Below are 57,671 nucleotides of genomic sequence, written 5' to 3'. Positions count from 1 at the left end.
GCCTATTATGGGCGCTGGCGCGTTTGTGATGGCGCAGTTTACTGGGGTGCCCTATAGCGACATTATGTTGGCCTCCATTGCGCCAGCGATTCTCTACTTCTTCTGTACCTTGCTTTACGTACATTTGATGGCCTGTAAGCTTAACTTACAAGCTGTGAGCCGCACTGAAGCGGTCATAGCAGTGATGAAGCAGGGCGCCCATCACCTGATCCCACTGGCGCTGATCACTGCGCTGTTGATGATGGCCTATTCACCTTTGCTTGTTGGTGTGGCGGGCTGTACGGCAATCTTAGTGACTGCCGCGCTGCGTAAGCACAGCCGTATCGGGCTAACTAAGTTTATCTCTGGGATGAAAAACGGCGCCTTAATGGCGCTACCTATCTCTGTGGCGTGTGGCGCGGCGGGGATTATTGTTGGTGTTGTCGGTCAGACGGGAATTGGACTGCAGTTTACGCAGTTTGTTATGGAGTTCTCCGGTGGTTACATGCTGGTGGCACTGGGCTTAATCAGTATTGTGGCATTGGTGCTTGGTATGGGCTTACCGGTTACCGCGGCCTATATTGTATTAGCTGTGATGGCTGTACCTATGTTGGGCGATTTTGGTCTACCGCTGTTGACTGCACACTTAATCGTGTTCTGGCTATCTCAGACCTCCAATGTCACGCCGCCTATCGCGCTAGCCGCTTTTGCTGGGGCAGGTGTGGCGAATGCCAATCCGATGAAGTCATCGGTGGAAGCCTTTAAGTTAGCCGGGGGCCTGTTTATCATCCCAATCATGATGGCTTATACCGATCTGCTTAATCCTGAGGCGAGCATGTTGGAGTTTGCTTTTGCTATCGCCCAGACCGCAGGTATTATCTTAGCGTTGGCGATATCCATTGAAGGTTATCTGCTAAGAGGCTTGAGTAAAGCTGAGCGAGTGATTGCGATATCGACGGTACCTGTGATCCTATTTAACCCCTTCGGCGCTGGTTTTGTTGGGATTTTAGTTATATTAGGTTTAATCGCGGTGCAGTGGAGAACTCGCGATCTTCTAGAGGTAAAATAGTTGTAGCATTCGCTTTTTATAAGCTTTTTTAGACTATTTTCATCGGTTACTTTAGACAACATAGTGCCTTCTATCTCAGATAAAAGGCGCTATTTTTTGTTTGTATATTGAACTATTGTCATGACTCTCAGACCTATTATCAACACTTTTTTGAAAGTGTAGGGCGGATTGTCGTGTTTATCTGTTTTTAATCTCTCCTATAATGATTGCTACCCCCGAATAATTTAATGGAGTTCCCCATGACCGTATTAGCCATAGTTGCACGCATCGAAGCTAACAAAGCGCAGGTAGCATTAGTGAAATCTGAGCTATTAAAACTGATTGAACCAACTCGAAAAGAACAGGGCTGCCTGCAGTACGATCTGCATCAAGATAATGCTCATCCAGAGCTATTTGTGTTTTATGAGCGTTGGGAGAGTAAAGCCCTGTTAGAGACCCATTTAGCGAGTGAGCATATCGCGGCTTACCTTGAGGCAACCGCTGGTGCAGTGGAGAGTTTTGTTATTAGTGAAATGACACAGCTTGATTAAGTTTACAAGCACTCAATATAGAGCGCCCCTTGCTAAGCGATAGAAAAGTTTATATGTAGTTATACTTTTATCAAGGGGCAGCCAGTAGGTAGCACCAAGTTAATCGCCTCTGGGATAACCTTAACAGTAAGCTTGTTGGTTGATAATGGCTCACCATCGAGGTTGATAGGCATTACTTCTGCTGATTGCCATGTTGCAGCTGTAGCTTGATGGCGTTTTACATATTGACCATTTTGGATATCATCATTGATTAGCTCATTTATAACTAAGCTTAATTCACTAGCGGGGAACTCTTGTAAAGAGACGAGCTCTAGTAATCCATCATTGATATAGGCACTTTTAGCTAACTCTTGCCCACCACCAGCCATTCGTCCATTACACACGGCGCCAAACAGTACTTTTCTGTCATAATTTTGCCCCTCTATTGAAACTGTTCCAAGAAAAGGTTGAAAGTTAAGAGCCTGAATTAATCCGGTTAGCGTGTATGCACCACCGCCAAGAAAGTTTTTTAACTGTACAGGAGTCGTTGCGGTAACTTGAGCGCCGAACCCTCCAGTCGCCATATTAATAAAGTACTGTTCATTAGCGCTAACAATATCTATCGGCGTCGCTTCACCTGTTGCGGCAAGCTGCAAGGCGGCTAAAGGTTGATTGCTGATGGTACAAGCTGTTGCAAAATCGTTTGCTGTGCCTAAAGGAAGTATTGCAAGTTCTGGTCTGGATGCCAGCGGAGATAGCATTAAAGCATTAGCGACTTCGTTAACCGTTCCGTCTCCACCACCTGCAATAATACGATCGCAACCGTCAGCAATAGCTTCAGCAACTAACCGCTCAATATCGCCCGCTTCCCAAGTGACCCTGACTTCGAGAAAGTGCCCTTGAGAGCGAAGGGAGTATACTGCTTGTCTAATGGTATCTAATCCTGCTTTCTTACCATTGAGTAGTAATCTGATTTTCATGTTTAGGCTCTATGGGGGAGTTGGGATTAATAGTACTTGAGTTTGTAGAGTGTTGCAGCCCTAAGTGAGCTCCTTTCAGAGGTTATGGCTTTACATCAAAATTTGCTATCGCATTTTATGGTAAGATAATCGGCTTGAGATTGAGCGTATAGCCAAGTTCCCCCTCTTTTCTTGGAGGCCATTTTTCATTGATGGTAGGGCTAGCCAGTCAACTATTCACCCGAAATGGAGTGGTCTTTATATTCGTAGAACCGGATATGTGAACATCATAATTTATGAGTTTTAAATCAAACAAATACAGTATTGAATCAACGGATTATCAAATCGGACAAGATAATACCAATAAGTTGGGCATGGATGTTCACAACACAGTTTTTACTGCCTCAGTCGGCCTATCTCTTCTATTTATCGTCACCTTATTAGTCCTCTCGCCAGCAGACGCAAAAGCCGCCATTGACTCTGTTAAGGGGGCGGTTCTCTCTAATTTTGATTTCCTCTTTATGTGGGGGGCAAATCTAATGCTTTTGCTCGCTATCGCTATCGCATTTTCACCTTTGGGGAAAATTCGTTTAGGCGGTGATGGCGCAACAGCTGATTATTCCATGTTGTCATGGATAGCTATGCTATTTGCAGCAGGAATGGGGATCGGGTTAATTTTTTGGGGAGTGGCAGAGCCAACGGCTTTCTATACTAACTGGTTTGGTACGCCGTTAAGTGCAGAGCCTTTCACACCAGAAGGGCGTGAAGCAGCATTAGGCGCAACAGCCTTTCACTGGGGCTTACATGCGTGGGCGATTTACGGCATGACAGCACTTTGCCTGGCCTATTTTGTGTATAACAAGGGGTTACCTTTATCAATGCGCTCTGTGTTTTACCCTTTACTAGGCGATAGAGTCTGGGGGAAAACCGGTGATGTGATTGATGTACTGACCGTACTGGTCACCTTGTTTGGCTTAGCCACATCACTTGGCTTAGGTGGGACACAAGCTGCCAGTGGTATTAGCCATGTTTTTGGACTTGAAAATAATATTATCCTTCAGCAGGGCATTATCGTACTCATTATGGGATTAGCGATTTTCTCTGTACTGCGCGGCATGGATGGAGGCGTTAAGCTTTTAAGTAATCTAAACATGATTATTGCGTTTGTTTTCCTTGGCTTCATTGCGGTATTAAATTTCACTACAGTGCTTGATTCAATGGCCACTGCTGTTTCTGGCTATGTGAAAAACATCATTCCTTTAAGCCAAGCTTCAGGTCGTGACGATACGACATGGTTACATGGTTGGACCGTATTCTATTGGGCTTGGTGGGTCGCGTATGCACCCTTCTTTGGTATGTTTGTGGCCCGCATTTCCAAAGGGCGTACAGTTCGTGAGTTCCTACTGTGCGTATTGGTCATACCTACAGTCGTCACCACAGCTTGGATGTCTATTTTTGGCGGTGTTGCTATCGAGCAAGTGATAGATAAGGTCGGCCAACTGGGTATCGATCAGGGGATTGCTGACGTCTCTCTCAGTTTATTTTATATGTTAGATGCTTATCCGCTCGGCAATATTCTATCGGTTATTGCTGTCGCACTGATTATCGTTTTCTTTGTGACTACGTTAGATTCAGGCTCAATCGTCATTGATGGTATGACTGCGGGTGGTAAGTTAGAAGTGCCAGAGCGCCAGAAAGTGGTTTGGGTGGTTATCTCAGGTGCTATCGCTATGGTGATGTTGTGGATTGGCGGCACTCAGTCAATTCAAGCTCTGCAATCGATAACTATCATAGCCGCACTGCCTTTCACTATCATTTTGCTTTTAGGCTGCGTGAGCTTGATTAGAGGCTTACTCACTGAAGTTGAACAAACCAAGGTAACCAACAAAGTCAATTAAGCCGGCTAGTTCCGGCTGTTAACTTATCTGAGCCGGCCATATGGGCTTTGCTGCGACATCTGATGCAAATGGATTTGCATCAGATGTTATGCAGCAGAAGTTTACAACCGTTCTGCACTCGGTGAGTAGCTACTTGGCAGTTTGTTTGAAGGTTATACTTTCATTGTTGTCTATCGCCTGCAGTGGGCGCTCTGCGATTTCAAACAACCTCCATGTTTAACTGCCAGTTCGACATCCTGTCTCTCGTTCGAAGAGTATCACGTAGTGATACCTCACCCTGAAATCGAAGTCCTCGAACTTACTTACACCCGTTTATCTATCTCTTCGATTGAAGCTTTGTTGGTAACACGTTTATGCCCCAAAGTGAGCTGTGGCCAAACTGCGTTTGTAAAAGATGATTAGACTTCGTTTAAAAACTAAAGTCGCGGAATTCTATTCCCAGAGATATCGGTCTGGCGACCGAAGTAAGTCGCGGGTTTTCCACCCACACCCGAGGCAAAGGGAGGTCAACAGCAACCCCCCTTTACCATCTCATCAAGTTAAGAGTACGTGCCAGAGTATGTCCCTATACAAAGCCATTTCGACAATCCCTGTCTCTCGCTCATAAGCTCAATCATCGTTGATGATTATTCACCCCATTGAAGTTGTGACCCTTGCGCTTATGGATAAATAGCTAACACTTCCGATGGAACATCCTGTCCCCCGAAAGTTAGCCAGACATCCATGTCTGGCTTACGCTATGTATTCCAATGCCCTACGGCAACTCCCAAGGGGGACTTGTAGTAGCTTCTGCCTTCAATCTCAATACAGGTAGAGAGCTTTGCTCTGTATTGGAAGCAACTGCTCTAAGCTATTTCTGTCCAGAAATTAGTTATGAACTGTAAATCCCAATCGAAGAAATAAATACTCAGGTGTGAACGCGGCTGTGACCTTCGGTTTCAGGGATGAAACCGCAGAGCGCCCATGGATGGGTTCACAGCGTGTCACGGAAGTGTTTGCACTTAAGCCCACGGCAGGTGATAGATAAAATTGAAGTAAAATGGTTCAGTTAGCGAACCAAATATCAAACCTGCCAAATGAACCCAATAAAGATATTTGAAACTTGTTATCTGACAAGTAAACACACTTTTGTCCAAAAATTACTTAGTGTTTCTGTAAAACTCCAATCGAAGAGATTGATAATCCGATGTAGATGCGGCTGTGGGCTTCGGTTTCAGGGTGAGGTATCACTACGTGATACTCTTCGAGCGAGAGACAGGATGTCGAACTGGCAGTTAAACATGGAGGTTGTTTGAAACCGTGGAGCGGTCATGGAAGGACTATTATGAAATCAAGAGCCAGCGACCCACAGAAGTATCTACATGTGGGCATGCTGCAGGCAATAGATAACAATGAAGTTGTGTTTACCTGAAAATAACCAAATACAAATTCAGCCCAATGAACCCAACCAAAAAGATATTTCAGCCACTTGCTATCTGACAAGTGAACTCTGCTTGCTACAAAGCAGATAACTTTGCGGCTGCTTGCAGCAAGGTATCATCCTCTTTGGCGAAGCATAAGCGGATGACTTTATCACCTGGGGCGGTTTGGTAGAATACGCTCAGTGGAATTGCTGCTACGCCTATATCTTTGACTAAGTATGCGCAAAACTCCATGTCATCGAGCGATGATATCTCTGAGTAATCTAGCAGTAAAAAGTAAGTACCTTCACTGGGTAAAATGGTGAAGCGGCTCGTTTGTAGGGCATTAACCAGTAGATCTCTTTTATGTTGATAAAAGGAAGCGAGTGCGGTGATGTGCTCACTCTCTTCGGCCAGCATATCGGTTAATGCCAATTGTGCAGGGGTGAAGCTTGAAAAGGTGACATATTGGTGAATCTTTCTAAACTCTTGTGTCAGAGCCTCGGGCGCGATGCAGTAACCCATTTTCCAACCTGTACAATGGAAGGTTTTACCAAAACTGGCGATAACAAAGGCGCGGGAGAAAAGCTCTGGATCGCTTAATACACTAATATGCGGCGTCCCTTCAAACGCGATATGCTCATAGACCTCATCGCTTATCAGCAGTAGTTCATGCTTGCTCACCAGTGTTTTCAATTCATCAAAGTCAGCCTGTTTTAAAGTCTTTGCGCTTGGGTTGTGGGGCGTATTGATAATGATGCCGCGGGTTTTATCTGTAATCGCTGCTGCGACCAGTTGCCAGTCGATAGCATAATCTGGCGCTTGCATGGCGATATGTACAGCACGGCCTCCGGCCAATTCAATTGCTGGTTTATAGGAATCATAAGCTGGGTCGAAGATGATAATCTCATCTCCTGGATGGGTAATGGTTTGTATGGCGACAAATAGGGCCTCGGTCGCGCCAGAAGTCACAGTCACTGTATCGAGTGGATTGATATCCGTGCCATAGGTTCGCCCTGTGAGAGCGGCGATTTGAGCTTGAAGCGGCGCGAGTCCAGATGAGGGCGCATATTGATTAAAGCCTTGCTCACAGTATTTGGCTAAGCCTTGTTTCAACCGTTTAGGGGCATCAAATTCAGGGAAACCTTGAGAGAGGTTAATAGCATTGTATTGATTGGCCAGCCCCGTCATAGTGGTAAATATACTCGTGCCAAGGTGCGGTAATTTACTGCTATGAGTTAACGTTTTCAATGGGCTTTCTCTCTATGGGCAATGACACTATTTAGTGAGACTTTACATCTCTTTATGATCTCATCATATTCTAAATTAACATTATTTCATATTAGCCAAATAAGCTAGCCAGTAATACTGACTTAAGCTCCTTGTATTTAGTACTCTGAAGCTTCTTACCTAGCCCAAAACTTTTAAATCGTAGAGATGAATAACCTGATGTAGCTGCAGCTGTGGGCTTCGGTTTCTAGGTGAGGTATCACTAGGTGATACTCTTCGAACGAGAGACTGGATGTCGAACTGGCAGTTAAATATGGAGGTTGTTTGAAACCGCAGAGCGTATAGGGATACTTCTTATGAAATAAAAAGTCACAGCGTTCCACAGAGGTAGCTACATGTGAGGTCACTCATTCACACCTGACCCATAGGGATATGGGGAATGTCTTGAGATGCCGGGAGCATCTCTGACCGTGTGAGCGTGACATTCGTAAATCCATTTACAGCACCTGCTGCAAGCAATTAATAACAGTAAGGTCATGGTACTAGGTGAGTTAACCAAACATCAAAACCGTCCAAATAACCCAACAAAAAAGATATTTGAAACTTGTTATCAGGCAAGTCAGCCAATTTAGCTTGAAAATGCCTTAATCGCCTGGGCCAAGGCAAACAATCCATTGGTACGAGAGGGGCTGAGCTGCCCTGTTAAACCTAGCTGTTCGAAATAAGCGTCTAAATCGAAGGTGGCTATCTCTGCAGCGCTTTTTCCCTGACAAGCAGTCAGCAACAATGCCACTAACCCTTTTACGATCCGAGCATCACTATCGGCAATAAAGTAATGTTTGCCTTCTATCTTTTTGTGATAGAGCCAAGCGTTGCTTTCGCAGCCTCTGACTTGTGCCACTTCAACGCGAAACTGCTCATCAAGCTTTGGCAGAGTCTTGCCAAGTAACATGATTTGACGATAACGCTCTTGCCAGTTACTGGCATTTTCAAACAGCGGCAATATCTCACTGCTATCGAGATTTATTGCTAGGAATGCTTCGGTAGTGGGTTGTGTGGCTTGACTCATCTGGTTACCTAAATGGTGTCGCTAATATGGTTATCAAAAATGTTGGAGGCGATATGTTTTACAGCTTACAGTTTACAGCTAGAGGCTGCGCCTCTAGAGCAGCATCTCTTTTACTGATTTTAGTGCTTCGATAAAGCGTTCGATATCTTCTTGATTGCTATATATACCAATCGATGCTCTGCAGCACCCTTTCACGCCTAAACTTTGCATCAGTGGCATAGCACAGTGGTGGCCACAACGAACGGCTACCCCTTGTTGATCGAGTAAGATCCCCACATCTTGGTGGTGCTCATCGGCTAAGTTAAATGCGACCGCACCTATGTTGTCTTCATGAGCGCCATATAGCGTGATATCGCCTAAATCTTTAAGTTGTTGCTGCAAGTTGCTAAGCAACTCTTCCTCTCTTTGCTGTATCTCTGTGGTCGGTAATGAGCTGATAAAGTTTATCGCTTCGCCTAGGCCGATAACTTCAGCAATTGGCGGGGTACCTGCTTCGAGTCTATTGGGTAAGATATTAAATTCTGTCGACTCGAAGCTGACGGTTTTTATCATCTCACCGCCGGTAACCATAGGGGATAGGGTGTCGAGCTGGTCAAAACGGCCATAGAGTACACCTATGCCAGTTGGGCCATACATCTTATGACCAGAGAAAACATAGAAGTCACAATCTAGTTGCTGCACATCCACTTCAAGATGAGCAATGGCCTGCGCTCCATCGACTAAGGTGATGGCACCTGCCGCTTTAGCTTTTGCGACTATACGCTCAACGGGGTTGCGGGTACCTAGTGCATTGGATACATGGCTCAAGGCAACAATTGCGGGGCGCTCTTTTAGTTGTTGATCGAAAGCGAGTTCATCGAGGCGGCAGTCATTAGTTAATGGAACCGGTTTTACGATGGCACCTGTGCGTTTGGCTAGCTCTTGCCAAGGAACTATGTTGGCGTGGTGAGCGGCGCTGTCGACTAATATGATGTCGCCAGTTTTTATCTTGTGGCTTAATCCATGAGCGACCATATTGATTGATTCGGTGGTGCCATGGGTAAAGATTATCTCTTCACGGCGACTCGCATTGATAAAGCATTTTAGCTGATCTCGAACCGCTTCATAGTGAGTCGTAGCACGTGATGACAGCTGATGTGCTGCGCGGTGAACATTGGCATTATCTTGAAGATAATACTTGTTCATCGCCTCTATCACCTGCTTGGGCTTTTGGCTGGTGGCTGCAGTATCAAGGTAACTGAGTGGATACCCATCTAGTGTTTGCTCCAGTGCAGGAAATTGAGCGCGCAGTTGGGTGTGATCCATGTTTTTATCCACTAGTTTATTCAAAATAAAAGGCAGGACGATCTTCGGAGATCTACCTAACCAATGCAAGTTGTTTCCCCGCTTATTGGTAAATGATAAAGGCAAAATAATTTTATCGAGCGAGTATCCGTAGCAATAAGCGTTATTTTTGAGCAGGTTCGCTAATAAGAATTATAATCTTAGTCATTGGTAAGTATTTATTTAATATCAAGACCTTTTATACAAGGAATGTCTTAGTGAGTATTCGTCTTAAGTTGAGTCTGCTATTGGCAGCTTTATTCTGTACGGCTATCGTCAACTCCATTTTTACCATTCTGTTAGAGGGTTATGGTGAAGAGAAATTAAAGTGGGTCAACCACACTCATGACGTCATTATCGTCTCAGAACAGTTTTTAGGAGCGATGAAAGATGCAGAGACGGGTCAGCGTGGCTTTCTGTTAACGAAGAATACTGCCTATTTAGAGCCATATCATACAGGGGGTTTAGCCGCGAAAAAGTATATTGCAGAGCTTAGGCTACTCACCGTCGATAATTCTGATCAGCAAGCTCGAGTTGTCGAAATTGAAGACAAGATGAAGCTAAAGTTTGCTGAACTGACTCAAACCGTTGAACTTGCGCAGATGAAGAACCTTGAGGCCGCCTTAGATATCGTAGTGGATAATAGAGGCAAGCTGTATATGGATCATATTCGACAACTACTCTCCAGTTTTATCAATATAGAGCTTATCTTGCTGGAACAAAGAAAGGGCGACTATAGCAAGTATAGGGCGCAAATAACTACACTGATGGCGGTAGAGTTTATGGTATTCATTGTGCTTGCACTTTTCACTGTTGTCTTTTTACAGCGGGATCTTTTTGCTCCATTAAAGTTACTGTTAAAAAGCGCCAAAATTGTTGAAAAAGGCAAGCCTTTGGTCATTGAAGATATCATTGAAAAAAATGAGATGGGCCATCTTCTTTCGACCTTTTATAACATGAGTGACAAGGTGTTTGAACGTGAGCGTGAGTTATCTCACCAAGCGGAACATGATCAATTAACAGGTCTTAAAAATAAGAGCTCTTTGAGTGAAGATCTTAATGCTATGCTCCAGCGTTGTAGGCCTAAGTCGATGATGACTGCGGCCATTTTTATTGATCTTAACTTGTTTAAACAGATTAATGATAATTATGGTCACGATGTGGGCGATCTTATGTTGCAGGAAACGGCTAGGCGTATAAGTTCTTCTGTTAGCCATAGGGATAGTGTGTATCGGTTTGGTGGCGATGAATTTTTGATTTTAGCCTCTGATATTGAGCACAACTGTGATATTCAAAGCCTTATCAACAGAATTATATCTGCCTTTGAGGCACCTGCGGTGATTAAAGGTACTGCCATGACTATTTCTGTCAGTATTGGTGCGGCTGTAGCCCCAATAGATGCATTAGATGGTGAAACGTTAGTCAGATATGCTGACATCGCCATGTATAAAGCTAAATTAGACGAGGGCTCAAGTTATAGGTTATTTGAGCCCACTATGGTGCAATCCAGTAGTAATAATGAGTAAAGGGCAGTCGACATCACTAGTTGCAGTTAACTAGTGATGTGAGCGACAGACTTGGTGGTTGACCATTTATGGGCAAGGCAGGCGATAGATTTGTGCCAGCTCATCGAGCCTTAACATCAGTTCAGGGCAGATAGATGTGTTGATTGAGTCAATATTTTCTTTAAGTTGCTCAAGGTTGGTCGCCCCAATGATGTTAGAGGCGACAAACTTCCTTGATGTGACAAACGCCAGTGACATTTGCGCAGGGCTGAGTTTAAACTCTCTTGCCAGCTCAACGTAGGCCTGAGTTGCTTCGAGCGCTATCTGAGTGCCTGTGTAGCGGGCAAAACGCTTAAACAGGGTGAGTCTAGCGCCTTCTGGCCACTGGTTATCTAGGTATTTACCCGATAAGGCACCAAAGGCGAGAGGTGAATAAGCAAGTAGAGGAACCTCTTCTCGGTGGCTGATTTCTGCCATGCCTACTTCATAGCTACGATTAAGCAAGTTATAAGGGTTTTGTACACTTACGACTCTTGGCAAACCGTGTTTTTCAGCGAGTTGTAGATACTTCATCAAGCCCCAAGGGGTTTCATTAGACACGCCTATGTAACGAATCTTTCCTGCAGTAACGAGTGATGCAAGTGCTTCTAACGTTTCAATGATTGGGGTTTGCTTTTCGTTGTCATCAATCTGTTGATAAGAGAGTTCACCGAAAAAGTTAGCATTTCTGTCTGGCCAGTGGACTTGGTAAAGATCTATGGTATCTATCTGTAGGCGTTCTAAGCTGCTATCTACAGCCTCGTGAATGTTACGCCAATCTAGTGCCATATTAGGGCGGATAAAGTCACTCTTGGGCCCAGGGGCGGATACTTTAGTCGCAATGACTAAATTGTCGCGCTTGCCACTTTGCTTTAAATAGTGACCTAAGATCCGCTCGGTTTCGCCCTGGGTTTCGGCTTTTGGGGGAACGGGGTACATTTCGGCGGTATCGATAAAGTTGATACCTTCACCGATGGCATAATCGAGCTGACTGAATGCTTCTGCTTGTGTGTTCTGTTCACCCCATGTCATGGTACCTAAACAGAGTTCGCTAACTTCTAAGCTGGAATGTGGTATTCGACGATATTCCATAAGATCTCCACTGTGTATTTAGCTTGTTTACTTTGGCTCAATGCCGCGCTCACTACCTTTTGAGGCTAACAAGCTTTCAAAGGAAAGACTAGGGAAAAGATAGACGCTAGGGTTTGATTCGCTGAAGGATAAGATTTTCTCTTACCAATAGCCTAAAGGGCGTCATCATTGCTTTCCCTGCGAAGTATCTGTTAGCAACTTATGCTAGCCACTTATGTTAGCCACTTATGTTAGTAACTTATGTCAGTAACTTATGTTAGTCACTTTGTTGCGTCGTTTACCTTTTAAGCGAAGCGTCGATCTAATTGAGCTTGCCGTCTTGGATTGTCGATGAACTCTATAGCTTTAACAACATTGGCATTTCGCAGGCATCATGGCCAGTATTGCCCATATGTGAGTCTATGTGTTCAAATCCCATCGATTCATAAAGCTTTACAGCTTCATTTAAAGAGGCGGTAGTTTCGAGATAGCAGGCTTGATAACCCTGCTCACGGGCAAATTTTAGTGCAATAAAAGCGAGTCGTTTGGCAAAGCCTTTGCCGCGCAATGCTTGGCTGAAATACATTTTTTGTAGTTCACAGACCTGTTCATCATTATTCACTTCACTATTATTTACTTCACTATTGTTTGTCGATAGCTTGGCAATTCCACCACCGCCGAGTATCTCGCCCTCCTTCTCTATGACCCAATACCTAGCTTGTTGGCTTTGATACTCTTGGGATAGCTTATCTAAACTTAGATCTGCGACACCATAGCCTTTATCGGCTGTTAACCCATATTCAGCAGAGACCTCTCGAATGACATTGGCCATAGCCAAATCATCATCCGCTGTAATTTCACGAATTTGATAATCTTGTTGCAGTTGCGCCCGCTGTATCGCCTTATGGTAACGACTGAGCGCTAGCTCTATCTGATCGGTTTCATCTGGAGATAGCTGAGACAATATCTGTTCGAATATGATGTTCTGTTGGCGATCTAACTTCTGTAATAGCCTTCTGCCCTGGGGGGTGAGTTGAGCGAGTAAGCTACGGCAATCTCTGGGATTGCTTTTGGTTTCTGCAAAGCCTTTTTCCACAAGGTGAGTGGCTGCTCGACTGGCATTAGATTTATCGACATTGAGCTGTACTGCTAGCTCTTTAATAGAGATGGCACCATGACTTAATTCAATAAGGGCATGAGCTTGAACTGGAGTAAGGGGGAGATCACCACATGCTGAGTCTAATACACCCAGTTGCCTAACTATTTTTCTTGAAACAGCTCTTAATTCTGAGCCTTGTTGGCTGTATCCGTTTTGACTTTGTGGCATATCTGTACCTTCTGGTGTTACGGTCATTTTTAGCCATTTTCTTTAAGACTACAGGAAAAGAACTTGGTCAATAATAGTTGCGAGTTACAACTAACTTAGGGGGTTATAACCTAGATTGCAAGTGATAGCAGATTAAAGTGGTGAATTTTGATGGAAGGGGAGACAGGTATACCTATTCATTAACCGCCATTTAGTCTTGAATATATTAAGATTATCTAACTTAAGCTCATAAGTTACAGAATGCAAGCAACAGCTAATGTAAAGCAGACAAGAGCCACTACTTGCATCGTTCTAGTATTGAGTGGTTAATCCTCATAAAGCTCAGGATTGAGTATGGGGGCCATTGCCAGTATGAGCGCCTGAGTGTAGATGCTTTCTCTGGTAGCGCGCCCATGGGTTAATAAGCCGATAGCCCCACCTTTTTGTTTTATGTTCTGAGTATTAAATACCCTATCCATAACATTGCCCAACTCTTCGCCCTCGGTCAGTGCGTTGTAGATAGAAGGTGGCAGCGGGAGTAAAGCACTTCGTCCAACACTGAGCTGGTTTTGGGTGGCAATGACAGTGTAAGCAAAGGTGGCTGGCCCATGTTCAAACAGATCGACTCCTCCCTCCATGGCGACAAAGAGCTCACATGTTTTTGAATCTGTCTGTGTTGAAAGGCTTTGACAGTATTTAACTCGATTGACTGCACCAATGCGGGTCTCAGTATCTGTCATAGGTTGTTCAGCGACACCTGAAGGTGCGTCGACACCTTTACATTCGATTTCAATTTCAGGAAAGAACTGACTTATAGCCTGTTTTGCGGCATTGATTTTGACTGGATTCTTAGATCCAACTAACAGAGATATTTTGTTGGAGCTTGCAATGTGATTCATAGTTCTCGAATGTCATCTATTTGGCTTGTGGTGATTATACCTAATTTCATTGCCGTGAATGGCCAGTATTTGCGCTTATGCAGATAAAAATTGAGGCTATTTAGGTAATAAAATTACATTAGCTCTGCAGGCGCAGTTGACCAATATTTGCCTCAGCTTTGTATCTTTAATGTTTTATTGAGGCGTGCTCAGCAATGAAAAAAACTAATGTATGACCTGGGTCACTATGGCTTAAATGTAAAACGTATAGTGGATCACACCCCCAATTTCTCATTTGCCTAGGGATAAACACTGTGATCTAGTTCAATCTCTGGCATTGAATTGTAAGTCAACCTCTCAAATATCTGGCTTTGTGTGACAATGCGCTGCGCGAGCTGGTTCTGGTTAATTTTTTGAATATCACCGCAAGGTAATATATGTGTTCTTGATGTTAATTCAAGGTTCGCTTTGGTTGCAAAGGTGCAATCAGGATGAAGATTTAGCGCATGATAAATTAGACATTGATCCCAATATGAGCGAGTTCTGAAATTTGATTACAAAACCCCGTTCTAGATCAATTTTTCACTCTTTGAGATCTATATTCTGAGCCTGAAATTTGCTCTGACTTCGAAGATAAAAAGTTTTTTGAAGTTACTGTTTATACCTCAAAACCAAAGGTGTTATTAACACCTCAAAGGTAATGTTTATGCAAAATGAAACAAGCGTCTCTCCTGCCAACTCTACTGACTCCCAAGTAACGTCAACGGCTAGTCAAGGCTGGACTCGTAAAGATACAACTTGGATGCTGAGTTTATTTGGAACCGCTGTAGGTGCCGGTATCCTTTTCCTCCCAATTAATGCAGGCATGGGTGGTTTTTGGCCACTGGTGATGATGGCACTGATCATTGGGCCAATGACTTACTTAGCACACCGTGGTTTATCCCGTTTTGTTTGTGCTTCTCAAAAGCAGGGGAGTGACATTACTGATGTGGTTGAGGAGTATTTTGGTGTTGGCGCCGGTAAGGCCATCACTGTTTTGTACTTCTTTGCTATCTACCCGATTGTTCTTATTTATGGTGTCGGAATAACCAATACTGTCGATAGTTTTATTGTTAACCAGCTTGGCTTTGCATCGCCTCCACGCTGGATCCTTTCAGGCTTACTTATTGTGGCTATGATGTCGGTGATGGTGTCAGGTGAGAAACTGATGCTAAAAGTGACTCAGTTCCTCGTGTATCCATTGGTGGCTATTCTTGCGTTCATGTCGCTATATCTCATTCCTAGCTGGAAGACAGATGCGCTACTTCAGGTACCTCAAGCTGGTGAGTTCTTAGGTACGGTATGGTTAACGATTCCGGTATTAGTTTTTGCCTTCAACCACTCTCCGGCTATTTCGCAGTTCTCTGTTGCCCTGAAGCGTGAGCATGGACAAAATGCAGCAAAGAAAGCTGATGTGATTTTGCGCAATACCACTATGATGTTGGTTGGTTTTGTGATGCTGTTCGTTTTCTCTTGTGTGCTTTCATTAAGCCCTGCACAACTAGCAGAAGCTAAGGCGCAAAACCTACCGATCCTCTCTTACCTTGCAAATGTTCACGCGAGTGGCTTCGTCAGCTACTTCGGCCCAATTATCGCTGTGATTGCGATTGTATCTTCTTTCTTCGGTCACTACATGGGTGCGACAGAAGGGATGAAAGGTATCATTACCAAGCAGCTAAGAAGTAGTAAGAAAGACGTTTCAGGTAAGCAAGTCGATAAGTTCATCTTAGGCTTTATGTTTGTCACTATCTGGGGCGTTGCGGTAATTAACCCAAGTATTTTAGGTATGATTGAAGCGCTTGGTGGTCCAATCATTGCGGCAATCCTTTATCTAATGCCTATGTATGCAGTTCATAAAGTACCCGCTCTTAAAGCATACCGTGGTCGTATCAGCAACATCTTCGTTGTGATTGCTGGTCTACTTGCAATGACTGCTATCTTGTTTGGCATGTTGTCGTAAGGCTGGTTAACCCCGCTCCAATAAATCGTTGTTTTATGGGTCAGCAGACTAATCTGCTGACCCTTCCTCATGTCAGCTCCTCAATGGATTAAGAGGTAAATATGTTTAGCGCATTTGATATTTTTAAGATAGGTGTAGGTCCATCGAGCTCACACACTGTCGGGCCGATGAAGGCCGCAAAAGAGTTCGTCGATGAATTACGTCAGCAGGGCAATTTGACCCAAGTGACTCATATGAGTGTCGATATTTATGGCTCTCTGTCGTTAACTGGTAAAGGCCACCATACAGATATCGCTATCTTGATGGGTCTAGGTGGAAATAGCCCTGAAAGTGTTGATATTGAGTCCATTCCTGAGACGATTCGACAGATTGAGCAAACAGGCCTGTTATATCTGGGCTCTGAGTCTCATCAAGTTCAATTTCCTGAAGGCTCTGTGACATTTCACCAGCATGCATTACCTTTACATGAAAATGGTATGTCTATTCATGCTTATATTGATGATAAGTCAGTACTGAGTAAGACCTATTACTCTACGGGTGGTGGTTTTATTGTTGATGAAGAGCACTTTGGTTTAGCTGCTGCTAACGAAGTGATTGTGCCATTTCCATATTCTTATGCTTCAGAACTCCTTGAGAGCTGTACTGAAAACGGCATGAGTATTAGTGCGCTTATGATGGAAAATGAGAAAGTATTCCATAGTGAAGCTGATATCTATAAAGGCTTTGGGGCTGTATGGGATGTGATGAAAAGTGGTATCGAACGAGGTTGTCGAACTGAAGGTGTGCTTGCAGGACCTTTGCGAGTACCAAGACGTGCGCCAGCACTTTATCGTCAGCTGATGACAAATGAAAGACTCTGTTCAGACCCGATGGCTGTGGTTGACTGGGTGAATATGTTCGCCCTTGCTGTGAGTGAAGAAAATGCCGCCGGTGGCAGGGTTGTGACGTCACCGACCAATGGGGCTGCAGGTATTATTCCTGCGGTAATGGCCTATTACGATAAGTTCATTCAACCTATGGGTGAGCAGGAGTATACGCGTTTCTATCTAGCCGCAGCTGCAGTTGGTTCGTTATACAAGCGCAATGCATCTATCTCTGGAGCCGAAGTGGGCTGTCAGGGAGAGGTTGGCGTGGCATGCTCAATGGCTGCTGCAGGTTTAGCTGAAATCATGGGCGCGAATCCTTCTCAAGTCTGTATTGCCGCTGAAATAGGCATGGAACACAACTTAGGTTTAACTTGTGATCCTGTCGCTGGCCAAGTACAGGTGCCTTGTATCGAGCGAAATGCGATTGCAGCAGTTAAAGCGATTAACTCATCGCGGATGGCGATGCGCCGTAATAGTGAGCCAAGAGTGAGCTTAGATAAGGTGATAGCGACCATGTATGAAACGGGCAAAGATATGCACGTTAAATATCGTGAAACCAGCCAAGGTGGCTTAGCTATCAAGGTCACCAGTATCTGCGCTTAATCAGTGGATAGGGTAGACAGTGTAGAGAGAGGTCATCATTAGATGGCCTTTTTTATACCTAAGACATCAAGACATTAAGGCGTTAGCTGGTCAACCGTTGAGTTGTAAATGGGGCTTAGAGAAGGTGATAGCAAGGTATCTAAGCTATGAAACGGGCAAAGATATGCACGTTAAATATCGTGAAACCAGCCAAGGTGGCTTAGCTATCAAAGTCACCAGTATCTGCGCGTAAAGATAGCTGCGAGGGCGACCTTAGGTCTTTGAGGACGGCTGAAAGCGCCTTCGAGATCGTGACGTTGTCACTGCGAGGACGGCCTACGAGGAAAAGGTAAGTCAAAAGCGATAAGTTGTTGCTTGTTTCTTAGCTTATCCTCGTTTCTTACAGCGAAGCGCTCTAGCAGGGAACTTGTTCCCGTACTCGTAGTGAGCTTGCGAACGCCCTCGAAGCGTTCGCTCTCGCTATTTCTCTTCGTACATCAGGTAATAGCTTTGCTCCATACCTAACTTCTGATAAGTCTGTTGTGCTTTAGTGTTTTCCTGCTCCACATAGAGCCTGAAGCTTGCTGCTCCACCGTTATCTTTAGCGATGTCTTTTACCGCTTGATACAGCTTGCCGTAAATGCCTTGTCGACGGTTTTGGGGTCTTATATAGACACTTTGAATCCAATAGTAATCCAGCGCTCGCCAATCGCTCCATTCAAAAGTTACCATTAAAGATCCTGCAATCTCTCCGTCAATTTCAGCCACTAAGTAGAAGCCTTTTTCAGGTTGAGAAAGTAAGGTATTAACCCCTTTTGTTAGTTGCCGTGCATCTAGCGTTAAGTCTTCTGTTTCAAGCGCCATCGCTTGATTAAACTGAACGAGCGCATTGAGATCGGATGCTTGGCCTTTTCTTATTTTCATATCGACTCTTTTTCCACTGCCTGATTCTTAGAGTGATGCACTTTACCATTTTTCACCCAAGTCGTGGTTGGAATGTTTTTATCAGGAGGCGATCTTTTTATTCGACTAAAGTCTAACTCTGCTAGACTTTTTAGTAATAGGGACACCCAGAAGGAGAGACTTATGGCATCACAGCATTATAAATTTCGAGTTCATCGGCTTAGCGCTATTTCGGATCTGAAGTCTTTCAAGTTAAAAGGTAATCGCTCTGTTGATTGTTGCCGTGACATCCAGAGCCAGAGCGGAAAAGTGGTGAAAGAGGGGGACCTATTGCAAAGAGACGCTGCTAACGAGGCACAGTTTAACCCGGACGTTGAGGCTGATATGAGAGAACCTGTAGAGGAGTCGAATAAAAGTGCAGTAGAGTTAAATAAGCCTATTCATTTCATATTAACTTTGCTGACGTTTGGTGCCTGGGGAGTTGTGTGGTGGTGGTTAATTCTTAAATCTGAAGGAAAAACAGAACAACTTTTTCGAGGGTTTGATGATGCCTATTGGAGCTACCTTATCGAGCGAGAGCAACCGCCAGCAGCGCTACATAAAATGGAGATAGATAAGCGGGAGAAAACGGGTACGTTTGACGCGTAGTTAAAGTAGAACTGCGAATGAGAGATAAACAATCCATATTTTAAAGGGGGAAATATTATACTTTCCTTAGTGCTGCTCGCCTTTTTTTCGATTTGTTGACATAGAGGGCTGTCTATTTGAAGGGCATGATTAGGATCACTTCAGAGGCATAGTCGGTGTGCTAATCTCGCTTCCCGCTCGAGGTGAGGTAAAAATAACAAGATATATATAAGCCTTTCCCTTCAAATACGCTAAAAAAATAACGTTAAAACACGTCCCTATCTTTTATATTCAAGGTAAAAAAATGTCTGAACATAAATCGTCTGCTCTTGGCCGAATCTGGTCAAAATGGATGTCTGTCCCCCTTTGGCTTCAAATTCTTATCGGTATGCTGCTAGGTATTACTACAGGGCTAAGTTTGGGTGAGCAAGCTGTCGTATTAAAGCCTTTAGGCACTCTGTTTGTTAATACTATTAAGATGCTGATTGTTCCTTTGGTATTTTGCTCGCTGATTGTTGGTGTGACCTCGATGCAAGATACTGCACGGATGGGGCGCATAGGGTTTAAATCATTCGCTTTCTATTTAGGGACGACATCAATTGCTATTACGCTTGGCCTTGCCGTTGGTCATTTTATGATGCCAGGTGCAGGGCTTGGGATGCAGGCCGACCCTCTTGCTGCGGCTGCAGTAAAAGAAGCGCCAACAGTAATGGAGACCTTGATAAACATTGTTCCTACCAACCCTATTGCAGCACTAGCGAGCGGTAAGATTTTACAAGTTATTGTGTTTGCTGTAGCACTTGGTATCGCACTGGTTCTTATCGGAGAGCGTGGCAAACCAGCAATTAAGGTGTTTGAGAGCTTAGCTGAAGCTATGTATAAGCTAACCGATATGGTAATGAAGTTAGCGCCTTATGGGGTATTTGGCTTAATGGCTTGGGTCGCTGGTGAGTATGGTATTGAGATGTTAATGCCATTAATCAAGGTGGTCATTGCCGTCTATATAGGCTGTTTCCTGCATATTGTGGGCTTCTACAGCATAGTGCTTAAGTTGTTTGCAAACCTAAATCCTGTGCAGTTTTTTAAAGGGATAAGTAATGCGATTGCTGTGGCTTATACGACATCGAGCTCTGCTGGTACCTTGCCTGCGAGTATGAAGTGCGCCAGTGAGTCGCTGGGGATCAATAAGAGGATTTCAAGCTTTGTTTTGCCTCTGGGGACGACCATCAATATGGATGGCACAGCTTTATATCAAGGGGTGACAGCGTTATTTGTTGCACAAGCTTTTGGTATCGATCTGACTTGGGTTGACTACATCACGATTATTCTTACCGCGACGCTTGCTTCGATCGGTACCGCAGGAGTACCTGGTGCTGGTTTAGTTATGTTGACCTTAGTGTTAACAACAGTCGGTCTTCCACTTGAAGGGGTTGCATTGATTGCTGGTATCGATCGTGTATTAGATATGGCACGTACAGTCGTGAATGTCTCAGGCGATCTTGTAGCTACAACGGTTATTGCAAAGTCTGAAGGGGAGCTTGATGAAAGCCACTTTAATGCTAACTCGGAAGATAGTGCTGCGATAGTCGCTAATTCAGCTGCAGAGCAGGAGTCGACGAGACAACAAACTAGCTGAGTAAGTGAAAGCTAGCTTGTGATGTAAAGATCTGTACCTGAAAAAGTGGGTTTAGGGCAGAGAGTAAAAAACCGCTGAAAAGCGGTTTTTTTATTTAAATTTTGCTCATTATAAAGAGTGTTTTTCCTTCACTATCATTTAAGCGAAGCTTGCCCTTTGAAAGCTGGAGTGAACTGACTTCTGGCATATTGGTCATCACCTGCTGCTCTTGAGCCATTAATGCATCAACACAGGCTTTCATTGTGCTTCCTGCTGGGGTTAAAGAGATTGATGAACCTTCGACTATGTAGCTGCCGAAGAAATTATTGCAGCTGTTATTACCGCTGAGTTTTCCATCTTCGCTAAAGATGAGCTGAGCAGGGCTGTAGTCAATCACAGCTTTCCCCGCTATAGCTTCTATTTGCCATGTGCCAGTAAGTGCAATTTGCTGCTCCTTTGGTGGTTCATTCACTGTGCTTTGACAAGCGGCTAAGCCGAAAAGAGATGTCGCGATTAAGAAAGATTTTAAAGACATGGCTGGGATCCAAGTAAGTTTATGCTTATATTGTGGCAAGTTTACGGCAAGATAAAAAGCGATAACGCGATATTGAGGGATAAAGTGTAATGAAAGCATTAAAACTATTGCATTGGCTGGGCTTCTTCATGCTTTTGGCTGGAGTTGTTGGTTATCTTTTTACAGATATAACATTAGAGATTACTGGCATGGTTGCTGTTTCAAGCTTAATAGGGCTTGGTTTAGTGTTTATCTCTCCCTTTCCTATTGTGCTCTTTGTACAGTGGGCAAGAGCACAAGAGAAGCAGTAACTCAGATTACCGTAAGCTTTCAGGCAGCCAACTAGTTATTGTGGCTTATGGTTATTTTGTAGCTCAAGACGGCTAAGGTTTAAACTTTCTCTTGCCTGGTTTTGCATTGGATCTAAGCTAATTTGGATATCTGGAGCAAAGTAGCTCTGCCCTGTGATCACTTTTACCGCTTTGGCTTCTTTAGCGAACTGTTTTTTCAAGCGAAGAACCAGCGCATCTAAATTTGACTCATTGTCGATGAAGCAGAGGATGATGAATTGGTTTTCACTAATTCTGGCCGATACATCTGCATCTCTTAAACTGTTATGAATGATTCTAGCGAGTAAGCGTAATTTTGTTTCCGAGTTAACTTTGTTTGGGCTGTCGAATATCGCTTCAACCATAACGATTCCCGCATGGGATCCAAAGCGTCGACTCAAGCTGAGCTGCCTAGGCGCCATTAAGCTAAAGCCATACTTATTCAGCATGCAGGTATGCTCGTCTTGAACCGATAACATCTTTACTTGATTCATTAAGAACAGCTGCTTCAACTCTGATTGAACCAACGAGCGGGTTGTTTCAACTAATGGCCGTAATTTATCTCTAAACTTCTGCTGGTTTGGATTGCAGATAACAACGCAGCCAAAGAGCTCACCATCGGGCCAAAATATGACTTCAACCAATACCTGCCTAAATTGAGATAGTTGGCCGCTAAGAGAAGCGCCAGTTGTAGTGAGGAGACCTACACCATTGTGGGTTTCAATCATGGCTAATAAATTTTCATCAAGGAAAATCAAGCCACCTTTAAGACCAAAATCTTGGCTCTGTTGACTCGACACAATTTGAAAGTTGCTGTTATTCACTTGCAAGATTGCACTGATATCAGAGCGGTAAAAGTTGCTTAACAACTCTACCTGTTGTTGCCATCTATGTAGGTTGATTGCAGCATGGTCCTGCTCCCTAAGCCAAAGAGTGTCTTGTTTGCTTTGGGGTAACATAAATCATCTCACTCTTAGGTTGAAGTCAAAGGGGATTAGCCACTGTTTTAAACAACAGCAGGTTTTGTAACACCTGTTAATACAATTAGTATACTGAGTTTTATAGGTTAGAGAATATCTAAACACGGTGATTTTAAAGAACAGAGTGTTCGACTATTACTATTTGAGTATAAGTCGCCATCGTTTAGTGAAATACATGGCTAGTTCTTGAGAACTTTAAGCCTTAAGAAGCTGACGCTTCTTGTTCGCTTTCTTGCTGCTCTAGCCTCAGCTGCTCAAGCTTAAGTTGTTCAGACTTTAAGCCTTTTTTAGACTCTTCTAACATAGGGGCTAATTTTACTGTTGAGTCAGGAGTGAAGTAGTTACAACTGGAATCAACTTTGAGTTGTTCGTTTTGTTGAAAAATCAGCTTGTCGACTCGCCTTCCTATGTGTAACAGATCTATTTCAGAATCCACGAAAACCAGCACAACGAACTGGTTGTCATTATAGTGAGCGGCGATATCTGCAGTTCGTATTGTATCTTGGATAATATTACCAAGTAACCTATGGTGCTTTTCTTCAATCATTTCGGGGGAATGTACTGAATAGAGTTCGAAAAATATTACACCTGCGTGGGCACCAAAGCGGCGACCTAAACTGAGTTGCCTAGGAGCCATCATAATAAACCCATATTGATTGAGCATTCCTGTCTCTCTGTCACGCATAGAGAGGGATTCAATGCGTTGGGTTTGGCAATAAAGTGTCAGTTCCTGCTGCAGTAATACTTGAAAAGGCTCTAGCATAAAAGAGTTACTAGCAGATGAGGTTATTTTGGCATTAAGAACACATATACACCCAAAGTGAGCCCCATCAGGCCAAAGAATTGGCCTAGTTAACAGGTTGTTCGCTTGAGCTAGCTCTTCAGGTAGTGGGTGCGAGCTATGTTGAGATAGGTCGATATTGAGACCATCAGGAAGTGAGTGAACTAAATGCTGAAATAACAGGTTATCTTTTTCAAAGCTTGTGCCTGTGGTGAAGAGCCTAGAGTTGCTTATTGAGCTGACTATGACCTCAAAATGGCTGCCTGTTTCCTGAATGATAAACACGACATCAGCTTCATAATAACGCTTCATTAATTCACATTGGTGCATCCAACGAACTAAGTTGAGCTGAGTGTTATCACTCTCAAGTAAACTAATACTTGTATCGACGGTTTCAGGAAGCATGGGAACCTAATGCATAGTCATCTCAATATCTGCTAAGTGTGGTAGCCATCCCGGTTTTATGCAAACAATTGCCATGGTTATCGCTGTTTCAAGCATTATTGAACAGTAACTTTTATATCAATTAAGTATATAATTCAGGATCTATTATTATCTGTTGAGTTATAGCTAAAGCATGAATATAAGGCCTGCCCACCAAGGGGATCTTCAACAACTTGTTGATTTGGAACAGATGCATCTTAATGATGAGCTAAATGCTGGAGCGCAAACGTCTTTAGACGGACAAGCCTTTGGTAAGGCTGAGTTAAAGCAGCTTATTGAGCATCATTGGATATGTGTTGCCGAGTCAGATGACACTGCATCTAGTGAAATAGTCGGTTATGTTTTAGCTGGAACTTGGTCATTTTTTGAAAATTGGCCAGTGTATAGAAATATCCTCAATAAATTACATCAGTTTAGTCTCGATAATACTCAGCTAACTAAGAAAAACAGCTGCCAATATGGTCCTATCTGGATAAAGCAGTCGTATCGGGGCCAAGGTCTGTTTAAATTGCTAGTCAATGGAATAAAAAAGCAGATTAACCCTGAGTATCGATACATGGTTACCTTTATTGCTGAAGATAATATGGCATCATTTTCGGCTCACACCAATAAAGCTTCGATGCAGGTGTTAGACTTTTTTAGTTTTGATGATAGAGATTATTATTTACTTGCAGCGTCAACGGATTAATCACAAGCCTGAGAGTTGAGCACTAAGTCACTGCATTGGTGAATCGTTATAGGAACTAGGTTTATGCAAACAAGTAATGAAAAAGTGGATAATTTACAGCGTGATCTTAAACGTTATGCAGAGGTCTCTCTGTCATCGTTTGATAACCTCAAGCTCGTCTTTGCATTAGTCTCATCAAGCAGTGCTACAAACAAAATTCAGGAGCAAGAGGAACGGCCGCTAGCTTATGAAGCCAGCCCTTTTGGCCCAAGTGAACAGACACAATCAAACCTTGATGAAACCAATGAGTTAAATCAGCCTATCTATTGTATAAAGTGGCTTGGGCATTGGATCCATTGTGGGAACACTGCAAGTTATGCTGCAAAAGTGCAGGTATTAGACGCCTCAGAGCAGAGTACAGAGATAGACCGTATAGAGAAAAGTCGTTTAAGGGAGATAGATGTCCCTGTGCTTACGCTGCAGCAGATTGAATTTATCTGTATGGATCATGCCCACTTTGATCACTGCTAGGCTCGATTAAACTTTCTCAATCTTCAGTATTTTTATACCTATATGCGATAGAGTTACGCCATCAGACTGCATGAGATGATGGAATGACCCGTACAAATCGTAAGAGAATCGTTTATGCAATAAGCTCAAGTTTCTTCATGTTTATTGTGTGGATGATATATACAGCAAATACTGGGGGTCATAGCATTCTCTTTGAGCTGGTTGGCGCAATACCTTACGGTGATAAATTAGGTCATATCTTGCTATTTGGTTTACTTACTCTATGCGCGAACTTCACGTTAAACTTTGCCACAATCAAGCTATCTTTACGCTCATTTGAGCCAAGACTCTATAAAGGCAGTTTGCTAGTCATTGTATTTGTGCTTCTAGAGGAGGGGACTCAATACTATATTCCTACTCGAACCTTTGATATTTATGATATTTTAGCCGATGGGCTCGGCATTGGCATGTTTACGTTTATTAGCTATTTGTGCCACAAAAGGTGCTCAGCTCCTAGTACCACATAATCGTTTTCTATGCTGCGCAGTGCGCTAAGCGCTGAATCAATAGCCCTGACTCAATAGCCTAGGCTCAATAGCAGTGGGCATCCATTATCTTATCGCAGCTGAATAATCTTGCTTTGACCATAGGGTAACAAGGGAGCCACAGCTCCCCTTAGCGTTAATCTATTGATTTTTACCTATCAGGTGTAGTGGTGCAGCATTGGTTAGATAAGCTTCGTCGACCTGATCGAGCTTGTTGTAGCGGATCAGTTCACGGATGCCATCGATATATGCTTGTCCGCGTTCAGAATATTTATCTAAGGTACCTGCGAGGATAGGACCTGTTATCGCCTCATTGTTATCTCGTAACTCTTCGCGAAGTAAACGCAGTTTCTGGTAAGCATTATTGGTATTAAGGTTAAGCATATAACCTTCAACTGACGCTAATGGTGTATCAAATCGTGCCAAGCCATAATTGCCTAACTCTTTTCGTTGCTGCTTAGGGATCATGCCGTTGCCGCTAAAGTCCCACTGACCAAAGAATGCATTGCCCTCTAAAGTAAACCTTGATGTTGCCCAGCCGCTCTCTTCTGCTGCTTGAGCTAATACTAGCGATGGGGGCACGATATCGACTCTTTGTAGTAATGAGGCTCTATCACCCTCAGTTAACGGGGTATTTACGTCAGTTACTACTTTATATTTTTGGGCTAATTTAATCAGTGCAGTGGATGTCAGAGCCGCTGATTTTATCTGTTGTCGTTCGAGTAAAATATTTTCGTTGGAGACTAAGATGAGTGGCGCCATTAAACGAAAGAAAACCATTTTCTTTTGCTGTACAGGAATTTGATGTGACGTCTGTTGCCAGCTTTCACTGACCCCTTCGAAGGTCAGCCTTGGCACCTCACGGTTTCCCTCTAACCAGCTTTGGGTGTTGTAATTAAGGGAGTCAAATAGTGCAATAAGATCGTCCAGTGAGCTGAGGACGACATCTTTTGCTGGGATCGAAGGAATATCTTTAGCCAGTTTAGGGTGGTTACTGTTAGCTGACTCTAAAGCGTCACTCTGACTATCTTGTTGAACGCTTAATTTACCCGTTGAATCGTTAGTTTCTTGACTGTCTATATTACTGTTTAGGTTATCAAGCCCCCAATACAGTGACGTTGAAACTAGAATGACCGCGAGGATTAATTTCCCTATATTGCTATCCATTATTACTCCTTGATCCTCTTTAAATGGTGAGGAGATAAAAATAAGCTGTGCAGTGTACAGTCGACTCACTGAATAGAAGCTGAATTTTATAACCTAGCAGCATTGGGCAAAATTCATAGACATTTTTTGGTGCGCTGTATGGAGAGGTAACAGGCACAAAAAAACCGCCAATAGGCGGTTTTAGTTTTAAACGAATCGTTTAAATAGGCTTAAAGCTTAGCGGCTGCCTTGAGTGCTTCAGCTTTATCAGTGCGCTCCCATGGGAACTCTTCACGTCCGAAGTGGCCATATGCTGCAGTCGCTTTGTAGATAGGACGAGCCAGATCTAGCATTTCAGTTAAGCCATACGGGCGAAGGTCAAAGTGCTCACGTACAAGAGCAATCAATAGCTCCTCTGCAACTTTTGCTGTACCGAAAGTTTCTACGCTAATTGAAGTTGGCTCTGCAACACCGATGGCGTAAGACACTTGAATTTCACAGCGCTCAGCAAGGCCTGCTGCCACTATGTTCTTAGCGACGTAACGTGCTGCATAAGCCGCACTACGGTCAACTTTTGATGGGTCTTTACCTGAGAAAGCACCACCACCGTGACGAGCCATTCCGCCGTAGGTATCAACGATGATCTTACGACCAGTCAGACCACAATCGCCTACTGGGCCACCGATAACAAAACGGCCAGTTGGGTTAATGAAGTATTTAGTCTCTTTTGATAACCATTTAGCCGGCAGTACAGGCTTAATAATGGTTTCCATTACACCTTCAATAAGGTCTGCTTGGCTTACGCTGTCACAATGCTGAGTTGAAAGCACTACAGCGTCGATACCTGCGATGCTACCATCGTTGTTATAAGCAAATGTTACCTGGCTCTTAGCATCTGGGCGTAACCAAGGCAGTGTCTTGTCTTTACGTACTTCAGATTGACGCTTAACTAGCTTGTGCGAGTATGTGATTGGCGCAGGCATAAGTACGTCGGTTTCGTTGTTGGCATAACCAAACATTAGACCTTGGTCACCAGCGCCTTGCTCTTTAGGGTCGGCGCGATCAACACCTTGGTTGATGTCTGGAGACTGTTTACCAATAACATTTAAAATTGCGCAAGAGTCGGCATCAAAGCCCATATCTGAATTGATATAGCCAATTTCACGTACGGTCTTACGAGTGATCTCTTCGATATCAACCCAAGCTGAAGTCGTAACTTCACCACCAACCATGACCATACCGGTCTTTACATAGGTTTCACAGGCAACACGAGCTTTAGGATCTTGCTCTAGAATTGCGTCTAATACCGCATCAGAAATCTGATCGGCGATTTTATCTGGATGACCTTCTGAAACTGATTCAGAAGTAAACAAGTGCTTTGCCATGGTGGGAAGTCTCATCGTTGAACAATTTGAATGTGTAGAAGTATCTACATCTAGACGTCTATATTAATTCAAAAAAAGCGATTGATCACCCCTGTTCGTTAAAAAATCACTCATATTGTGACATCGAAGATACAAAACTGCCGTGCTTTTAAGTTATTACCCTCTAGTTATCAGTTGCATAGCTAAAGATTATTTACTTTATTGAAATAAGGTAAATATTTGTCATATAGCAGCAATTGAGAAAACTGTGTTTTCATATGGTGGTTTTTCCCCTATTCCTTATAGGGAAATATCGTGATTTGGTGAATTATCGTTTGCGTCCATGGGTTATGTGGGCGAAAATATGGCTCCAAAATTTGCAGTAGGGCATCGAACAAGTTTTAAGTGCTTATTTAATGGCGCTCGATGTCTTAGACCTCAAAACAAGCAGGAGAGAGCATGTCATCTCGTAAAGAACTCGCTAACGCAATCCGTGCATTAACCATGGATGCCGTTCAAAAAGCCAATTCTGGTCACCCAGGTGCACCTATGGGGATGGCAGATATCGCTGAAGTGCTTTGGAATGACTTCCTTAAGCACAACCCAAATAACCCAGAGTGGGTTGATCGTGACCGTTTCATCTTATCAAACGGCCACGGCTCTATGCTTATCTACTCTTTGCTTCACCTGACAGGTTATGCACTTCCAATTGAAGAGCTTCAAAACTTCCGTCAGCTACATTCAAAAACACCGGGTCACCCTGAGTATGGTTACACGCCAGGTGTTGAAACGACGACTGGCCCACTAGGCGCTGGTATCAGTAATGCTGTGGGTATGGCGATTGCTGAGAAGACATTGGCCGCACAATTTAACCAACCTGGCCACGATATTGTTGACCACTTCACTTACTGCTTCCTTGGCGATGGTTGTTTGATGGAAGGTATCTCTCATGAAGCCTGTTCACTTGCTGGCACTTTAGGTCTTGGTAAGTTAGTGGCGTTCTGGGATGACAACGGTATCTCTATTGATGGACACGTCGAAGGCTGGTTCACCGATGACACGCCTAAGCGTTTCGAATCTTATGGCTGGCATGTCATTGCTGACGTTGATGGTCATGATAGCGCTGCAATTCGTGCTGCTATTGAAGAAGCTAAGTCAGTAACAGACAAGCCAACGATGATCTGTTGTAAGACAACGATTGGTTTTGGTTCGCCTAACAAGTCTGGTAGCCATGATTGTCACGGTGCACCACTCGGTGATGCTGAAATTGCAGCTGCACGTGAGTTCCTTGGTTGGGATCACGCTGCATTTGAAATTCCAGAAAACGTTTACGCGGGTTGGGATGCTAAAGATTCAGGTGCTGCAAGTGAAGCAAGCTGGAACGACAAGTTTGCTGCATATGAAGCTGCATTCCCTGAACTTGCTGCTGAATATAAGCGCCGTGTTATCACTGGCGATCTTCCTGCTGACTTTGAAGAAAAAGCACAAGCTTTCATTCAAGAGTGCCAAGATAAGGCTGAAGGTATTGCGAGTCGTAAAGCCTCACAAAACGCAATCGGCGCATTTGGTGCTATCTTACCTGAAATGCTAGGTGGCTCGGCAGATTTAGCTGGTTCTAACCTGACACTATGGTCTGGTTCTAAAGGTATTCAAGACGATCCTGCTGGTAACTACATCTACTACGGTGTACGTGAATTCGGTATGAGCGGTATCATGAATGGTGCATCACTTCACGGTGGTTTCATCAACTATGGTGCAACGTTCATGATGTTCATGGAATACGCGCGTAATGCTGTACGTATGTCTGCATTGATGGGTATCCAAAACGTCTGGGTTTATACCCATGACTCAATTGGTCAAGGTGAAGATGGTCCAACTCACCAGCCAGTAGAGCAACTTGCTAACCTGCGTATGACTCCAAACATGAACGTATGGCGTCCATGTGATGCAGCTGAAACTGCTGTATCTTGGAAGAATGCTATTGAGCGTCGTGATGCTCCAACATCGCTAATCTTCAGCCGTCAAGGTTTGAAAGCACAGGCACGTACTGCTGAGCAGTTGGCTAATGTGGCGAAAGGTGGCTATGTACTAAGTGATTGTGCTGGTACTCCTGAGTTGATTCTTATCGCGACAGGTTCTGAGGTTCAGCTTGCACTTGATTCTGCTGCTGCACTTACTGAACAAGGTAAGCAGGTGCGTGTAGTATCTATGCCTTCAACCAATGAGTTTGATAAGCAAGACGGCGCTTATAAAGAGTCTGTATTGCCAAGCTCTGTGACAAAGCGTGTAGCAATTGAAGCGGCTCACGTCGATTTCTGGCACAAGTATGTTGGATTTGGCGGCGCTGTTGTCGGTATGACAACCTTCGGTGAGTCAGCACCTGGTGGCGACTTGATGAAGCACTTCGGCTTCACCGTTGAGAATGTTGTTGCTGTTGCAAACGAGCTAGCTTAATCGCCTCTCAAAGTAACAGCCCCCTAGGTGATTGCTTAGGGTGATGATTTAACGGCTTACCTTTATCAGTGCATATTGCATTGTTCATTATAAGGTAGGCCGTTGTTACATCAAAAACTAGAGTAAAACAGTGCATTAATGTGTTTAGATACTGTGCTGGCTAGGTCTTTTATCCTGTTTCATTGAATAGCTATACTTGCTTCTGTGCTGGTTATGGGTATCGCAGTGAACCATGATAAGTGACACTTTTTCTTGATAACAAGCTTGATGTTAGAAGTAATAACGCCCGTTATGAGCTTAGCTATTCCATCAGCTTTCAAGGTTCTTAGCTTTTTTATAGGATGATAATCGCGAAATGATCAGAGTTGCAATTAATGGTTATGGCCGCATAGGCCGCTCAATTCTTCGTGCTGTTTATGAATCGGGCAAGCGAGATCAGATTCAGATTGTAGCAATCAATGAATTAGCAAAGCCTGAAGCAATTCTTCATCTTACCAAATATGACACCACACATGGTCGCTTTCAGCCCTCGGTAGAATTGAGTGTTGAGGGCAATAGTATGTGTATCGGTGATGATTCCGTTCAGCTATTACATGAAAGCGATGCTACGTGCCTACCTTGGGCTGAGCTTGATATAGATATTGTTTATGAGGCAACTGGCGTACTGTCAGATAGGATAAGTTGTGAAGCTCATATTCATGCAGGTGCTAAACAGGTTCTAATTAGCCATCCTTCATCGAGTGATGTTGATGCGACGGTTGTTTATGGTGTTAACCATGAACAGTTAAAAGCTGAACACACTGTGGTTTCAAATGCCTCATGTACCACAAACTGTATTGTTCCTGTCATAGAAGTATTAGATAAGTACTTTAAAGTAAAAAGTGGCGCAATCACCACGATTCATTCAGCGATGAATGATCAGCAAGTGATTGATGCCTACCATGATGATCTACGTCGTACTCGCGCAGCTGGTCAATCTATTATTCCTGTCGATACTAAGCTTGCTCGAGGAATAGAGCGAATCTTGCCGCAGATGAAAGATAAGTTTGAAGCTATCTCAGTACGCGTGCCGACGATTAATGTCACCGCCATAGATGTCTCAGTGACGCTTGAATCTCGTGTTGATATTAAGCTGGTCAATCAAGTATTACGTGATTCCGCTAAGGGGCTGTATAAAGGAATTTTGGGCTACACTAACGAGCCATTAGTCTCTTGTGATTTTAATCACGACCCTCGTTCGAGCATTGTAGACGGTACTCAAACCCGTGTAAGTGATGGGCATTTAGTTAAGTTACTATTGTGGTGTGATAACGAATGGGGTTTCGCTAACCGTATGCTCGATACCAGTTTAGAGATGATAAAAGCTAAAAGCTAAAAGCTAAAAGCTAAAGGATAAGCCGATGATTGCTCCTGCATAATCGGCATTTCCGCCATCCATGGCGGTCAGATGACGCTGTGTCAGCTGTGCAGGTAAGAGTTGCTGAGACGGTGCTTCGCTGTAAGAGCTAAGACGACGCTTCGTTTATAGGGCAAAGCTCGTCGAATAGGCATCGCCGTCCGCGGAGCGATAGACCGCAGGTTGTCGTCTTGGCTGTGCAACCGGCTGTGTTAACAGGGCAAAGCCCGTTGAATAGGCATAGCCGCCCGCGGAGCGATAGGCCACAGGCTGGCGTCTTGGCCGTACAAAAATTTATTTTGCCCGCTTGGTGTTTTGTCCCAGCGGTCAGACTGACAAGTTTTGATTTTGTAATTTTTATTTTTAACTTTAAAGGAAACGAAAATGGCGATTATTAATATGTCAGCGTTGGATCTACAGAGTAAGCGTGTACTTATTCGTGAAGATCTAAACGTACCTGTGAGTGAAGGTGTTGTGACGAGCGATGCACGTCTTCGTGCTGCACTGCCTACTATCAAGCTTGCGCTTGAGAAAGGGGCTGCGGTAATGGTGATGTCTCACCTTGGTCGTCCAACAGAGGGCGAATATAACCCAGAGTTTTCTCTGCAGCCAGTTGTTGACTACTTGACCAAAGCGCTCGATTGCCCAGTGCGCTTAGCTAAAGACTACCTTGATGGTGTCGAAGCTAATGTCGGTGAAGTGGTCGTGTTTGAAAATGTTCGCTTTAATGTTGGTGAGAAGAAAAACGATGAAGCGCTAGCTAAGAAACTCGCTGCGCTTTGTGATGTGTATGTAATGGATGCCTTCGGTACTGCTCACCGTGATCAAGCGTCTACCCATGGTGTCGGCTTGCATGCACCAATTGCTTGTGCAGGTCCTTTACTTGCGGGTGAGTTAGAAGCCCTCGGTAAGGCGATGGATAATCCTGCACGTCCATTGGTTGCTATCGTAGGTGGCTCGAAAGTTTCGACTAAGCTTACTGTATTAGAAAGCTTATCGGGTATTGTCGATCAACTGGTTGTTGGCGGCGGTATTGCGAATACCTTTATTGCAGCGGCTGGCCATGAAGTGGGTAAGTCTCTTTATGAAGCAGACCTTATCGACGAAGCTAAGCGTTTGGTTGCCAATGCGCAAAGCCGTGGTGGCGATATCCCAGTGCCGACTGATGTGGTTGTTGCGAGTGAGTTTAGCCCAACGGCTGCCGCAACACTTAAAGCTGTGAGCGCAGTGATTAGCGACGATATGATCTTCGATATCGGTCCTGATAGTAGTGAAGCTTTGGCTGAAATCTTGAAAAATGCGGGCACCATTGTTTGGAATGGTCCAGTCGGTGTTTTCGAGTTCGATCAGTTTGGTGAAGGCACTAAGCGTATCGCAGCAGCTATTGCCGAGTCTAAGGCGTTCTCTATTGCTGGCGGTGGTGACACTTTAGCTGCAGTAGATAAATACGGGATAGCGGACAAGGTTTCATACATCTCAACCGGTGGCGGTGCATTCCTTGAGTTCCTAGAAGGTAAAGAGCTACCTGCAGTCGCAATGCTTGAATCTCGCGGCAAGTAAAGCATTAGAGTAGTCGTTAACAGTAATAGCGGTAAACAACCGCTGTTAATAAAAAAAATAGTAACGGCTGCTAAAAAGTGTTCCAAAAATTTAAAAAGAAACCGTGTTGAGACTTAGCTTAAAACTGAGTCTCAACATATAAAAATCAGTCCATAAGATAGTGACCTCGGTGGATTTGTTGACTTAATCAGTTAGCTTCTCCCCCTATTGTTGGAGTAAAAAATGGCTTTAATTTCCCTACGACAAATGCTTGATCATGCAGCAGAACATGACTACGGCGTTCCAGCTTTTAACGTGAATAACCTTGAGCAGATGCGTGCAATTATGCAAGCTGCTGAAGCAACAGATAGCCCTGTGATTGTGCAGGCATCTGCTGGTGCACGTAAGTATGCTCGTCCTCAGTTCCTTAAATATCTAATGGCTGCTGCTCTTGAGCAGTACCCAGATATCCCTGTATGTATCCATCAAGATCATGGTACCGATCCAGATATCTGCCAGCGTTCTATTCAGCTTGGTATGTCTTCGGTAATGATGGATGGTTCTTTGATGGCTGACGGTAAAACGCCAGCATCATATGATTACAACGTGGATGTTACACGTAAGACAGTCGCTTTCGCTCACGCGTGTGGTGTGTCTGTAGAAGGTGAAATCGGCTGTTTAGGTAGCTTAGAAACGGGTGAAGCTGGTGAAGAGGATGGTATTGGTGCTGCGGGTATCCTGACTATGGATCAGATGCTAACAACACCAGAAGAAGCGGCGCGTTTTGTTTCTGATACCCATGTCGATGCGTTAGCTATCGCTATCGGTACAAGCCACGGTGCTTACAAGTTTAGCCGTAAGCCTACCGGTGATGTTCTACGTATTGATCGTATTAAAGAGATCCATGCGCGTATTCCAAACACTCACTTAGTGATGCATGGTTCATCATCTGTGCCGCAAGAGTGGCTAAAAGTGATAAACGAGTACGGCGGTGAAATGCCAGAGACTTATGGTGTTCCTTTAGAGGAGATCGTTGAAGGTATTAAGCACGGTGTACGTAAGGTTAACATCGATACAGATCTACGCCTTGCATCAACGGGTGCAGTACGTAAGTTCTTAGCTGAAAACCCAAGTGAATTTGATCCACGTAAATTCCTTAAAGCGTCAATGGAAGCTATGGCTGATATCTGTACTACCCGTTATGAAGCTTTTGGTTGTGCAGGTATGGGCTCTAAGATTAAGCCTAAGTCATTACAGGCTATGTATAAAGCCTATCAGTCTGGTGAGCTTGATCCTCAAGTTAACTAATAGACGCTAATGTGCTTGTTAAAAATGCCCGCTGATTGCGGGCATTTTTGTTTCTGATGCTTTCTGACTATCACTGTAGGTTTATCTACTGGATTTAGAATATATGGCTGTGTTAGCCGTTTTTAGTGTATTTAACAGATGATTTTAATCTGTATCAAGGTTTTCAATTCTGTTTTCACAGTGTTAATATTGCGCCGATTTTAAGGGATATGATCTTTCGGAGTAGTAAAAAATGAAAAAAATGCTGATAGCCTCTGCTATTTTAATGGTGGCACCTTTTGCTGCTCAAGCCGGTGCAGACTTTGTTGAAGGCGATAAGATCTTTGGTGGTGATGCCGAGCTAGGTGCAACACTGACGACAGGTAATACTGAGACGACATCTATCAAAGGTCGTCTTGATATGAAGCATGAACTAGGTAATTGGGAAAACCAATATCTTTTAGAAGCTTTATATAAAGAAGATACCGGTGAAGTTACAGGGAAACGTTATTACGGCCTAATTCAGGCTGATTATAAATTCAATGACGTTAGCTATATGTTTTTCAATGCTAATCATGAGATAGACCCGTTCACCGGCTTTGACTCAAAATCGACAGTTTCTTCTGGTTACGGTCATAAATTTGTCGATACTGGCAAGACTTTGTTTAATGTCGAAATTGGTCCTGGTTATCAGTATAAGCGTCTAGATAATGAAAGTGCTGAGACTGCAGGCTACGATACTGAAGATAGCTGGGTAGTTCATGGCGTGGCTAATTTTGAAACTGAGATCACTGACAGTTCAAAGTTTAAACAGATGTTTGTTGCCGATTACGGCGATTCATTAGAGGGACGTTCTGAAACCTCTATCACGGCAAACATCATTGGTGCATTAGCGATGAAATTTGCGGTAATCGTTCGTTATAACAGTGCGCCACTCGATGATAAGAAGAGCACTGATACTGAAACCAATATGACCTTGCTTTACTCTTTCTAGTCAGCTCAATATCTGTGAAAAGAGCGCCAGTATGGCGCTTTTTGTTTGCCTAAAATTTAATGTCTTCTCAGCAGGTTATTAACTATTTAGGTACATACCTTTCAAGTTGTATCTATCTTTTTCTACATGAATCAAATGCTTGTGTGCGCCCTGTCACGATTCATTATAATACTGATACGGGCGCTATTGTGATCACAGACGAGTTTGCTAAGAATAGATACAATGGTTGGCCGCTATGATAGGTAAGAGTATAATAAGTATGCAAATTGGTTGCTGTTGGTTCGATATTAATCAATCAACACTATCAAATCAGTCGAACGACACCAGCTGGAAAATGGCTAAGGTGGAATTTGCTGTACTCGAACTATTAGTACGATTTAGAGATCAGGTATTATCTAAAGATCAACTGCTGCAACAGATCCCTCAAGAAGATAGAACAGAAGCTAAATTACAGGAAGCGATAAAGAGAATTCGCTTCTTTATGGGCGAGCAGTCAGCGCTGTTGTTAGAGGCCATTGATGATCAAGGCTTTATTTTACATACTCGAATGAAACAGTCAGCGAGGCGAACCCTCTCAGGCCCCTTCGCGAGTATGACCAAGCAGAAGTATAGGTTGTTAATCGCTCAGCTTATATTGCTTATTATCTTCATTCATTCCATTTTTGAGCCGTCAGAATCAATCAAACCTGTGAATGAACATAAGATCATCACCTCATCAGGAATTGTATCTTATTACCCTGTGTCTAATGCTGGGGAGTCCACTGTAGAGCTCGAGGAGCTATCAAAATTCTTCATGCAGCAGATTGAGACTTGTGAGCATGTACTTTGGGATGATGTGTTCGTGTCACTTACCCATAACCAGAGAGTGATAAGCATAGTATTGAGAAGAGATAATCAAGGTAAGACAGAAGTGCAGAATGTTAAAGGTGTTTCAGCCGATGGACGTAAAAGCTATATCGATCAGGCTTGGCTGAAAAGGAGTGGCATCTGTGCCTAGTGACTCACCGGTAAAAACTTCTACTTTCAATACTTTGCCAATACTGCTTTGCATATTCACCGCGGTTATATTGATCTCAGGCTTTCACTATTATCAATTAAGTGAAGATGGGATAAACATGGTGTGTGAAGGCAATTCATATGGGGAAGATACCAACGATGATTTGGATTTACGGCTCTCACTTAAAACAAAAAATAAGCTAGTCTCGTTAAATTATCAGTTTTTTCGTCAAGAAAAACTCCTTGGTAAGATCACCTTTAGAGGGGCGCTAGACACGCTTGATGTTGCGACAATGACCTATAGGTGGATGATTGATGAGGGGGATTTCCAACTTAGCTTTGGCCAAAAAGCAATGCCAACTCATATGGCGTCAATCATAGAAGTGGCAAAGCAGGCTTTAGAGCAAGCAAAGGTTGCTAGCCTAGATATGCATATTATAGATATGGACAGTGCTAAAGGTTATGCCGTTGTCCAGTTTAATCCTGGTAATGGCATCTGGATCTGCAATCTCGATTAGCAAGAGGCGCCTGTAAAGCCCTTGGTATTTCAGCGTTAGCTCTCTGCAGAGTTATAGACTATACTTTACTCTAATATCTTATTAATCTTTAACAGTTTTATCTAAAAGTACCTCCTAGGTTTATCTGTGTGATGATTTTCAATCATAGAATATCAAGGTAATATTCAGATTAGGTACTCAGTGTCATTCACCGCTCGTTTGTCATATCAATAATGTTAAATAACTCAACATGATGAGTACGGATAAGTCGTTTGCAATTGCTAATTCATAGCCCAATGCGCAGATGTTAACCTCTACTCAGTGTAAAAAGGCTTATTACTGCATTTAAAGGAACCTGGAGTTAAGTGTCTAAATTAAGAGTCAAACAGGAAGAGTCACTCTCAATTAAGTTTATTCATCAGATGAAAGTTGGTGATAATCGGCGTTTAGATCTTTACTTCTTTCTTCCTAAAGAGATGGGAATTGGCCCACAAAGCCTTAATGAGGAGGAGTATTATCACTCAGCCATCACTGGGCGGCGCTCTTACTACTCAACCGGCCTTCACTTACCTTTGGTTCAAAGCCGATTCGCAAGTCAGAAGAAACGTACCGTTGAGGAATTTCGTCTTTACTTAAACTTATTTGCTTATCAGTTTGCCGTCGCGATTGAGACAGACAGTAAAGAGCTGAGCCAAATTGAGGAGCATGAAGCGTTCTATACGACGCTTCAAGACTTATGTGAGTCGGTACGTCAGCTGTTAAAGAAATTTCGCCGAAACGAACCTAGCGATCCTAAATGGAAATCCTATTTTGAAAATGCTGATAATTACCTTTCATGGTTTTGTGAGCAAAGACTTTTAAAACTGCTTTCTAGAGCACCTAGAAGCAGTGAATACAGTGAAGTCATTGATGGCGTCATCGCCTTATGTCGTTCTGAAAATGAACATAGAGAGCTGAAGCGTTATAACTCACAGCAAACCAAAGACGATCCAAATAGAATCTCAAATAAGATGCTACTGCTACGGCGCTTAATACAGCAAGGTGTAGTATTAAAAGAGGAGATGAAAACCTTAGGTACAGGCCTTAAAAAGATGACGACAGGCTTTGCGACTGCAATGGTCATGTTAGTGGTCTCAGCCTTGATAATTAAAGCTCAGGGTGTGTTTAGCGGCCTGACGATTGCGTTAGTGTTAACGCTTGCTGTGATATATGGCTTTCGCGAGATATTCAAAGAGGATATTCGTAATGCACTATGGCGAATTATTCAAAAGGGAAGGCCTAAGTGGAGCCGGATCCTCAGAGATACCAACAGCCAAGCGCCCATTGCTAAGCAGTTTGTTTGGCTAGACTTTATGAAGACCATTGAGCTGCCAGATAAAGTTGCTGAAATTCTCAAAAGGCGCCATAGACAGAATAAGATCGATGCCGAAGTGCTTCATTATGGTATCCATACTCGGGTAACTCAGAAGGAGTTTCTGGCTGGTTACACTACGATTCAAGAGCAAGTTAACTTCAGCTTAGCCCCTTTTGCAAGATATCTTGAACGGGGTAAGGCAAAGATCTACAAAGAGCAAGACGGTAAGATCAGTAATGACTCAGTTGAGCGTCGTTATCAGATTAATATGATATTGGGGTTAAGAGATGGTAAGAATGACGTAGAGTATGCGCGTTATAAGATCACCATGAACCGCTCATCGATAATCGAAGTAAGCCAAAGCGAGTTGCCAGAAGGCATTACAGAGATCAGTTAATATTGAATGCTAGGCCAAATTCACTAAGCCTAGCATTCGATACCGTTTATCTCGTAAACGCTTGGCAGATATTTTGCTCACCTATCTGCTTAGCGCGTTTAAGGGCCACTTCGGCGTTACTTAAGTACTGTTCGAGGTTTTGATTCTCTTGATAGCCAGCGATCCCCATACAGATCCCTTCACCGAGCCCCATATCATTAAGGCTAGCTAAAGACTTTATCGCAAAGTGATGAGCTTCATCTGCATCGGTATTAGGCAGGATGAAAATGAGTTTCCCCAGCTGCCAATGTGACATCTGATAATTTGCAGGCAGTTCCCTAAGCAGAAGAATTTCGACCTCTTTCTGGCGGCTTTCAAGTTGTCCAATGTCGCTCATATGGCTGAGCATACTTTCAGAGGTGATATCTAATAAGAGTAAGCTTGAGTGATCTTTGCTGTATTGCTCCAGAGAATCGAAATAGCTTTCAAGATCTCTAAAGTTTACCAATATGGTTGATCGATGCGGAATGAGCACGCCTGATTCATCGTGTGTATGTCTTTCTGTCGCTTGCTCGAATGTACAGACGATATAATCGATTTCACCTGCTGCATCGATATGTCCCTTGAACTTAGCTTGTAAACACGCTTCATTACTGCTTCTTGGGCACAATACCTGACCAACCCAGCTGCCTTGAAGCAGAATAAGCTGTGATATTTGAGGCCACTTACTACTTAAATCATCGGGTAAGCATTCAATGAGGCTGTGACAGTCAGTGTTCAAAAGCAGTTGTTGCTCAAAAGCTGGATTACTACGGATAATTGTCCCGTCAGCCTGAATCAAGGCGATAGCAACATCGCTATCGTTTAACACTTTACTCAGGTAGGCATCCTGTTGGGCAAGTTTTAACTCGCTGACATCTTCAAAAGTAATGACTAGGTAGGCAGGTTGATCGCCCTTCGCCGGTTTAGCTTTGATATGAGCAATCAACTGTGCCTGTGTTTCAGACTCTAAACTCAGCTCACCTTTCCACTCTTGCTCTTGTTGAAGTTGGGTAACTATTCGTGAATATTCATCATCTTCTAACTGCAAGATACGTTGCAAACTTCTATCTAAGAGTTCATCTTTAGGCAGTGAAAGTTGCTTGGCTGCAAGCTCGTTTGCCGATACGACGCGGTTATTTTGATTGACAATAATACTCCCCACATCACGATGAAATAGTCTGTTAGAAAGCTCTATGCTGAACTGCCTAGAGCGCTGCTCTAAGCGGTAAAAATGGCTTAACAAGATGAGCAAGGAGGCGAGTAGGGTGAGCATAGTTGCACAGCCAATTAAGATGGTTCGCCACTGCGAGAAGTTCGCTGCAATATCATCGTTGCGGACATAGGATACCAAAAAGTACTCTCTACGCGTTTCATATTGAGTGGTGAGCTCAACTTTAAGGTAAACAAAGGTGGCATTATCACCATGAAACTGGCCGAAGTTACTCATTGCCATTTTGCGCCATAGGGCGGGGTAGCTCTGTTTGAGGCTGCCTCCCATAGTGTCAGGTACACGCTTCAGAGAAGGGCGAGACTCAGCTCCTGCGTAGAGCAATCCTTGAGTATCTAACATCAAGAGAGGCGACTGGGTACTTGAATAAGCGGGTTTAATGCTTTTAAGCATTTTAGACATAGAGTTATATGTGACTAAGTAGCCTCTTACACTCTGATCTGGATTTTCCAGCCAAGCAAGTTGATAAAGGTAAGGTTCTAATTTGCCATTTACAGGGCTGAACTCTAGCGGTGAGGTATAGATCTCATTACCGCCCATGTTTCTCGACCCGCCGAGAAGAGATGGAGGTAAAGGTTCATGACCAAAGTTATCGCTGGTCGCAAATTTAAAGTTACCTTGTGGATCGAATAAAGCAATATCGAGCAGCTCAGGAATGTTACTGGTTATGACATCCCAGTTATTTTCCAGCTTATCTTGCCTGGCAACGCTAGGTACATCTAGATAGCGTTTTAGCAGTTCAGATTTGGCAAACATCTGCGTACGGAACTGTTGAAAAGAGACTTTATCAGCGATCAGTGTGCCAACGGCTTGAAGCTCACTGTACCTTTGAGTCGCCCAGTCTTCCTGTAATCTACGCTCGCCGAGGGTAATAATGACGTTACTTATGAGCACAACACTGATGATCAGCATACAGATCTGGGAGGCCACAGCAATCAAGCGTTGATTTGACCAATGAATATCTTGGGCTGCTATAAGGGGTGATAGTTTTCGCGTCAACATCTAGGCTTTTATTGTCGTTTGTTTTATGGACAAACATATTAGCATAAATCGATTTTGCGAACACATAAGCTTATAAATATTAAAGCCTAACCAACCACACCTAATTTTCTATGTTTAAATTCAGCGCCACTTTGTTCGACCCATTGGCGACAAGCTTCTATGTCGACTCCCGTTAAGCCTTCTATGGCAGATACCTGTACTGAATCTATGCAGTGCACTGCAAGTTCTATAAATGCTTTTACGTTAGCATAGCTGCTTTTTAACTTAGGTCGGCAGTGTTCGATATAGGTATCTTCACTGTCTGCATTGAGCGAAATAGAGAGGCTGTCTACCCAAGGAGATATTTCGGGCAGTATGTTTCTACGATGAAACAGGTTGCCTAGCCCATCAGTATTAACCCTCACTTTTCCGCCTTGTTGCCTAATCGCTTTAGCGACTGATATCAAGGTGGCTAAGTTCAATGTCGGCTCGCCATATCCACAGAAAACATATTCATCAAATGAGCTGATATCGCCAAGTAGAGGGATGATCTCTTCGGCTGTGGGCTGATGGTCTAAATCAAGTTGATAGTCATGTACTTGCTTACTACCGTTATGCTTCGGGCAAAATTGGCATCTTAATGTGCAGCGCCCTGTAATATTCAAGTAGCGACTATTACGGATATCGTAAACTAATGTTGAAGATGTCATCAGAACCTTAGAAGTAGAGCTGAGATTCACATTGTAGGGGAGTTAAGTGTTGAAGACTGATAAAAGGATCACGTAAAACAGGTTCGAGGTTCTGAGGGCGGGAGCAAGCTGGTAGTGACAATTTTTAACCACGGTTTTTAACTAGGGTGCGAAAAGCAAAATGCCATTGAACGATGATTCATTCAATGGCATTTATCGAGGTGGCACTAGGCGATTAAGAGTTTGACCCTTGCGTTGCTTGGTCATCTCCCTTAGGTTGCCACCACCAATGGTAGAAGCGGCTCAAGCCGCGGCGTATATCGTCAAGAATGATATAAAGCAGTGGCACTAAGATTAAGGTGACTAGTGTGGAAAATAGAATACCGAACGCCAGTGACGTTGCCATTGGGATAACGATTTGCGCTTGTAGACTTTTCTCCAAAATAATCGGGATTAAACCAACAAAGGTCGTCATTGAGGTCAGTATGATTGCCCTAAAGCGGAAACAACCTGAGTCAATTGCAGCTTCGGTAATCGACTGGCCTTGAGCACGCGCCTTATTAACAAAATCGACTAAAATCAGTGAGTCATTGACCACGACACCAGCTAAAGCAACGATGCCACATAAGCTTAAGATATTGAGAGATAAGCCTAATAGTAGGTGACCAAATAGCGCCCCAATAATGCCGAACGGGATCACCGACATGATGATCAAAGGTTGGCTGTACGACTTGAGCGGAATCGCCATTAACGCGTAGATGGTAAATAGTGCGAAAAGAAAGCCTTGCATCAAACTCACTAAGGCGCTCTGTTCATCTGCGCTACCGCCATCTAGTGCTGTAGATATTTCAGGGTATTTACCTTCTAAGTAGGGCAGGAAATCCTTTTGAATTTCGGCCACCACTTTAGAGGGTTCTACCTTGTTTTTATCTGAGTTAGCGACAATCGTAATTGCTCGGCGTCCATCGACACGGGTAATGGATGAGAAGGAGTCGCCTAGTTCAATTTCTGCAACCGTTGAGAAGGGCACTGAGATACCTTCAGGCGTTCTAATCATCATATTTTCGAGATGACCGATAGTGCGGCGCTGCTCCAGTGGGTAGCGCACCATCACTTTAACCTCCTCCTTGTTACGCAGGATCCTTTGCGCTTCATAACCGTAGAAGCCATATCTTACCTGACTGGCAAGATCTGAAAGCTTCAAGCCTTGCGCCTCAGCTTCAGGCTTAATCTTTAATCGTATCTCATGGCTACCCGATGAGAAGTTATCTGAAATATCGTAAACACCCTCATAGGTTTTCAGCTTCTGTTTAAGCTCAATAGCAGCTTGAGATAACTGTTCTAGGTTAGATGCGGTGAGCCTAAAGGAGATATCACCGCCGTTGTCATTTGTGCTGGCATTGATATTGAGCTTCTTTACTGCGATGAGTTCAGGGAGCTGATCACGCCAAGCACTAGCAATGGCAACACCATCGACTTCGCGATCTTCACTTTTGGTTAGCTCTGCAAATACAAAAGCTGAAGTTCGAGAGCTCATATTGATAAAGCTGTGTTTAACGACCTCATAGCCATTATCAGACATCATCTGATTGTTCATGGCATAGAGGGCATCCTCAATCTCTTTGACGACTTTTAGGGTGTTAGTCTCTGAGCTCCCCTCATCCATCTCAAGATTAACCTGAATAAAGTCAGAGGGAAGATCCGGGAAGAACACCCAGCGAACTTTACCGCTGACAACCAGTGCGATAGAGAGGATGAGCACACCGATAAATACCGCAACGACATTGTATCTCTGCTTTATGCAACGTTGTAGAAAGAAACGGTACTTGTGATGGATAAAGTATTGAATATTATCATTCAGTTTTACCTTCATCTGGCCAAACCGTCCCAGTTGAGACTTTGGCTTCTTGGGTTTCATATGAGCCAGGTGAGCTGGGAGGATTAGCTTAGACTCTACCAAGGAGAATATTAGGCAGAGCACAACTATCATACCGATAGACTTCCAAATTACGCCTTGAGGGCCTGATACCATGAGCATTGGCATAAAGGCGGCAATGGTCGTGAGTACACCAAAGGTGGCCGGCATGGCGACTTTTTTAGCGCCTTTAACCACGTTGTCGAGACTATGGCCATTTTTCTCTATTTCGGTATAGGCACTTTCGCCGATGACAATGGCGTCATCGACCACGATCCCCAGCACCAGAATAAAGGCAAATAGCGTTAGCAAATTAATTGATAGGGAAAATGGCTCCATGGGCATCAATAACATTGCGCCAAGGAAACAGACTGGTAAGCCCATCATCACCCAGAAGGCGAGTTTTAACTCTAAGAAAATGGCTAAGATTAGAAAGACTAAAAGTGCGCCATAGAACATGTTAGATAACATCATGTTCAAGCGACCTTTTAGATAGTGAGTCAGATCGCCCCAGGTATCGAGCTGAGCCCCTGGTGGTAAGCTGGCACGTCTCTCTTCAATATAACCTTTCACTTGCGACGAGATATCTAACGCATTTTGGTCATCAATACTGGTGACTTCGATAATTGCTGCAGGTTTACCGTTAAAACGGGTGTACTCTAAACGCTCTTCGAAGCCATCTTTAATGGTGGCAACTTGGGGGAGCATGATTCGGCTACCGTCAGGGCGAGTGCTGACGACAATTCTTTCGAAGTCCTCTCCTGTATATGCCTGGCCTTTTGTGCGTAACAATATATCGCCATCTTGAGCGCGAATTGAACCACCCGGAAGATCGATAGAGGAGTTTTGCACCGCTTGAGCAACTTGCGCGAAGCTAAGGCCATACTCTCTTAACTTGTCTTCAGACAGCTCAATGCCAATTTCATAGTCACGTACTCCGGTGACTTGCGCGCGCGTTACCGCTGGCAGCGAGGTAATGTCTTCGCGAATAGACTTAGCGAGTTCTTTCATCTCATGGAGTGTGAGATCGCCGTAAACAGAGATCCAGATAACATTGTTTTCTGGCTTTACACGGAAAATATTTGGCTTTTCAATGTTATCCGGAAAGGTTGATATCGCATCAATGGCAAGCTTTGCCTCGTCGAGAATATCTTGAGGGTCATAATCGTCCTCAACCTCAATGGTGACATTACCAAAGCCATCGCTGGCAACGGAGGTGACCTTTTTAATACCATTAATATCTTGGATTGACTCCTCAATTTTAATGGTGATCCCCTCCTCAATCTCCTGAGGCGCTGCACCTGGGTAGGCGACAGAGATCTGTAGGTAGTTGAGTTCGAAAGAGGGAAAAATTTCCTTGTTTACTAAAAAGTAGCTGCTGAATAATCCACCTAAGATGAGAAATGCCATCAATAAGTTTGCGGCAACACTGTTGCGGGCAAACCAAGCAATAATTCCTGTTTGTGTATCCACTGGAGGTGTCTGCATTATTGATCACCCGCGCTAGCGAGTTGCTGCTCCTGGGCCTCAGTATCATCGCTATTGGTGTTACTTTCATTAAGCTTCATCTCACCTAATATTTTCACCGCTTGGCCAGAAGACATGTTATTAAGCTTGGTAAGCGAGATCCGCTCTCCATCATTAAGACTGCCTTTGATATACACGCTATCGATATCGGTGCGAACGACGTTAACTTGTCGAATTTCGATGATATTGTCATCTGAAACGACTGCCACTTGATTATTTCGCACGATATGGCGAGGCAGTTGTACTATGCCATCGACAGTGCGGCCTTTAATTACTGCGCTCACAAAGCTGCCATATTTCAAAGGAAGTTGCCCCTCTTGGCGCGACGTTCTTAAATAGGGGTCTTTAATCTCTGCAACTAAGTAAACCATGCGGTTATCAGCATCGATAACTCCTTCGCTTCTTACGATAGTGCCAGTCCAACTAACAGTCTTACCAGCCAAAGAGGCGCTTAAGGTCACTTGAGTATCTGGCTTATCGACAGACTCAAGATAGGCGAGATCATTATTAGCCAGAGGTAAGCGTATCTCTGCAATACGTGTATCGTACAGCTCACCAAGGTTAGTACCTAAGGTAACATATTGACCTAAGTCGACATTTCTGGCTTTGATGATGCCATCGAATGGGGCGCGAATGATGGTTCTTTCTAAGTTTCGCTGAGCACGAGCAAGAGCTGCTTGTTGAAATTTAACGTTTGCTTGCTCTTTTTTGAGCTGGGGAAGCCTTAAGCCTAACTCTGGTGGTACGCCAGCATCAAAACCTTTCCAGTCATTTTTAGCCACTTCGCCACGCGCGCGCTCCTCTTCGAGTGCCGCTTGGGCTTGAGCCAGTGAAGCTTGAGCTTGCATAAGATCAGCTTCGTAATCAGAGGGCTCGATGACAGCAAGTTGTTCACCTTTTTTCACTACGCCACCTGCAACAAAGTTAGGTGCTATGGTTAGCATTCTTCCTTGCACTTCTGTCACTAGCTGGGTCTTATTCTTTGGTGTGACGACACCGTATGAGGGCAGGTTTAAAGAAACCGTTTTTTGCTCCACGCTGGCAACATCGATAATAGGTACAGGAGCTTCATCTTCTTTTTGGTCTGGTGCTTCCTTAGTGCTGATAAGCAGTGCTGCTGCAACGCCGAATAAGATGATTATAAAGAGGGGAGAAAGTCTCCTAATTATTGTTTTTATCATTATTTTTCCCGCTTTTCCTTGCTGAAATTTCTCTAATGTCTAAATTACCAGAGTATAGAGGTAGGATAAATCTGTTTTTGTAAAAATAATGTATCAAATACGCACATCATAAGGAGCTGTTAAGGCGACATAGCTCAATGTATTTACTTAAAAAAAGCGAAGAGGATGATTGTTTTGTTGCTAGAAAGTAAAAAAGCCACAGAGCTGTGGCTTTTTATAGGAAGCTGGAGACGATTACTTTTTCTTTTTATTCTTCTTACTATATGTTTTAGATCCTGGTTTTACTTTGTTTTTCCCAGGTGGTTTAGCTTCTTTGTTTTTAGGTCGTAGATCTTTAATAAATCTTCGTTTAAGCGGTTGATCGGTATAGCGCTCAATCTTACCAACTACACGAATATCATGGGCTTCAACCAGAGATATTGCGGTACCTTTTGCACCAGCACGGCCTGTACGGCCAATGCGGTGAACATAAGTATCAGCCGATCTTGGCATATCGAAGTTGATGACGTGAGTGATATCATCTACATCGATACCTCGGGCGGCAACATCGGTAGCAAGCAGTACGTTCACTTCACCTTTGATGAACTTTCCAAGGGCTTGGAATCGCTGCTTTTGCTCCATATCGCCACGCATGAAGCTACATGGGATACCTGCCGCTTGAAGTAAACCTTCTAAGCTGGCAACTCCTTCGCGAGTTTTAACAAACACGATAGCGCGTTTGACATCTTCCTGCTTAAGGATGCTACAGAGCAGTGCAAACTTATGCTCTTTATTATCAGCGTTATGGATCCACTGGTGAATTTTTGCTTTCTCGCTGCGCGGCGCTTCAGCTTCAACCTTGACAGGATCTTTGAGCAGCTGATGAGAGAAACGCCCAACGTCACTTCCCTCTAATGTCGCAGAAAACAACATAGTTTGCTTACGACCAACGGATTCTATTGCTATGGTCTCGACAACCGCTGAGAAGCCCATATCAAGCATGCGGTCAGCTTCATCAATGACAAGCACTTCAACTTCTTCGGCGTTGAATTGTCCCTTATCTAGGTACTCCATCAAGCGCCCAGGGGTTGCGACTAAGATATCGACATTCTTCTTTAGTGCTTCCTCTTGTGGCGCATAAGGCACACCGCCAGTAATGATGGCGATATCCAGATCCAGATCGGTTGCAAGATGGGAAGCATAGCGGTGTATCTGACTTGCCAGTTCACGAGTTGGTGTCAAAACAAGTACTCTTGCTTGTCCACCAAAACGGCGCGGGAAGTCAATAATATGTTGGATTGCTGGCAATAAGAAGCTCGCTGTTTTACCTGTACCGGTAGGTGCTCGGGCTAGTATGTCTTTCTGCTCCATCGCCAATGGAATGGTTTGTTGCTGGATCGTGGTGGGCTTATTATGCCCCATGGCTTTTAGTGACTCTAACAATGTAGGGTCAAGCAGGAAGTCTTCAAATAGCATGCGCAGCGTTCTCAATAAATAATAGCCGCATATTATACATTAAATTAGCCATTAATTTCATCAAATAGATCTACAGATATCTGCAAACCTATGAGAAATGCTAAAGCGGTTAATACTTGAGGTAAAAGTCAGTGATCAGCGCGATCATCTCTGGTGTATAGCTGCCGTCCTCTAGCTTGATACACAAGTGCTCTGTTGCAGTGCTGGCATCAGGCGCACTAGTGCTTTCAAGCTTATGGACTAAGGTGAAAACATGTCTATGGGGAGCCTTGCTTGCTCTATCGGAAATATCCATTATCTGGCTGTTCGCTAAAGTGGAGGTATCTAAAGCTGCGTTGAAGGCTTGCATACTCTGGCTAGGTAAAATTAGGCTAGCACTACCATTAGGGCTGAGCATTTGGGTGATAGACTTAATTAAACAGCTGAAATCTAAAGTGTCTGTGTGCCTTGCTTTGGCCCTTAATGCGTTTTTGGACTGGGTGCCGCCCTTAAAATAGGGGGGGTTACAGATGATGTGATCGAATAATGTTTGCTTTGAGCTCAAATAGCTTTGGCTAAACTCCTGGACAGACCCATGTTCTACGCTTAATCGGTCAACCCATTTTGAAGCTTGAAAGTTACTCTCACAGGCTTTGGCGGCCGTATCATCAAGCTCAATCGCTGTAACGAATGCCTGACTGCGCTGAGCGGCCATTAAGCTTAACAATCCGCTTCCTGCGCCAATATCTAAAACGTTAAGCGCTTTTGTCAGCGGGGCCCATGCTCCCAATATGACAGCGTCAGTACTCACCGGCATACCACATCCGTGGTCATCGATATGAAATTGTTTAAAGGTAAATGGCATCGAATGAGATCTGTTACAAGTGGCGAAATTTGTCTGTGATTGTACGCTAGCAATGGCGCTAGGTTAAGGTTCTTCAGAATGAATTTATGCTATGTTGCATATTTGTTGGTGCGGGCTTTCTCTATGCCTAATAGTGTTGCTTGATGAACGTTTTTTATCTACGCGTTGCAATCTTGTTGTTTTCTTGGTGTTGATTGTTCTTGATTTGGGCTGGCTCCTTGTCAATTCGGGGGGTATTTGATAATAGTATGCCTCCACGAAGGGCTTTTAAGGGCTTTTCTGGGGTAGGTAAGCCAGTTTTAAGCAATGTTAGCGTCAGGTACTCCCGCTTCTGTTCATAAACTCGCCAAGTATCGGCCGAATTTACCACGGACTCGTGTAATCATTAATTTACACATAACTATTTATCTCTACTTAGTGAGCCTGTGTTGGCGTATTAGCTTGAGATCGTTAAAAAAATATAAAAGATGATGGGGCAAAAAGTGCAAAACAAACAGATGAGCATGGCTGATACCTTAGGGTTAGGCTTTATGACGTTCGCGTTCTTTTTAGGGGCTGGTAATTTAATCTTCCCGCCACTTGCTGGTTTCCTAGCGGGTGAGAACATGACTTTGGCCATGATTGGCTTTCTTATTACAGCAGTAACACTGCCACTAATTACATTGATTGCTGTTGCTAAAGCAAACGGTAAAGTGATGGGGTTATTGCCGCCTCTTGCTGCAACTATGTTTGCAGTAGCTATCTATATTGTAATAGGTCCGGCTTTTGCTGCGCCTAGAGCGGGCTTGGTGGCCTATGAGATGGGCTTCAAGCCTTTCTTAGCTGATAGTGATGCAAGCTTTATGATTGCAGGTGTTGCGTTAAATATCTCCCAGCTTATCTATACGCTCATCTTTTTCGGTGGTGCAATGCTATTAGCTTTGTTCCCAGGAAAGCTGCTAGATAGTGTTGGTAAAGTATTAACACCTATCATGATCTTCTTACTTGTTGGGTTAGCTATTTCGGTATTTATGCTGCCAGGTTCTGATGTTGGTCAGGCCGTCGGTGATTACCAGTCAAGCCCACTAACTAAGGGGATTCTGGAAGGTTATAACACCATGGATACCTTAGCATCATTGATTTTCGGTATGTTAATTATCGATATTCTACGCCGTAAAGGGGTTAATAATAGTGGTGATCAAACTAAGTATTTAGTGAGAGCTGCCTTAATCGCTGCGGCAGGTTTAGCTTTTGTTTATATTTCGCTTTTCTATCTTGGTGCTTCAGCCGGTGAGCTCGCTAAAGGTGCTGACAATGGTGGCGCAATTTTAACTAACTATGTGAATCATGAGTTCGGTAGTTTAGGTCAAGTGCTGCTTGCTGCTGTGGTTACGCTTGCATGTTTAACGACTGTTATTGGTCTTGTGACCGCTTGTGCCGAGTTTTTCAATGAGCTTTTCCCTCGCATCTCATACAAAATTTTTGTTGTGATCATGAGTGTCGCTTGCGCTACTGTCGCTAACGTAGGGCTATCTCAGCTAATTAGCATTAGTGTTCCTGTGTTGTACACCATCTATCCGGTTGCGATTGCTTTAGTTGCGGTGACTTTCCTCACTGAAAAGTTCGCTATGCCTGAGTTTGCACATCGCGTAACGCTAAGTGTGGCGCTAGTATTTGGCATCATTGACGGGTTAAAAGCTGCAGGCCTTGATATGAGCTTTGCTGATTTTATGCCATTACATAATGAAGGTATGGCGTGGTTACTGCCAACTGCTATCACGATTGTTGCGTGTTTACTGATTAAAAAGAGCAAAGCTGAGCCTGTATTGAATTAATTTCAATCGCCAGCTGGCTGACATAGAATAACAGGCGTTACTTCGACAGAGGTAACGCCTTTTTTATAGCTACATAGCGCTATTTTCGGAGTGAGCAGTTGCCAAAAAGTGAACCTAAAAGCCGTTATCAAGCTGATCCCATCATAGATATCTTTCTCGATGATCTTTGGTCTAGCCGCGGGCTCAGTGACAATACACTTGCTGCATACCGCACTGATTTACGTCATTTTGATCGTTATGTTCAGCAAGCTAACGATACCTTAACCCAAGCTTCTCAGCAGCTTATCAGGGATTACTTAGATACTCGGTTTGAGAAAGGGTTTGCTCGCACTAGTAGTGCCCGGTTAATGAGCAGCCTTAGACGTTTTTATCAATTCCTTTTACTTAAAAAGCAGATCCAAGTAGATCCAATTGCACAGGTAAAGTCCCCAAAACTTGCTCGAAAGTTGCCAGACTCCTTAAGTGAGCAAGATGTCGATAGTTTACTTAATGAACCCAATGTTGAAGATCCTATCGAGTGTCGTGACCGAGCTATGTTGGAGCTACTTTATGCCACTGGGCTACGAGTGACTGAATTGGTAAGCCTCACAATGGAGCAGTTAAGCCTTAGGCAAGGGCTGGTTCGAGTTGTGGGTAAGGGCGGTAAGGAGCGTTTAGTGCCATTAGGTGAGCTTGCCGTTAATGAGGTTGAACATTACCTGCAGGGCGCTAGAGCTGAGTTGCTTAATGGTAAAACGAGTGATGTGTTATTTCCATCAAAGCGGGCACAAATGATGACAAGGCAGACTTTTTGGCATCGCATTAAGTTATATGCTTTAAGGGCTGGAATTGCGACCCATATATCCCCGCATACCCTAAGGCATGCTTTTGCAACTCACTTACTCAATCATGGTGCAGATCTGCGCGTTGTGCAGCTGCTACTTGGCCATAGTGATCTATCTACAACTCAAATTTACACCCATGTTGCCACAGCTAGGCTAAATCAGCTTCATAGTGAGCATCACCCAAGGGGATAGCTTGCCTGATAGCAAGGTTGAAGTATCTTCTTTTACTGGCTTTATTTGGCGGTGTTGGTGTTTGATTAGTGTGTTTGAAGGTTCTAGTTTCATTGTTATCTAACGTCTGCCCGGCGAGGGATGTGCAGAGACTTCTGCGAGTCGCTGCAAGTCCTCTGACCTCCACGGATGGAGGAAATGCCAAATTTTGTATGGAATAAAATTGGCCATGGAAGCTCTACCAAATCATCCCTGATTTGGAAGCTCGCAGCTGCATCTACACTGCCATCTAAAAGCAAAAGCAGTCTCTTCGATTGGCGTTCTACAGTGAGCTAACTAGCTTCTGTTCATTAATAAGTTGAATAAGTTGGGTCAGAGTAAAACAGGTCTGCCAGCTGTATTTTTTCCTTTATTCATTCTCAATTGAAGAGATAAATAATCTAGTGTCGGTACGGCTTCTAGCTTCGATTTCAGGAAGCGTTTACACCGTCAGCGAGCCGCAGGCTATAGGCAGGGTTGAGGGGGGGGTTACCAGCAGATTAGCTAAAATTCACAACCCTGTACCAATAAAGCTAAATGAAACCTAAAAATGTTCAAGCTTCATTCGAAGCGTGTACATTTTTGATCTTAAAAAGTGTGAAATCACTCTGAGTTGTGAGGGAGTGTATAATTAACTCACTCTGACAGTGATTTGTTACAGTTAATAATTGATTTAATCTCGCTGAAACTGTAACTTTTCTGGCCTAAACTAGGTCTAATCAATTGTACTTAACTCGTAATCGTATCTGACCCATACAAAGAACAGGATATATAATGAAGTTTACCCGCATATTTTCTTTGCTTATCGCAGTACTTATTGCACCATTTTCGACAGCTGCATCTAATAGCACAAGTGATACTATCAGTAACAGTGCAGAGTTGAAGCAGAAGCTAAAAGACACCTTAAGTGTGACAGTGCACTCTTTGAATCAATCGCCTATTCCAGGCCTTTATGAGGCGCTTACCGATCGTGGCGTACTTTATATCTCTCAAGATGGTTCTAAACTATTTCACGGTAGCTTGTATGATCTTGACAGAGGAATGAAAAATCTTACAGAGGCTGCTATGGCTGGCCCTCGTATAGAGATGATGAAGCCTCTTGAAAAAAATATGCTGGTTTATAAAGCGAAAAATGAAAAGCATGTCGTTACTGTATTTACCGATGTGAGCTGTGGCTACTGCCGTAAGCTGCATAACGAGATGGATGAGTATAATGATCTAGGCATCACTGTTCGCTATCTGGCTTTCCCTCGTGCAGGTGTTCCTTCAGCGAACGCCGATGAGATGGAAGCGGTATGGTGTGCAGCTGATCCACTAAAAGCGATGACAGATGCCAAAGCGGGTAACAGAGTTAAGGGTAAAAAATGTGACGCTAAAATTGCGGAGCAATATAATTTAGGCCAGAGCTTCGGTATCAATGGTACACCTGCAATCATCTTAGAAGATGGCAGCATGATCCCAGGGTATCAGCCACCAAAAGCACTGTTTAAAGCATTAGAAGCAATAAACTAAACTTTGCCTAAGTACATAGATGAGTCCTGATTGACTCATCTCGAATTAGCCAGCATATATGCTGGCTTTTTTTATGTTAACGCTATCGGTTTGTTTCTTGTGTTATCTGGGCCGTGGTTTGATATGCTAGCGGATGTTTGAATTCTCTCGCTTCAATCTAGCTATAAGGCAATAGTTGTGATCCATAAGATAGTCCGTCGCGCCAAAGTTGATGATAGTCACCTTCCCGAGTCTCTATCCCCTCTTTTAAAACAGATCTATGCCAGCCGGGGTAGCTCTGCTGATGACTGCCAGCTTACGCTGTCTCGTTTGCTCAGACCCAATACCATGAAGGGGTTAGATGTTGCAGCGGGCATCATTGCTGATGCACTCAAAGATAATCGCTCAATTTTGATTATGGGTGATTTTGATGCCGATGGGGCGACTTCGACCTGTGTCTGCATGCTGGCACTTAGAATGATGGGAGCGGGTCGCGTTGATTACCTTATCCCTAACCGGTTTGATTTTGGTTATGGACTCAGCCCTGAAATTGTCTCAGTTGCCCATAGTAAAGGTGCAGACCTACTTATCACTGTCGATAATGGTATCTCCTCAATTGAAGGTGTTAAATCTGCTAAAGCACTAGGTATGCAAGTGGTGATAACCGATCACCACCTTCCGGGGCAAACGATTCCCGATGCCGATGCCATTGTGAATCCAAACTTAGCTGACTGTAACTTCGCGAGTAAATCTATTGCCGGTGTAGGCGTTGCGTTCTATTTGATGTCTGCGTTAAGAGCTGAGCTTCGCCAGAGAAACTGGTATCAAGAACAAGGGATTACTGAGCCCAACCTTGCAAATCTACTCGATATTGTTGCCTTAGGTACTGTTGCCGATGTGGTTGCACTTGATAGCAACAACCGAATTTTAGTCGATGCTGGATTACAGAGAGTCAGAGCGGGTCGCTGCCGTCCAGGGATCACAGCGTTACTGGAAGTCGCTAAGCGAGAGCCGGCTAAAATCGTCGCCTCAGACTTTGGCTTTGCCGTCGGCCCTAGATTAAATGCAGCGGGGCGCCTTGATGAGATGGCACTCGGGGTAGAGACTTTGCTCTGTGATGACATGATGAGCGCAAGACGCATGGCGGCAGAACTTGACGGTTTAAATGCCGAGCGCCGTGACTTAGAAGCGGATATGCAACAAGAGGCGTTAAAGAGCCTTGAATCTGTAGCGCTCAATGAAGCGAGTTTGCCTTGGGGCATAGCCCTATTTCAAGAGGATTGGCACCAAGGGGTGATCGGTATCTTGGCATCAAGAATTAAAGATAGATATCACAGACCCGTTATCGCCTTTGCTGATGCTGGAGAGGGGGAGATTAAAGGCTCTGCTCGCTCTATAAAGGGCTTACATATGCGGGATCTTTTGGAGCTGATCAACACTCGCCACCCAGGCATGATCCTCAAATTTGGTGGTCATGCGATGGCTGCAGGACTCTCTTTAAGAGCTGAAGATTTTACTGCATTTGAACAGGCCTATGATCAAGGCGTGCGTGAGATGTTAAAGCCTGAACTGCTTACCGGTGAGTTTGTTACCGATGGTAGCTTGAGTCCTGCCGAGATGAACTTAAATATTGCTTGGGAACTGAGAAATGCAGGCCCTTGGGGTCAAGAGTTCCCAGAGCCACTTTTTGATGGCCACTTTAAGGTTATTCAACAGCGCATAGTGGGTGAAAAACACCTAAAGTTGGTGTTAGAAACCGAATGTGGTCAGCTAATGCTAGATGGTATCGCTTTTAATGTTGATCTGAAAACTTGGCCTGATGCCACCATTAAGCATGCCCAAGTGGTGTATAAACTTGATGTGAATGAGTTTCGGGGTAATCAAACTGTGCAGTTGATGGTTGAGCAGATAGAGGCGATGTAACTATGCAGGACTTTAACCTTATCTTAGTAGTGGGCCCCACAGCTTCAGGTAAAACCCATTTAGGTGTTGAGTTAGCTAAGATATTTGATGGTGAGATCATCTCTGCTGATTCTAGGCAAGTTTATAAAGGGCTCGATATTGGCTCAGGTAAAGACTTAGCTGAATATGGTGAGGTAAAGCATCACCTTATCGATATTGTTGAGCCAGGTGATGAATATAATGCCTTTCGGTTTCAACAGGATTTCTTCAACGCCTTTAGTGATATCCAATCCCGTGGCAAGCAAGCTGTTTTAGTCGGTGGTACCGGTATGTATATCGATGCTGCAGTGGCTGGTTACCAGTTTGTTCAACTAGATAAAGACTTAAACTTGAGGGCTGAGTTAGATCGACTTCCTCTTAAGCAGGTACAAGAGCAACTGCGTGAACTCGATGCAGCGCAATATGAGAAAGTTGATATAACCGTCAGACCAAGACTCTACCGGGCGATTGAACTTGCTAGGCATGCTCAAACCACTGCCGATGAAGAGTCTGAAGAGCTGAAATCTAAGGTCGAAACAGATAAATGTCAGCCAATCATTAAGCCGGTTTTCTTCGCCATTCAGTGGGATAGAAAAGTACTGCGTAAGCGGATAAAAATACGGCTTAAAGAGCGCTTTGAAGAGGGAATGATTGCCGAAGTGCAAGGGTTACTCGATAACGGTGTCTCTCATGAGCAGCTAGATTATTATGGATTAGAGTATCGTTATGTTAGCCAGCATATTCAGGGGCTACTTAGCTTTGACGAGATGTTTGATAAGTTATGTACAGCTATCGGGCAATACGCTAAACGCCAAGAGACTTGGTTTAGACGCGTTGAGCGAAAAGGCCAGAAGATACACTGGTTGCAAGGGGGAGAGGGGATCGAGCAACAAGCTCAGCAAATACTCGCTCAATATCGCTATCAGCCTTAGATACCTTAACTAGATTAAGAAGCGAGGTTTACGAGTAACCTCACTGAGCCGATAACCCCCTTGTAGATGAGTCGGCCAAGCGACCTTCTTCGCCTTATCTCGAGTAACTCAGGGATGACAAGTTTAGCTGGTGTTGATAAATCACGGCTCAATGAAAGCTGAGAAGACCAGAGTAAAAACCACCAGATCTTTAACTCATATTGGTCGCTTTCAGAGGGGGCTATTGTTTTGCCTATAACCAGCTTCGCTCTGTGAATTGGCCAGAATAGCAGCAGCTTTGAGTATAATACTCTCCCTTCTGAGACAACTTTAAAGCGTGTAGTGAGGCGGTTATAGCTCACTTCAAGTTTGCAGCCACCTAATTGATGAGTCTGTGTTTGTATTCGCTTAAATGCCATCTTATCTCGCTTCCTTTAGACCTGATAGCTTCGGCCACTGCTGTTTTAGGCCAAAAAGGTGAAATAGTCCAAATATGAGGCAGACAGCTGAGCTCCAAAACCAGAATTCAGGGCTGCGACCAATAGGATTATTTATAAAAAAGAAGCCTGCGATACCGCGAAGTAGGTAAATCGATGTGATAACAATGAGCGCTATTCGGATCAGCGGCAGTTGAGGGATGAGCTTCGCTGCACTAAAAGCATAAGCAGACCAGATAGAGAGCACTACGACTATCACAGAGGTGATAATGGTTGGCCTCAAGCTGCCTTGCTCCGCCATAAGTGCCATCTGCTCTCCAGCCCCGAAGAAGCGATACCACTGGGCACCAAAGTAGATGCAGCCGATATGCATCAGCGCCGCTACCGCACTAAGCGACCCAGCAATGATTAATAGTCGATTCATTCCCTGAAATTCCTTTTCACTTTCTTATACTGATTGGTATTAATACTTGCTGTATCTACCTTATGACTACAGATATACCTTCTAAAGGCATATCTTTAAGTGTCACATATGCGGCGATGTTTTGAAAATGGTTTTCAATTGGAGGGGAGCTACGTGAATTTTATTTGAGGTCGATTCTAGAAATGACTCACCCAAGGTGGGTTAACTTGTCGGATAACAAGTTTCAAATATCTTTATTGGGTTCATTTGGCTGGTTTGATGTTTGGTTCGCTAACTGAACCATTTTACTTCAATTTTATCTATCACCTGCCGTGGGCTTATGTGCAAACACTTCTGCGACACGCTGTGAACCCATCCATGGGCGCTCTGCGGTTTCATCCATGAAACCGAAGGTCACAGCCGCGTTCACACTTGAGTATTTATCTCTTCGATTGGGATTTACAGTTCATAACTAATTTCTGGACAGAAGCTTGCTAGAGCATCGAGTCAACTCAAACTGACATTGATTAGAAAAAGTATCTTGGTTTATTCGAAGCCACTAATTATCTCAAACCATTGTAGATAGTTTATATACGACTAAGGCGAGGGGTGAAGTGCATCGCTACTGGCCTTACCTTTGCACCATTGACCACAATGATGCTGTTTTTTAAAATCACACATAGCATCCCAACGACCACTAATACCACTGTATTGGCGGCGAAACTCTTTTGCTGAGGTTACCCAAGCATTGGATGAGATTCCAAGTTCATCAAGTAAT

The 57,671-nt window shown here is 43.8% G+C and carries 47 protein-coding genes and 1 pseudogene (1 of these 48 running past the window's edge); 26 read left to right on the top strand and 22 right to left on the bottom strand.

The annotated features are described in order from the left end of the window. Both BM736_RS21900 and BM736_RS21895 read left to right on the top strand, forming a co-directional pair. Positions 1–1,048, top strand: the 3' portion of a protein-coding gene (locus tag BM736_RS21900) for a TRAP transporter fused permease subunit (RefSeq protein WP_218638778.1). The gene continues 920 nt to the left of window position 1, outside the view; only the last 1,048 of its 1,968 coding nucleotides appear in the window; the start codon falls outside the window, past its left edge; its stop codon occupies positions 1,046–1,048. 239 nt (positions 1,049–1,287) lie between these two features. After that, entirely contained in the window at positions 1,288–1,578 is a 291-nt protein-coding gene (locus tag BM736_RS21895; RefSeq protein ID WP_076416232.1) for a putative quinol monooxygenase, read from the top strand. A 59-nt stretch (positions 1,579–1,637) separates the two neighbouring features. Here the strand turns inward: BM736_RS21895 and yegS are convergent, their stop codons facing one another. Beyond that, positions 1,638–2,537, bottom strand: a complete 900-nt coding sequence (yegS, locus tag BM736_RS21890; RefSeq protein WP_076416230.1) for a lipid kinase YegS — start codon at positions 2,535–2,537, stop codon at positions 1,638–1,640. Between the two features lie 275 nt (positions 2,538–2,812). On the opposite strand from yegS, the gene BM736_RS21885 reads away from it, so the two are divergent. Continuing rightward, the gene (locus tag BM736_RS21885; protein ID WP_076416228.1) at positions 2,813–4,414 is read left to right on the top strand and encodes a BCCT family transporter; all 1,602 of its coding nucleotides are present in this window, start codon (positions 2,813–2,815) and stop codon (positions 4,412–4,414) included. Positions 4,415–5,910: 1,496 nt separating this feature from the next. On the opposite strand, the gene BM736_RS21875 is transcribed toward BM736_RS21885, so the two are convergent. The 3 genes from BM736_RS21875 to BM736_RS21865 all read right to left on the bottom strand — a co-directional run bounded on the left by BM736_RS21875 (position 5,911) and on the right by BM736_RS21865 (position 9,418). Next, a complete protein-coding gene (locus tag BM736_RS21875) occupies positions 5,911–7,065 on the bottom strand; it encodes a methionine aminotransferase (RefSeq protein WP_076416224.1) in 1,155 nt (384 codons plus the stop codon). A 607-nt stretch (positions 7,066–7,672) separates the two neighbouring features. Continuing rightward, positions 7,673–8,113, bottom strand: a complete 441-nt coding sequence (locus BM736_RS21870; RefSeq protein WP_076416222.1) for a SufE family protein — start codon at positions 8,111–8,113, stop codon at positions 7,673–7,675. Positions 8,114–8,206: 93 nt separating this feature from the next. Further along, complete coding sequence (locus BM736_RS21865; protein ID WP_076416220.1) at positions 8,207–9,418, bottom strand: cysteine desulfurase; 1,212 nt, start codon at positions 9,416–9,418, stop codon at positions 8,207–8,209. Positions 9,419–9,654: 236 nt separating this feature from the next. Between BM736_RS21865 and BM736_RS21860 the strand changes: the two genes are divergently transcribed. Continuing rightward, entirely contained in the window at positions 9,655–10,962 is a 1,308-nt protein-coding gene (locus tag BM736_RS21860; RefSeq protein WP_076416218.1) for a diguanylate cyclase domain-containing protein, read from the top strand. Between the two features lie 66 nt (positions 10,963–11,028). On the opposite strand, the gene BM736_RS21855 is transcribed toward BM736_RS21860, so the two are convergent. The 3 genes from BM736_RS21855 to yjjX all read right to left on the bottom strand — a co-directional run bounded on the left by BM736_RS21855 (position 11,029) and on the right by yjjX (position 14,256). Next, a complete protein-coding gene (locus tag BM736_RS21855; RefSeq protein WP_076416215.1) occupies positions 11,029–12,072 on the bottom strand; it encodes an NADP(H)-dependent aldo-keto reductase in 1,044 nt (347 codons plus the stop codon). A gap of 337 nt (positions 12,073–12,409) precedes the next feature. Then, entirely contained in the window at positions 12,410–13,405 is a 996-nt protein-coding gene (locus tag BM736_RS21850; RefSeq protein ID WP_372828710.1) for a GNAT family N-acetyltransferase, read from the bottom strand. A 278-nt stretch (positions 13,406–13,683) separates the two neighbouring features. After that, entirely contained in the window at positions 13,684–14,256 is a 573-nt protein-coding gene (gene yjjX / locus BM736_RS21845; RefSeq protein WP_076416213.1) for an inosine/xanthosine triphosphatase, read from the bottom strand. 685 nt (positions 14,257–14,941) lie between these two features. Between yjjX and BM736_RS21840 the strand changes: the two genes are divergently transcribed. The 3 genes from BM736_RS21840 (at position 14,942) to BM736_RS25465 (ending at position 17,935) form a co-directional block, all read left to right on the top strand. Beyond that, complete coding sequence (locus tag BM736_RS21840) at positions 14,942–16,234, top strand: aromatic amino acid transport family protein (protein ID WP_076416210.1); 1,293 nt, start codon at positions 14,942–14,944, stop codon at positions 16,232–16,234. A 101-nt stretch (positions 16,235–16,335) separates the two neighbouring features. Beyond that, entirely contained in the window at positions 16,336–17,703 is a 1,368-nt protein-coding gene (locus BM736_RS21835) for an L-serine ammonia-lyase (RefSeq protein WP_076416207.1), read from the top strand. A 97-nt stretch (positions 17,704–17,800) separates the two neighbouring features. After that, positions 17,801–17,935, top strand: a complete 135-nt coding sequence (locus BM736_RS25465; RefSeq protein WP_256717984.1) for a hypothetical protein — start codon at positions 17,801–17,803, stop codon at positions 17,933–17,935. Positions 17,936–18,162: 227 nt separating this feature from the next. On the opposite strand, the gene BM736_RS21830 is transcribed toward BM736_RS25465, so the two are convergent. Then, positions 18,163–18,606 carry a GNAT family N-acetyltransferase gene (locus tag BM736_RS21830; protein ID WP_076416204.1) on the bottom strand — a complete coding sequence of 148 codons (444 nt, stop codon included), beginning with the start codon at positions 18,604–18,606 and terminating at the stop codon, positions 18,163–18,165. 363 nt (positions 18,607–18,969) lie between these two features. On the opposite strand from BM736_RS21830, the gene BM736_RS25460 reads away from it, so the two are divergent. Together BM736_RS25460 and BM736_RS21820 are read left to right on the top strand one after the other, a co-directional pair. Beyond that, positions 18,970–19,233, top strand: coding sequence for a hypothetical protein (locus BM736_RS25460; protein WP_076416309.1), 264 nt, complete (start codon positions 18,970–18,972; stop codon positions 19,231–19,233). Positions 19,234–19,516: 283 nt separating this feature from the next. Continuing rightward, positions 19,517–20,848: a dicarboxylate/amino acid:cation symporter gene (locus BM736_RS21820; protein WP_076416201.1), complete on the top strand. Its 1,332-nt coding sequence runs from the start codon at positions 19,517–19,519 to the stop codon at positions 20,846–20,848. A gap of 94 nt (positions 20,849–20,942) precedes the next feature. Here BM736_RS21820 and BM736_RS21815 read toward each other — a convergent pair whose 3' ends face one another. Next, a complete protein-coding gene (locus BM736_RS21815) occupies positions 20,943–21,362 on the bottom strand; it encodes an META domain-containing protein (protein WP_076416198.1) in 420 nt (139 codons plus the stop codon). Positions 21,363–21,451: 89 nt separating this feature from the next. On the opposite strand from BM736_RS21815, the gene BM736_RS21810 reads away from it, so the two are divergent. Further along, positions 21,452–21,652 (top strand): hypothetical protein, encoded by a 201-nt coding sequence (locus BM736_RS21810; protein ID WP_076416195.1) that lies wholly within the window; start codon positions 21,452–21,454, stop codon positions 21,650–21,652. Positions 21,653–21,687: 35 nt separating this feature from the next. On the opposite strand, the gene BM736_RS21805 is transcribed toward BM736_RS21810, so the two are convergent. Together BM736_RS21805 and BM736_RS21800 are read right to left on the bottom strand one after the other, a co-directional pair. Continuing rightward, on the bottom strand, positions 21,688–22,629 hold the full coding sequence (locus tag BM736_RS21805; protein WP_076416193.1) for a GGDEF domain-containing protein: 942 nt from the start codon (positions 22,627–22,629) through the stop codon (positions 21,688–21,690). Between the two features lie 223 nt (positions 22,630–22,852). Then, on the bottom strand, positions 22,853–23,836 hold the full coding sequence (locus BM736_RS21800) for a GGDEF domain-containing protein (RefSeq protein WP_076416190.1): 984 nt from the start codon (positions 23,834–23,836) through the stop codon (positions 22,853–22,855). 172 nt (positions 23,837–24,008) lie between these two features. Here BM736_RS21800 and BM736_RS21795 point away from each other — a divergent pair, with 172 nt between their 5' ends. The 3 genes from BM736_RS21795 to BM736_RS21785 all read left to right on the top strand — a co-directional run bounded on the left by BM736_RS21795 (position 24,009) and on the right by BM736_RS21785 (position 25,579). After that, positions 24,009–24,563, top strand: coding sequence for a GNAT family N-acetyltransferase (locus BM736_RS21795; protein WP_076416187.1), 555 nt, complete (start codon positions 24,009–24,011; stop codon positions 24,561–24,563). Between the two features lie 63 nt (positions 24,564–24,626). Next, positions 24,627–25,073: a hypothetical protein gene (locus BM736_RS21790; RefSeq protein ID WP_076416185.1), complete on the top strand. Its 447-nt coding sequence runs from the start codon at positions 24,627–24,629 to the stop codon at positions 25,071–25,073. 83 nt (positions 25,074–25,156) lie between these two features. Continuing rightward, a complete protein-coding gene (locus BM736_RS21785; protein ID WP_076416183.1) occupies positions 25,157–25,579 on the top strand; it encodes a VanZ family protein in 423 nt (140 codons plus the stop codon). Between the two features lie 159 nt (positions 25,580–25,738). Here the strand turns inward: BM736_RS21785 and BM736_RS21780 are convergent, their stop codons facing one another. Next, positions 25,739–26,764, bottom strand: a complete 1,026-nt coding sequence (locus BM736_RS21780) for a glucosaminidase domain-containing protein (protein ID WP_076416180.1) — start codon at positions 26,762–26,764, stop codon at positions 25,739–25,741. 209 nt (positions 26,765–26,973) lie between these two features. Next, a complete protein-coding gene (metK, locus tag BM736_RS21775; RefSeq protein ID WP_076416177.1) occupies positions 26,974–28,128 on the bottom strand; it encodes a methionine adenosyltransferase in 1,155 nt (384 codons plus the stop codon). Positions 28,129–28,566: 438 nt separating this feature from the next. Between metK and tkt the strand changes: the two genes are divergently transcribed. From tkt to BM736_RS21735, 8 genes are all read left to right on the top strand, one after another. Then, positions 28,567–30,561, top strand: a complete 1,995-nt coding sequence (tkt, locus tag BM736_RS21770) for a transketolase (RefSeq protein WP_076416175.1) — start codon at positions 28,567–28,569, stop codon at positions 30,559–30,561. A 355-nt stretch (positions 30,562–30,916) separates the two neighbouring features. Next, positions 30,917–31,936, top strand: coding sequence for an erythrose-4-phosphate dehydrogenase (gene epd, locus BM736_RS21765; protein WP_076416172.1), 1,020 nt, complete (start codon positions 30,917–30,919; stop codon positions 31,934–31,936). Between the two features lie 405 nt (positions 31,937–32,341). Continuing rightward, the gene (locus BM736_RS21760) at positions 32,342–33,517 is read left to right on the top strand and encodes a phosphoglycerate kinase (RefSeq protein WP_076416169.1); all 1,176 of its coding nucleotides are present in this window, start codon (positions 32,342–32,344) and stop codon (positions 33,515–33,517) included. A gap of 222 nt (positions 33,518–33,739) precedes the next feature. After that, on the top strand, positions 33,740–34,804 hold the full coding sequence (fba, locus tag BM736_RS21755; protein WP_076416166.1) for a class II fructose-bisphosphate aldolase: 1,065 nt from the start codon (positions 33,740–33,742) through the stop codon (positions 34,802–34,804). Between the two features lie 232 nt (positions 34,805–35,036). After that, positions 35,037–35,777, top strand: a complete 741-nt coding sequence (locus tag BM736_RS21750; protein WP_076416164.1) for a YdiY family protein — start codon at positions 35,037–35,039, stop codon at positions 35,775–35,777. Between the two features lie 259 nt (positions 35,778–36,036). After that, on the top strand, positions 36,037–36,774 hold the full coding sequence (locus BM736_RS21745; protein ID WP_076416161.1) for a helix-turn-helix domain-containing protein: 738 nt from the start codon (positions 36,037–36,039) through the stop codon (positions 36,772–36,774). Next, entirely contained in the window at positions 36,767–37,291 is a 525-nt protein-coding gene (locus BM736_RS21740) for a hypothetical protein (protein WP_076416159.1), read from the top strand. The genes BM736_RS21745 and BM736_RS21740 overlap by 8 nt, the downstream gene beginning before the upstream one ends. Before the next feature lie 344 nt (positions 37,292–37,635). After that, complete coding sequence (locus BM736_RS21735; RefSeq protein ID WP_076416156.1) at positions 37,636–39,021, top strand: hypothetical protein; 1,386 nt, start codon at positions 37,636–37,638, stop codon at positions 39,019–39,021. A gap of 46 nt (positions 39,022–39,067) precedes the next feature. Here BM736_RS21735 and BM736_RS21730 read toward each other — a convergent pair whose 3' ends face one another. From BM736_RS21730 to BM736_RS21705, 6 genes are all read right to left on the bottom strand, one after another. Next, positions 39,068–41,272, bottom strand: a complete 2,205-nt coding sequence (locus tag BM736_RS21730; RefSeq protein ID WP_076416154.1) for a PAS domain-containing protein — start codon at positions 41,270–41,272, stop codon at positions 39,068–39,070. Between the two features lie 86 nt (positions 41,273–41,358). Then, positions 41,359–41,961: a TatD family nuclease-associated radical SAM protein gene (locus BM736_RS21725; RefSeq protein ID WP_076416151.1), complete on the bottom strand. Its 603-nt coding sequence runs from the start codon at positions 41,959–41,961 to the stop codon at positions 41,359–41,361. A gap of 214 nt (positions 41,962–42,175) precedes the next feature. Then, positions 42,176–45,328: an efflux RND transporter permease subunit gene (locus BM736_RS21720; RefSeq protein ID WP_076416307.1), complete on the bottom strand. Its 3,153-nt coding sequence runs from the start codon at positions 45,326–45,328 to the stop codon at positions 42,176–42,178. 14 nt (positions 45,329–45,342) lie between these two features. Further along, positions 45,343–46,563, bottom strand: a complete 1,221-nt coding sequence (locus tag BM736_RS21715) for an efflux RND transporter periplasmic adaptor subunit (protein WP_076416149.1) — start codon at positions 46,561–46,563, stop codon at positions 45,343–45,345. Between the two features lie 234 nt (positions 46,564–46,797). Then, entirely contained in the window at positions 46,798–48,018 is a 1,221-nt protein-coding gene (srmB, locus tag BM736_RS21710; protein WP_076416146.1) for an ATP-dependent RNA helicase SrmB, read from the bottom strand. A 109-nt stretch (positions 48,019–48,127) separates the two neighbouring features. Next, positions 48,128–48,862, bottom strand: a complete 735-nt coding sequence (locus tag BM736_RS21705) for a tRNA1(Val) (adenine(37)-N6)-methyltransferase (RefSeq protein WP_076416143.1) — start codon at positions 48,860–48,862, stop codon at positions 48,128–48,130. 467 nt (positions 48,863–49,329) lie between these two features. Between BM736_RS21705 and brnQ the strand changes: the two genes are divergently transcribed. From brnQ to miaA, 5 genes are all read left to right on the top strand, one after another. After that, entirely contained in the window at positions 49,330–50,676 is a 1,347-nt protein-coding gene (brnQ, locus tag BM736_RS21700; RefSeq protein ID WP_076416141.1) for a branched-chain amino acid transport system II carrier protein, read from the top strand. Between the two features lie 98 nt (positions 50,677–50,774). Next, positions 50,775–51,692 (top strand): site-specific tyrosine recombinase XerD, encoded by a 918-nt coding sequence (gene xerD, locus BM736_RS21695; protein WP_076416139.1) that lies wholly within the window; start codon positions 50,775–50,777, stop codon positions 51,690–51,692. Between the two features lie 792 nt (positions 51,693–52,484). Further along, on the top strand, positions 52,485–53,222 hold the full coding sequence (gene dsbC / locus BM736_RS21690; RefSeq protein ID WP_076416136.1) for a bifunctional protein-disulfide isomerase/oxidoreductase DsbC: 738 nt from the start codon (positions 52,485–52,487) through the stop codon (positions 53,220–53,222). Positions 53,223–53,399: 177 nt separating this feature from the next. Continuing rightward, positions 53,400–55,124 carry a single-stranded-DNA-specific exonuclease RecJ gene (gene recJ / locus BM736_RS21685; protein WP_076416134.1) on the top strand — a complete coding sequence of 575 codons (1,725 nt, stop codon included), beginning with the start codon at positions 53,400–53,402 and terminating at the stop codon, positions 55,122–55,124. Positions 55,125–55,126: 2 nt separating this feature from the next. Continuing rightward, positions 55,127–56,074: a tRNA (adenosine(37)-N6)-dimethylallyltransferase MiaA gene (gene miaA, locus BM736_RS21680; protein ID WP_076416131.1), complete on the top strand. Its 948-nt coding sequence runs from the start codon at positions 55,127–55,129 to the stop codon at positions 56,072–56,074. 14 nt (positions 56,075–56,088) lie between these two features. Here miaA and BM736_RS21675 read toward each other — a convergent pair whose 3' ends face one another. The 3 genes and pseudogenes from BM736_RS21675 to BM736_RS21665 form a co-directional block, all read right to left on the bottom strand. Continuing rightward, a complete protein-coding gene (locus BM736_RS21675; protein ID WP_076416128.1) occupies positions 56,089–56,472 on the bottom strand; it encodes a hypothetical protein in 384 nt (127 codons plus the stop codon). Between the two features lies 1 nt (position 56,473). Then, on the bottom strand, positions 56,474–56,914 hold the full coding sequence (locus BM736_RS21670; protein ID WP_076416125.1) for a hypothetical protein: 441 nt from the start codon (positions 56,912–56,914) through the stop codon (positions 56,474–56,476). Positions 56,915–57,490: 576 nt separating this feature from the next. Continuing rightward, a pseudogene (locus tag BM736_RS21665) lies at positions 57,491–57,671 on the bottom strand (alpha-amylase family glycosyl hydrolase); the annotation flags it as partial.

It is taken from the genome of Shewanella sp. UCD-KL12, from assembly GCF_001957125.1.
In the GTDB taxonomy this organism is placed as follows: domain Bacteria; phylum Pseudomonadota; class Gammaproteobacteria; order Enterobacterales; family Shewanellaceae; genus Shewanella.
The sequence above is the reverse complement of the archived record's forward strand: the minus strand, read 5'-3'. Positions and strand labels throughout refer to the sequence as shown.

Excerpts from the sequence above, each read along its gene's own strand:
- BM736_RS21895 (WP_076416232.1), top strand. The coding sequence starts at position 1,288 with ATGACCGTATTAGCCATAGTTGCACGCATCGAAGCTAACAAAGCGCAG.
- yegS (WP_076416230.1), bottom strand. The coding sequence starts at position 2,537 with ATGAAAATCAGATTACTACTCAATGGTAAGAAAGCAGGATTAGATACC.
- BM736_RS21885 (WP_076416228.1), top strand. The coding sequence starts at position 2,813 with ATGAGTTTTAAATCAAACAAATACAGTATTGAATCAACGGATTATCAA.
- BM736_RS21870 (WP_076416222.1), bottom strand. The coding sequence starts at position 8,113 with ATGAGTCAAGCCACACAACCCACTACCGAAGCATTCCTAGCAATAAAT.
- BM736_RS21865 (WP_076416220.1), bottom strand. The coding sequence starts at position 9,418 with ATGGATCACACCCAACTGCGCGCTCAATTTCCTGCACTGGAGCAAACA.
- BM736_RS21855 (WP_076416215.1), bottom strand. The coding sequence starts at position 12,072 with ATGGAATATCGTCGAATACCACATTCCAGCTTAGAAGTTAGCGAACTC.
- BM736_RS21850 (WP_372828710.1), bottom strand. The coding sequence starts at position 13,405 with ATGACCGTAACACCAGAAGGTACAGATATGCCACAAAGTCAAAACGGA.
- yjjX (WP_076416213.1), bottom strand. The coding sequence starts at position 14,256 with ATGAATCACATTGCAAGCTCCAACAAAATATCTCTGTTAGTTGGATCT.
- BM736_RS21840 (WP_076416210.1), top strand. The coding sequence starts at position 14,942 with ATGCAAAATGAAACAAGCGTCTCTCCTGCCAACTCTACTGACTCCCAA.
- BM736_RS21835 (WP_076416207.1), top strand. The coding sequence starts at position 16,336 with ATGTTTAGCGCATTTGATATTTTTAAGATAGGTGTAGGTCCATCGAGC.
- BM736_RS21830 (WP_076416204.1), bottom strand. The coding sequence starts at position 18,606 with ATGAAAATAAGAAAAGGCCAAGCATCCGATCTCAATGCGCTCGTTCAG.
- BM736_RS25460 (WP_076416309.1), top strand. The coding sequence starts at position 18,970 with ATGAGAGAACCTGTAGAGGAGTCGAATAAAAGTGCAGTAGAGTTAAAT.
- BM736_RS21820 (WP_076416201.1), top strand. The coding sequence starts at position 19,517 with ATGTCTGAACATAAATCGTCTGCTCTTGGCCGAATCTGGTCAAAATGG.
- BM736_RS21815 (WP_076416198.1), bottom strand. The coding sequence starts at position 21,362 with ATGTCTTTAAAATCTTTCTTAATCGCGACATCTCTTTTCGGCTTAGCC.
- BM736_RS21810 (WP_076416195.1), top strand. The coding sequence starts at position 21,452 with ATGAAAGCATTAAAACTATTGCATTGGCTGGGCTTCTTCATGCTTTTG.
- BM736_RS21805 (WP_076416193.1), bottom strand. The coding sequence starts at position 22,629 with ATGTTACCCCAAAGCAAACAAGACACTCTTTGGCTTAGGGAGCAGGAC.
- BM736_RS21800 (WP_076416190.1), bottom strand. The coding sequence starts at position 23,836 with ATGCTTCCTGAAACCGTCGATACAAGTATTAGTTTACTTGAGAGTGAT.
- BM736_RS21795 (WP_076416187.1), top strand. The coding sequence starts at position 24,009 with ATGAATATAAGGCCTGCCCACCAAGGGGATCTTCAACAACTTGTTGAT.
- BM736_RS21790 (WP_076416185.1), top strand. The coding sequence starts at position 24,627 with ATGCAAACAAGTAATGAAAAAGTGGATAATTTACAGCGTGATCTTAAA.
- BM736_RS21785 (WP_076416183.1), top strand. The coding sequence starts at position 25,157 with ATGACCCGTACAAATCGTAAGAGAATCGTTTATGCAATAAGCTCAAGT.
- BM736_RS21780 (WP_076416180.1), bottom strand. The coding sequence starts at position 26,764 with ATGGATAGCAATATAGGGAAATTAATCCTCGCGGTCATTCTAGTTTCA.
- metK (WP_076416177.1), bottom strand. The coding sequence starts at position 28,128 with ATGGCAAAGCACTTGTTTACTTCTGAATCAGTTTCAGAAGGTCATCCA.
- tkt (WP_076416175.1), top strand. The coding sequence starts at position 28,567 with ATGTCATCTCGTAAAGAACTCGCTAACGCAATCCGTGCATTAACCATG.
- epd (WP_076416172.1), top strand. The coding sequence starts at position 30,917 with ATGATCAGAGTTGCAATTAATGGTTATGGCCGCATAGGCCGCTCAATT.
- BM736_RS21760 (WP_076416169.1), top strand. The coding sequence starts at position 32,342 with ATGGCGATTATTAATATGTCAGCGTTGGATCTACAGAGTAAGCGTGTA.
- fba (WP_076416166.1), top strand. The coding sequence starts at position 33,740 with ATGGCTTTAATTTCCCTACGACAAATGCTTGATCATGCAGCAGAACAT.
- BM736_RS21750 (WP_076416164.1), top strand. The coding sequence starts at position 35,037 with ATGAAAAAAATGCTGATAGCCTCTGCTATTTTAATGGTGGCACCTTTT.
- BM736_RS21745 (WP_076416161.1), top strand. The coding sequence starts at position 36,037 with ATGCAAATTGGTTGCTGTTGGTTCGATATTAATCAATCAACACTATCA.
- BM736_RS21730 (WP_076416154.1), bottom strand. The coding sequence starts at position 41,272 with ATGTTGACGCGAAAACTATCACCCCTTATAGCAGCCCAAGATATTCAT.
- BM736_RS21725 (WP_076416151.1), bottom strand. The coding sequence starts at position 41,961 with ATGACATCTTCAACATTAGTTTACGATATCCGTAATAGTCGCTACTTG.
- BM736_RS21715 (WP_076416149.1), bottom strand. The coding sequence starts at position 46,563 with ATGATAAAAACAATAATTAGGAGACTTTCTCCCCTCTTTATAATCATC.
- srmB (WP_076416146.1), bottom strand. The coding sequence starts at position 48,018 with ATGCTATTTGAAGACTTCCTGCTTGACCCTACATTGTTAGAGTCACTA.
- BM736_RS21705 (WP_076416143.1), bottom strand. The coding sequence starts at position 48,862 with ATGCCATTTACCTTTAAACAATTTCATATCGATGACCACGGATGTGGT.
- brnQ (WP_076416141.1), top strand. The coding sequence starts at position 49,330 with ATGATGGGGCAAAAAGTGCAAAACAAACAGATGAGCATGGCTGATACC.
- dsbC (WP_076416136.1), top strand. The coding sequence starts at position 52,485 with ATGAAGTTTACCCGCATATTTTCTTTGCTTATCGCAGTACTTATTGCA.
- miaA (WP_076416131.1), top strand. The coding sequence starts at position 55,127 with ATGCAGGACTTTAACCTTATCTTAGTAGTGGGCCCCACAGCTTCAGGT.
- BM736_RS21675 (WP_076416128.1), bottom strand. The coding sequence starts at position 56,472 with ATGGCATTTAAGCGAATACAAACACAGACTCATCAATTAGGTGGCTGC.
- BM736_RS21670 (WP_076416125.1), bottom strand. The coding sequence starts at position 56,914 with ATGAATCGACTATTAATCATTGCTGGGTCGCTTAGTGCGGTAGCGGCG.